The organism is Salinarimonas rosea DSM 21201, assembly GCF_000429045.1.
GTDB classification, from domain to species: Bacteria; Pseudomonadota; Alphaproteobacteria; order Rhizobiales; family Beijerinckiaceae; genus Salinarimonas; species Salinarimonas rosea.
In genome coordinates this window covers 1-55,619 of sequence record NZ_AUBC01000028.1, presented here as the reverse complement: position 1 = coordinate 55,619, position 55,619 = coordinate 1, and the positions used below count along the sequence as shown (strand labels likewise).

Annotated in this window: 54 protein-coding genes, 1 tRNA gene and 1 rRNA gene; 39 read left to right on the top strand and 17 right to left on the bottom strand. The window is 71.7% G+C overall.

All coding sequences use genetic code 11. The features are described from left to right. Positions 1-91: 91 nt before the first annotated feature. Together rrf and G407_RS0118485 are read left to right on the top strand one after the other, a co-directional pair. Positions 92-207: ribosomal RNA gene (gene rrf / locus G407_RS0118490) — 5S ribosomal RNA — on the top strand. A gap of 114 nt (positions 208-321) precedes the next feature. Then, positions 322-398: transfer RNA gene (locus tag G407_RS0118485), tRNA-Met, on the top strand. Positions 399-814: 416 nt separating this feature from the next. Here G407_RS0118485 and G407_RS0118480 read toward each other — a convergent pair. The 6 genes from G407_RS0118480 to G407_RS0118455 all read right to left on the bottom strand — a co-directional run bounded on the left by G407_RS0118480 (position 815) and on the right by G407_RS0118455 (position 7,622). Further along, entirely contained in the window at positions 815-2,143 is a 1,329-nt protein-coding gene (locus G407_RS0118480; protein ID WP_029032024.1) for a TRAP transporter large permease, read from the bottom strand. Continuing rightward, positions 2,140-2,709, bottom strand: coding sequence for a TRAP transporter small permease subunit (locus G407_RS0118475; RefSeq protein ID WP_029032023.1), 570 nt, complete (start codon positions 2,707-2,709; stop codon positions 2,140-2,142). Before G407_RS0118475 ends, G407_RS0118480 begins: the two co-directional genes overlap by 4 nt. An 85-nt stretch (positions 2,710-2,794) precedes the next feature. Continuing rightward, on the bottom strand, positions 2,795-3,850 hold the full coding sequence (locus G407_RS0118470) for a C4-dicarboxylate TRAP transporter substrate-binding protein (RefSeq protein WP_029032022.1): 1,056 nt from the start codon (positions 3,848-3,850) through the stop codon (positions 2,795-2,797). A gap of 45 nt (positions 3,851-3,895) precedes the next feature. Then, the gene (locus G407_RS0118465; RefSeq protein WP_029032021.1) at positions 3,896-6,277 is read right to left on the bottom strand and encodes a xanthine dehydrogenase family protein molybdopterin-binding subunit; all 2,382 of its coding nucleotides are present in this window, start codon (positions 6,275-6,277) and stop codon (positions 3,896-3,898) included. Continuing rightward, positions 6,274-6,792: a (2Fe-2S)-binding protein gene (locus G407_RS0118460; RefSeq protein WP_029032020.1), complete on the bottom strand. Its 519-nt coding sequence runs from the start codon at positions 6,790-6,792 to the stop codon at positions 6,274-6,276. Before G407_RS0118460 ends, G407_RS0118465 begins: the two co-directional genes overlap by 4 nt. Then, positions 6,789-7,622: an FAD binding domain-containing protein gene (locus G407_RS0118455; protein ID WP_029032019.1), complete on the bottom strand. Its 834-nt coding sequence runs from the start codon at positions 7,620-7,622 to the stop codon at positions 6,789-6,791. Before G407_RS0118455 ends, G407_RS0118460 begins: the two co-directional genes overlap by 4 nt. A gap of 128 nt (positions 7,623-7,750) precedes the next feature. Between G407_RS0118455 and G407_RS28575 the strand changes: the two genes are divergently transcribed. Beyond that, positions 7,751-8,401, top strand: a complete 651-nt coding sequence (locus G407_RS28575; protein ID WP_043540150.1) for a TetR/AcrR family transcriptional regulator — start codon at positions 7,751-7,753, stop codon at positions 8,399-8,401. A gap of 707 nt (positions 8,402-9,108) precedes the next feature. Then, the gene (locus G407_RS0118445; RefSeq protein ID WP_029032018.1) at positions 9,109-10,815 is read left to right on the top strand and encodes a methyl-accepting chemotaxis protein; all 1,707 of its coding nucleotides are present in this window, start codon (positions 9,109-9,111) and stop codon (positions 10,813-10,815) included. 105 nt (positions 10,816-10,920) lie between these two features. Here the strand turns inward: G407_RS0118445 and G407_RS0118440 are convergent, their stop codons facing one another. From G407_RS0118440 to G407_RS28570, 3 genes are read right to left on the bottom strand one after another with little or no spacing between them, the layout of a single operon-like run. Beyond that, on the bottom strand, positions 10,921-12,042 hold the full coding sequence (locus G407_RS0118440) for a C4-dicarboxylate TRAP transporter substrate-binding protein (RefSeq protein ID WP_029032017.1): 1,122 nt from the start codon (positions 12,040-12,042) through the stop codon (positions 10,921-10,923). Between the two features lie 41 nt (positions 12,043-12,083). Then, positions 12,084-13,397 (bottom strand): TRAP transporter large permease, encoded by a 1,314-nt coding sequence (locus G407_RS0118435; protein WP_029032016.1) that lies wholly within the window; start codon positions 13,395-13,397, stop codon positions 12,084-12,086. Next, positions 13,397-13,921, bottom strand: coding sequence for a TRAP transporter small permease subunit (locus G407_RS28570; RefSeq protein ID WP_052341553.1), 525 nt, complete (start codon positions 13,919-13,921; stop codon positions 13,397-13,399). Before G407_RS28570 ends, G407_RS0118435 begins: the two co-directional genes overlap by 1 nt. A gap of 186 nt (positions 13,922-14,107) precedes the next feature. Between G407_RS28570 and G407_RS0118425 the strand changes: the two genes are divergently transcribed. The 3 genes from G407_RS0118425 (at position 14,108) to G407_RS0118415 (ending at position 17,151) form a co-directional block, all read left to right on the top strand. Continuing rightward, positions 14,108-14,998, top strand: coding sequence for a LysR family transcriptional regulator (locus G407_RS0118425; RefSeq protein WP_029032015.1), 891 nt, complete (start codon positions 14,108-14,110; stop codon positions 14,996-14,998). 115 nt (positions 14,999-15,113) lie between these two features. Beyond that, positions 15,114-15,878, top strand: coding sequence for an alpha/beta hydrolase (locus G407_RS0118420; RefSeq protein WP_043540158.1), 765 nt, complete (start codon positions 15,114-15,116; stop codon positions 15,876-15,878). A gap of 76 nt (positions 15,879-15,954) precedes the next feature. Next, the gene (locus G407_RS0118415; RefSeq protein ID WP_029032013.1) at positions 15,955-17,151 is read left to right on the top strand and encodes a DegT/DnrJ/EryC1/StrS family aminotransferase; all 1,197 of its coding nucleotides are present in this window, start codon (positions 15,955-15,957) and stop codon (positions 17,149-17,151) included. Here the strand turns inward: G407_RS0118415 and G407_RS0118410 are convergent. Continuing rightward, positions 17,148-18,191: a LacI family DNA-binding transcriptional regulator gene (locus G407_RS0118410; RefSeq protein ID WP_029032012.1), complete on the bottom strand. Its 1,044-nt coding sequence runs from the start codon at positions 18,189-18,191 to the stop codon at positions 17,148-17,150. The two genes, G407_RS0118415 and G407_RS0118410, sit on opposite strands and share 4 nt — an antisense overlap. A 144-nt stretch (positions 18,192-18,335) precedes the next feature. On the opposite strand from G407_RS0118410, the gene G407_RS0118405 reads away from it, so the two are divergent. The 18 genes from G407_RS0118405 to mog all read left to right on the top strand — a co-directional run bounded on the left by G407_RS0118405 (position 18,336) and on the right by mog (position 38,757). After that, positions 18,336-19,088, top strand: a complete 753-nt coding sequence (locus tag G407_RS0118405; protein ID WP_029032011.1) for an ABC transporter permease — start codon at positions 18,336-18,338, stop codon at positions 19,086-19,088. Further along, positions 19,085-19,858: an ABC transporter permease gene (locus G407_RS0118400; RefSeq protein WP_245259124.1), complete on the top strand. Its 774-nt coding sequence runs from the start codon at positions 19,085-19,087 to the stop codon at positions 19,856-19,858. Before G407_RS0118405 ends, G407_RS0118400 begins: the two co-directional genes overlap by 4 nt. After that, complete coding sequence (locus G407_RS0118395) at positions 19,855-20,649, top strand: ABC transporter ATP-binding protein (protein ID WP_029032009.1); 795 nt, start codon at positions 19,855-19,857, stop codon at positions 20,647-20,649. Before G407_RS0118400 ends, G407_RS0118395 begins: the two co-directional genes overlap by 4 nt. A gap of 25 nt (positions 20,650-20,674) precedes the next feature. Next, entirely contained in the window at positions 20,675-21,721 is a 1,047-nt protein-coding gene (locus tag G407_RS0118390) for an ABC transporter substrate-binding protein (protein ID WP_029032008.1), read from the top strand. 25 nt (positions 21,722-21,746) lie between these two features. Then, positions 21,747-23,048 (top strand): histidinol dehydrogenase, encoded by a 1,302-nt coding sequence (gene hisD, locus G407_RS0118385; RefSeq protein ID WP_043540149.1) that lies wholly within the window; start codon positions 21,747-21,749, stop codon positions 23,046-23,048. Then, positions 23,045-23,776: an SDR family NAD(P)-dependent oxidoreductase gene (locus tag G407_RS0118380; RefSeq protein ID WP_029032006.1), complete on the top strand. Its 732-nt coding sequence runs from the start codon at positions 23,045-23,047 to the stop codon at positions 23,774-23,776. Before hisD ends, G407_RS0118380 begins: the two co-directional genes overlap by 4 nt. Further along, entirely contained in the window at positions 23,773-24,723 is a 951-nt protein-coding gene (locus G407_RS0118375) for a zinc-dependent alcohol dehydrogenase (RefSeq protein WP_029032005.1), read from the top strand. The genes G407_RS0118380 and G407_RS0118375 overlap by 4 nt, the downstream gene beginning before the upstream one ends. A 481-nt stretch (positions 24,724-25,204) precedes the next feature. Further along, positions 25,205-25,663 (top strand): universal stress protein, encoded by a 459-nt coding sequence (locus G407_RS0118370; RefSeq protein WP_029032004.1) that lies wholly within the window; start codon positions 25,205-25,207, stop codon positions 25,661-25,663. A 54-nt stretch (positions 25,664-25,717) separates the two neighbouring features. Then, positions 25,718-27,373, top strand: a complete 1,656-nt coding sequence (locus G407_RS0118365; RefSeq protein WP_029032003.1) for an MFS transporter — start codon at positions 25,718-25,720, stop codon at positions 27,371-27,373. A gap of 70 nt (positions 27,374-27,443) precedes the next feature. Continuing rightward, positions 27,444-28,829 carry an MFS transporter gene (locus G407_RS28565; RefSeq protein ID WP_052341551.1) on the top strand — a complete coding sequence of 462 codons (1,386 nt, stop codon included), beginning with the start codon at positions 27,444-27,446 and terminating at the stop codon, positions 28,827-28,829. 134 nt (positions 28,830-28,963) lie between these two features. After that, positions 28,964-32,713 (top strand): nitrate reductase subunit alpha, encoded by a 3,750-nt coding sequence (locus G407_RS0118355; RefSeq protein ID WP_029032002.1) that lies wholly within the window; start codon positions 28,964-28,966, stop codon positions 32,711-32,713. A gap of 154 nt (positions 32,714-32,867) precedes the next feature. Further along, positions 32,868-34,397: a nitrate reductase subunit beta gene (narH, locus tag G407_RS0118350; protein WP_029032001.1), complete on the top strand. Its 1,530-nt coding sequence runs from the start codon at positions 32,868-32,870 to the stop codon at positions 34,395-34,397. 28 nt (positions 34,398-34,425) lie between these two features. Further along, positions 34,426-35,181, top strand: coding sequence for a nitrate reductase molybdenum cofactor assembly chaperone (narJ, locus tag G407_RS0118345; RefSeq protein WP_029032000.1), 756 nt, complete (start codon positions 34,426-34,428; stop codon positions 35,179-35,181). A gap of 12 nt (positions 35,182-35,193) precedes the next feature. Continuing rightward, the gene (gene narI, locus G407_RS0118340; RefSeq protein ID WP_029031999.1) at positions 35,194-35,958 is read left to right on the top strand and encodes a respiratory nitrate reductase subunit gamma; all 765 of its coding nucleotides are present in this window, start codon (positions 35,194-35,196) and stop codon (positions 35,956-35,958) included. Positions 35,959-36,031: 73 nt separating this feature from the next. Further along, the gene (locus G407_RS0118335; RefSeq protein WP_052341550.1) at positions 36,032-36,865 is read left to right on the top strand and encodes a peptidylprolyl isomerase; all 834 of its coding nucleotides are present in this window, start codon (positions 36,032-36,034) and stop codon (positions 36,863-36,865) included. Positions 36,866-36,875: 10 nt separating this feature from the next. Beyond that, entirely contained in the window at positions 36,876-37,190 is a 315-nt protein-coding gene (locus G407_RS0118330) for a hypothetical protein (RefSeq protein ID WP_029031997.1), read from the top strand. Positions 37,191-37,194: 4 nt separating this feature from the next. Next, positions 37,195-38,205, top strand: coding sequence for a GTP 3',8-cyclase MoaA (gene moaA / locus G407_RS0118325; protein WP_029031996.1), 1,011 nt, complete (start codon positions 37,195-37,197; stop codon positions 38,203-38,205). Positions 38,206-38,208: 3 nt separating this feature from the next. Further along, positions 38,209-38,757 (top strand): molybdopterin adenylyltransferase, encoded by a 549-nt coding sequence (gene mog, locus G407_RS0118320; RefSeq protein ID WP_029031995.1) that lies wholly within the window; start codon positions 38,209-38,211, stop codon positions 38,755-38,757. Between the two features lie 162 nt (positions 38,758-38,919). On the opposite strand, the gene G407_RS28560 is transcribed toward mog, so the two are convergent. The 6 genes from G407_RS28560 to G407_RS0118290 all read right to left on the bottom strand — a co-directional run bounded on the left by G407_RS28560 (position 38,920) and on the right by G407_RS0118290 (position 44,604). Beyond that, entirely contained in the window at positions 38,920-40,125 is a 1,206-nt protein-coding gene (locus tag G407_RS28560) for a molybdopterin molybdotransferase MoeA (RefSeq protein WP_052341549.1), read from the bottom strand. Between the two features lie 178 nt (positions 40,126-40,303). After that, positions 40,304-40,732, bottom strand: a complete 429-nt coding sequence (locus G407_RS0118310; RefSeq protein WP_043540148.1) for a response regulator transcription factor — start codon at positions 40,730-40,732, stop codon at positions 40,304-40,306. 121 nt (positions 40,733-40,853) lie between these two features. Beyond that, positions 40,854-41,471 carry a response regulator FixJ gene (fixJ, locus tag G407_RS0118305; RefSeq protein ID WP_029031993.1) on the bottom strand — a complete coding sequence of 206 codons (618 nt, stop codon included), beginning with the start codon at positions 41,469-41,471 and terminating at the stop codon, positions 40,854-40,856. Next, positions 41,461-42,984, bottom strand: coding sequence for a PAS domain-containing sensor histidine kinase (locus G407_RS0118300; protein ID WP_029031992.1), 1,524 nt, complete (start codon positions 42,982-42,984; stop codon positions 41,461-41,463). Before G407_RS0118300 ends, fixJ begins: the two co-directional genes overlap by 11 nt. A 113-nt stretch (positions 42,985-43,097) precedes the next feature. Beyond that, complete coding sequence (locus G407_RS0118295; protein ID WP_029031991.1) at positions 43,098-43,760, bottom strand: NnrU family protein; 663 nt, start codon at positions 43,758-43,760, stop codon at positions 43,098-43,100. 148 nt (positions 43,761-43,908) lie between these two features. Continuing rightward, on the bottom strand, positions 43,909-44,604 hold the full coding sequence (locus tag G407_RS0118290; protein WP_029031990.1) for a Crp/Fnr family transcriptional regulator: 696 nt from the start codon (positions 44,602-44,604) through the stop codon (positions 43,909-43,911). Between the two features lie 145 nt (positions 44,605-44,749). Between G407_RS0118290 and G407_RS0118285 the strand changes: the two genes are divergently transcribed. Both G407_RS0118285 and G407_RS0118280 read left to right on the top strand, forming a co-directional pair. Beyond that, on the top strand, positions 44,750-45,931 hold the full coding sequence (locus G407_RS0118285; protein WP_029031989.1) for an NnrS family protein: 1,182 nt from the start codon (positions 44,750-44,752) through the stop codon (positions 45,929-45,931). Positions 45,932-46,188: 257 nt separating this feature from the next. Further along, positions 46,189-46,932 (top strand): cyclic nucleotide-binding domain-containing protein, encoded by a 744-nt coding sequence (locus G407_RS0118280; RefSeq protein WP_029031988.1) that lies wholly within the window; start codon positions 46,189-46,191, stop codon positions 46,930-46,932. Here G407_RS0118280 and G407_RS28555 read toward each other — a convergent pair. Next, positions 46,929-47,297, bottom strand: a complete 369-nt coding sequence (locus G407_RS28555; protein WP_156917632.1) for a hypothetical protein — start codon at positions 47,295-47,297, stop codon at positions 46,929-46,931. The two genes, G407_RS0118280 and G407_RS28555, sit on opposite strands and share 4 nt — an antisense overlap. A gap of 277 nt (positions 47,298-47,574) precedes the next feature. Between G407_RS28555 and G407_RS0118270 the strand changes: the two genes are divergently transcribed. The 12 genes from G407_RS0118270 (at position 47,575) to G407_RS28535 (ending at position 55,611) form a co-directional block, all read left to right on the top strand. Continuing rightward, positions 47,575-47,970 carry a hypothetical protein gene (locus G407_RS0118270; protein ID WP_029031987.1) on the top strand — a complete coding sequence of 132 codons (396 nt, stop codon included), beginning with the start codon at positions 47,575-47,577 and terminating at the stop codon, positions 47,968-47,970. A 60-nt stretch (positions 47,971-48,030) separates the two neighbouring features. Continuing rightward, a complete protein-coding gene (locus G407_RS0118265; protein ID WP_029031986.1) occupies positions 48,031-49,461 on the top strand; it encodes a multicopper oxidase family protein in 1,431 nt (476 codons plus the stop codon). A 28-nt stretch (positions 49,462-49,489) separates the two neighbouring features. After that, positions 49,490-49,642 (top strand): hypothetical protein, encoded by a 153-nt coding sequence (locus G407_RS31850; protein ID WP_156917631.1) that lies wholly within the window; start codon positions 49,490-49,492, stop codon positions 49,640-49,642. Then, positions 49,639-50,091, top strand: coding sequence for a c-type cytochrome (locus G407_RS0118255; protein ID WP_029031985.1), 453 nt, complete (start codon positions 49,639-49,641; stop codon positions 50,089-50,091). The genes G407_RS31850 and G407_RS0118255 overlap by 4 nt, the downstream gene beginning before the upstream one ends. Positions 50,092-50,169: 78 nt before the next feature. Further along, the gene (locus tag G407_RS28550; protein WP_156917630.1) at positions 50,170-52,326 is read left to right on the top strand and encodes a heavy metal translocating P-type ATPase; all 2,157 of its coding nucleotides are present in this window, start codon (positions 50,170-50,172) and stop codon (positions 52,324-52,326) included. Between the two features lie 22 nt (positions 52,327-52,348). Continuing rightward, entirely contained in the window at positions 52,349-52,570 is a 222-nt protein-coding gene (locus G407_RS28545) for a DUF2933 domain-containing protein (RefSeq protein WP_052341546.1), read from the top strand. Further along, a complete protein-coding gene (locus tag G407_RS28540; protein ID WP_052341545.1) occupies positions 52,560-53,102 on the top strand; it encodes a hypothetical protein in 543 nt (180 codons plus the stop codon). The genes G407_RS28545 and G407_RS28540 overlap by 11 nt, the downstream gene beginning before the upstream one ends. Continuing rightward, a complete protein-coding gene (locus G407_RS0118235) occupies positions 53,099-53,572 on the top strand; it encodes a DUF411 domain-containing protein (RefSeq protein ID WP_029031984.1) in 474 nt (157 codons plus the stop codon). Before G407_RS28540 ends, G407_RS0118235 begins: the two co-directional genes overlap by 4 nt. A gap of 3 nt (positions 53,573-53,575) precedes the next feature. After that, the gene (locus G407_RS0118230) at positions 53,576-54,055 is read left to right on the top strand and encodes a c-type cytochrome (RefSeq protein WP_245259123.1); all 480 of its coding nucleotides are present in this window, start codon (positions 53,576-53,578) and stop codon (positions 54,053-54,055) included. Positions 54,056-54,161: 106 nt separating this feature from the next. Next, the gene (locus G407_RS0118225) at positions 54,162-54,716 is read left to right on the top strand and encodes an EF-hand domain-containing protein (RefSeq protein ID WP_029031982.1); all 555 of its coding nucleotides are present in this window, start codon (positions 54,162-54,164) and stop codon (positions 54,714-54,716) included. 151 nt (positions 54,717-54,867) lie between these two features. After that, positions 54,868-55,272 (top strand): hypothetical protein, encoded by a 405-nt coding sequence (locus tag G407_RS0118220; protein ID WP_156917629.1) that lies wholly within the window; start codon positions 54,868-54,870, stop codon positions 55,270-55,272. A 120-nt stretch (positions 55,273-55,392) separates the two neighbouring features. Further along, positions 55,393-55,611 (top strand): hypothetical protein, encoded by a 219-nt coding sequence (locus tag G407_RS28535; RefSeq protein WP_043540147.1) that lies wholly within the window; start codon positions 55,393-55,395, stop codon positions 55,609-55,611. The last annotated feature ends 8 nt before the right edge of the window (positions 55,612-55,619 follow it).

The window sequence follows — 55,619 nt, the reverse complement described above, 5'->3', positions numbered from 1 at the left end:
CCAACGGGTCCCGCAAAGACCCCGCGCACGGACACGAGCAACGTCGCAACGAGACCAGAAACACCTGTGCGCGCAATCTGTCCTTCGCCGGCCCGGTGACCGGAGCGAGGAGCACAAAACCCGATCCCATCTCGAACTCGGCCGTTAAACTCCTCAGCGCCGATGGTACTGTGGCTCAAGCCCCGGGAGAGTAGGTCGTCGCCGGGCCTGCAAAGGACAGATCACGCGCACACACCCATGCCGAACCCATCCTCCTCACGACGCCTCCCCGCGCCGGCCCCGACATGTTCGGGGCCGTTCGCATTGGAGGCGACACCCTTCCGCGGGGTGGAGCAGCCCGGTAGCTCGTCAGGCTCATAACCTGAAGGTCGCAGGTTCAAATCCTGCCCCCGCAACCAAGTCCACCGACACGAAGCCCCAGCGGTCCCCCGCTGGGGTTTTTTGCGTTCGGGCCCTGCTCTGCCCCGCCGTCGCGCCCGGGGTCGGGACCCGCGCCAGGTCGCCGCGGAGCGTCGGTGCGACCCCATCCTTCCTGTCTCTGGAGCCCACAACGATCGTCTCGGCGACGGGGCGGACCGGCTCCGTCGCCGCGTCGCGCCGAGCGCCGTCGTCGCGCCGCGTCCCGGCGGCCGTCAGGCGCTCGCCAAGCAGGACCAGCACGGACGGGGCCGCGCGTGCCGGATCGCGACGCGCACCGTCTTCCGCCGGGCCCCGCCGCGGCACTCCCGTCTTCCTCGGCCGGTTCATGTCCTCCCCGGTCGACGCGGCCCGGTCCCCCGCTCGCGGGTCGACGGCGCGGTCGGGGGCGCGCCCGTCAGAGGAACAGCGTCGCCGTCACCGGGAACAGCGCGACCAGGACGAGCACGAGCAGCATCACGCCGACGAAGGGCAGGGTCGCGGAGAAGACCTGCTCGATGGTGACGTCCGGATCGGCGAGCGTGCTGTGGACGGTGAAGACGGAGATGCCGAAGGGCGGCGTCAGGAGACCGATCTCCACCGCGATCACCGTCACGATGCCGAAATGGCTGAGGTCGAATCCCATGCTCGTCGCGATCGGGGCGGCGATGGGGACCATGATCAGCAGGATCGACGTGCTGTCGAGGATCATCCCCATCAGCAGGATGATCGCCGCGTACAGGAACAGGAAGCCGTAGGGCCCGAAGCCCGAGCGGGTGACGAGATCGGCGATCGCGTCCGGCAGCCCGGCGATCGAGAGCATGCGCGAATAGAAGCTGGCGGCGATGAGCAGCAGCAGGATCGAGACGGAGATGACGCCCGTCTGCTTCATCACCTGCCAGAGCTTGTGGCGGTCGAGCGAGCGACGCGCGATCGCGACGACCAGCGCTCCGAAGGCGCCGACACCGCCGGCCTCCGTCGGCGTGAAATAGCCGGTGTAGAGGCCGCCGAGCACGAGCACGACCAGAGCCACGATCGGCGTGAGCTTGGCGATCATCGTGCCGACCGTCATGGAGGGCCCGCCCGTGTCCAGCCGCCGCTCGCGACTGCCGGCCGGATCGCTCATCACGAAACGCGGGAACACGGCGGCGGTGAGGATCAGCAAGACGACGAAGCCGCCCGCCAGCATCAGGCCGGGGATGATGCCCGCGATGAACATGCCCCCGATCGAGACCTCGGCCAGCACGCCGTAGATGATCAAGAGGAGGCTCGGCGGGATCAGCATGCCGAGCACCGAGGAGCCCGCGACCGTTCCCGCCGCGAACGAGGCCCGATAGCCGTGCCGGGTCATCTCCGGGACGGCGACGCGCGTGAACACGGCGGCGGAGGCGATCGAGACGCCGGTGACGGCGGCGAAGACCGTGTTCGCCGCGACCGTCGCGACGCCGAGCCCGCCGACCAGCCGCCGCAGCAGCACCTCGGCCACCTCGAACGTGTCGCGGCCGACATTCGAGACGCTGACCAGCAGGCCCATCAGGACGAACAGCGGGATCGTGGCGAAGAGGTAGTCGGCGATGCCGCTGTAGGCCGTCAGCTCCAGCATCCGGAACGCCAGACCCAGGTTGTCGCGGATGATCCAGATCCCGGCGAAGGCCACGGCGAGCAGCGCGTACGCGATCTGCAGGCCGAGCAGGACGAGGGCGACCAGGAGCCCGATCAGGAGGAAGCCGATGGCGAGCGTGGTCATTCCCGGGCTCCGAGCTTGCGCAGCTCGTCCTGAGCGACGTAGAGCGCGCAGAGCGATGCCAGGGCGGCGCCCGCGACGGTGATGAGACGGAACGGCCAGGTGGGGATGGTGAAGACCCCCTGCACGCCGAAGAACTCGGCCGTCGCCCAGGCGGAGGCGAGCTTCGGCCACGATGCCCAGACGATCAGCGCGAAGACCACCGCGCCGGCGAGCGCGAACAGCGCCTCGACGAGGCAGAGCGCGCGGGGCGAGGCGCGCTCGAGGCGACGCAGGAGGAAATCCGCGCGGGTGAGGCGCCGTTGCAGGATCGCGGCTGCGACCCGCAGGAAGACGATGGCGACGACCGATCGCGCGGCGATCTCCGCCACGCCGGTGATCGGCGCGTCGAGGAAGTTGCGCCCGACCACGTCGGCGACGATCAGCAGCATCAGCGCGCCGATCCAGGCGGTGCCGATCGAGGACAGGATCGCCGCCACGGTCGCCAGGACCGACCCGACGGGGGCGTCCGCCAGGCGCGGGATGTACGCGTCGTCGGCTCCGCTCGTGCTCTCGTCGCTCGTGCTCATGCCTTCGCCCCCTCGGCGCGGCGCCCGTCCGGGCCGGACCCGGGCGGGCGCGATGCTCGGCGACCCCGTCGGCCGGGACGGCCGGTCAGAGGCCTTCGTCCCAGTTCCGCAGCGGCGTGGCGCCGCGCTCACGCAGCGCGTCGAAATACGCCTTCAGCACCACGCGGCCGGACTCGCCCGTCTGCTCGAGCCAGGGCTCGATGATGTTGGGCAGGCCGTTCACCCAGGCCGCCTTCTCCTCCTCCGGCAGCTCGTGGATGGTCAGGCCCGCCGCCTGCATCTCGTCGAGGGCGCGTGCGGCGAGGTCGGCGACGTAGTCGCCGTGGGCGACGGAGGTCGCCGCGGCCGCCTCGCGGAACGCCTCCTGCACCGGTCCGGGCAGGCCGTCGAAGAAGTCCTTGTTGGCGGCGATGCCGCCGAAATACATCGAGCCGATGCCCACGCGCGTGAGCTCGGGGGCGACCTCGTAGACGCGGGTCGGCAGGATGCCGGAGGCGAACGAGAGCGTGCCCTCGGTCACGCCGGTCTGGATGTTGGTGTAGTAGGTGGTCAGCGCCCCGTCGACGGGGGTCGCGCCGGTCTCGCGGAGCCAGTTGGCGGAGGTGCCGGGCGCGTTCAGCTTGCGGTTCTGCAGGTCGGCGAGCGTCTCGACCGGGAACGTGGCGTAGATGTCGTAGCTGTCGGTGATCAGCGAGGACAGGTGGACCATGCCGTTCTGGGCCCAGCTGTCCTTCAGCTCGGGCAGGTTCTCGGAGAGGTCATCGAAGATCTCGATGATCATCCGGTGGTCCTCGGTGGCGAACGGCGTGAAGTAGGTCACGTTCTGGAGCGGCATGTTGGCGCCCTCCCAGACCGTGCCGACCATGCCGACGTCCACGATCCCGTCCATCACCGCCTCGCGCGTGTCGGTGAACTTGTAGAGGGTCCCGCCGTAGCTCTCGACCCAGGCGATCTCGTACGCGCCGGCCGCGCCGAGGATCCGGTTCACCTCGGGCTGGAAGGTGTTCTTCATCGCGTAGACCCAGATGTTGTTCTCCGGGTGCGACGAGCCGATGTTGACGGTGATGCGCTCCTGCGCGGTGGCCGCGCCGGCGGCCGTCAGGGCCAGGGCCGTGGCCCCGGCGATGGTGACGATCTTCATCTTGCTCCTCCCGTGTCGGGTCCTCGTGCCGGGACCTCGTTGCTGTCAGTCCTCGATCGCCCCGAGCGCACGCAGGATGCGCTCGGGCGTGAACGGCATTTCGGTGACCTGCGCCCCGAGCGGGCGCAGCGCGTCGTTGATGGCGTTCATCACGGCCGCGGGCGCGCCCGCGGTTCCCGCCTCGCCGGCACCCTTGGCGCCGAGCAGGCTCTCCTTCGTGGGCGTCTCCACGTGGCCGACGATCATGTCCGGCGTCTCGGCCGCCATCGGCACGAGGTAGTCGGCCATCGACCCGTTCAGGAGCTGGCCCTCCTCGTCGTAGTGGATCTCCTCGTAGAGCGCCCCGCCGAGCCCCTGGACGATGCCGCCGCGGATCTGCTCGTCGACGAGCTGCGGGTTGACGATCCGCCCGCAATCCTCGACGCACCAGTGCTTCAGGAGCGTCACCACCCCGGTCTCGACGTCGACCTCGAGGTAGGAGGCCTGCACGCCGTTGGTGAAGGCGAACGGGTACTCGGACGTGATGAAGTGGCGCGTCTGCACCAGCTCGCGCGGCAGGCCCTTCGGCAGCGTGTCGCCGCGGAAGTAGACGATGCGGCCGAGCTCCGCGAGCGAGAGGCGCTCCTCTCCGGTGTCCGGATCGACCACGGCCCCGGCGCGGATGTCGAGCCGGCCCGGCTCGCTCTGGAGCATGGCGGCCGCGACCTCGAGGATCGAGTCCCGCAGCGCCCGCGCCGCCTGCAGGGCCGCCTCGCCGCCGATGCCCGCGCCGCGCGAGGCCCAGGTGCCGCCGCCGTAGGGCGTCACCTGCGTGTCGCCGGTGACGACGCGCACCTCGGACGGGCTCACGCCGACGCCCTCGGCGACGATCTGGGCGAGCATCGCCTCGGTGCCCTGCCCCTGCTCGGTGACGCCGGAGAGGGCGACGACCGAGCCGTCGGGATCCATGCGCACGGTGCAGCCGTCCTGCGCCGAGATGCGCGCCCCGCCGATCCCGTACATGAAGGGCGATGGGTTGGTCAGCTCGATGAAGCTCGCGATCCCGATGCCGCGATGGACGCCGCGCTTGCGCGCCGCCGCCTGGTCCGCCCGGAGCGCGTCGTAGTCCATCAGCGCGACGAGCTTGTCGAGCGAGGCGTGGTGGGACAGGCCCTCGAAGCGCATCTTCGCCGGCGAGGTCGCGGGGTAGGCGTCGTCGGCGTAGAGGTTGCGCCGCCGGATCTCGACCGGGTCCATGCCGAGCTCGGCGGCGGCCATGTCGACGAGGCCCTCGGTGATCGCCACGGCGATCGGGTGGCCCACCGCACGGTACTGGCATGTCGGCGTCTTGTTCTGGAAGACGACCGTGGTGCGGGCGCGGTAGTTCGCGAAGTCGTAGGGGCCGCCGCAGAGGTTGACGACCTGGTTGCCTTCGATGGCGGAGGTGCGCGGGTAGACCGAATAGGGGCCGATCGCGGTCCAGTCGTCCACGTCGAACGCCAGGATCCGGCCGGCCTCGTCCACGGCGAGACGCGCGTCGACGATGTGGTCGCGGGCGTGGATGTCCGTGGTGAAGCTCTCGAGCCGGTCGGCCACGAACTTCACCGGCCGGCCCATGATCTTGGCGATGGCGGCGGTCGCGACCTCGTCCGGGTAGACGTGCACCTTGATGCCGTAGGATCCGCCGACGTCGCCGCAGATCACCCGCACGCGGCTCTCGGGCAGGGCGAGGTGCTTGGCGAGGACCGTCTGCATCATGTGCGGCGCCTGCGTCGCGTGCCAGGCGACGAGCTGTCCCTCGGCCGGGTTCCAGTCGACGAGGATCGAGCGCGGCTCCAGCGTGACTCCGGTATGGCGCGCGGTGCGGAAGCGGGCGGAGACGACCGCGTGGGCGCCGGCGAAGGCGCCCTCGACGTCGCCCTCGTCGTGCAGGCGGCGGAAGGCGAGGTTGTCGCCGAGATCGGGGTGGATGACCGGCGTCGTCTCGTCGAGCGCGCTCATCATGTCGGTGACGACGGGGAGCGCCTCGTAGGCGACCTCCACGAGGGAGGCGGCCTCCTCCGCCGCGGCGCGGGTCGTGGCCAGCACCGCCGCCACCGGCTCGCCGACCCAGGTGGCGCGATCGGTCGCGAGCGCGTGCTGCGGCGGCGACTTCAGCCCCTTGAGATGCGCGAGCACCGCGACCCAGGGGGTGCAGACCTCGGCGATGTCCGCGCCGGTGAAGACGCGCAGCACGCCCTTCACCGCCTTCGCGGCGGCGGCGTCGATCCCGCCGATCCGGGCGTGGGCGTAGGGCGAGCGCACGAAGGCCACGTGCGCCATGCGCGGCAGGGTGATGTCGTCCACGAAGCGCCCACGGCCCTGCACCAGCCGCGGCGCGTTGGGGCGCGGGACCGTCTTGCCGATATAGGAATTCGGCCGGTCGGGATTGCCGAACGCGATGGTCATGCTCCTCCCCCGCCTTCCTGGGCGGCCGCGCCGGCGCGCGCCATCGCCACCGCCTCGACCGCGTCGACGATGGCCTCGTAGCCGGTGCAGCGGCAGTAGTTCCCGGACAGGTGCTCGCGGATCTCCCCGCGCGACGGCGCGCCGCCGCGGGCGAGAAGCTCCTGCGCGGCGACCAGCATGCCGGGCGTGCAGAAGCCGCATTGCAGCGCGTTGCGGGCGACGAAGGCCGCCTGCAGGTCGGCGATCTCGCCGGTATCGGTCAGGCCCTCGACGGTCCAGACCTCGGCACCGTCGGCCTGGGCGGCGAGCATCAGGCAGCCGCGCACGGCGTCGCCGTCGACGCGGATCGTGCAGGCCCCGCAGACGCCGTGCTCGCAGCTCGCATGCGCGCCGGTGAGGCCGAGCTCGAGCCGCAGGAAGTCGATCAGGTGCTGGCCGGCCGGGACGCGCGCCTCGACGGGCTCGCCGTTGACGGTCAGCGCGACGTCGATGCGATCGCGGACGATCTCGGTCATCGGGTCCCTCCCTCGATGCGCGCCACGGCGCGGCGCAGCAGCACGCCCGCCAGATGCCGGCGGTAGGCTCCGCTCGCCTGCGTGTCCGACGGCGGGTCGATCTCCGCCTTCAGCGCGGAGATGGCCGCCTCGGTGTCGCCGCCGTCGAGGGCGGCCATGGCGGCCGTCGCCAGCATCGGCTTCGGCCCGGTGGAGAAGAGCGCGAGGCGGTGGCGACCGGCGCGGCGCACGAGGCACAAGCCCGCGAGCGCGTAGTCGCCGGAGCGGCGGGCGACCTCCTGGATCACCTGCACCTCGCCGGGCGCGGCCTTCGGCACGGAGATCGCGGTGAGGATCTCGCCTTCGGCGAGCGCGGTCTCGAACGTGTCGCGGAAGAACGCCTCGACGGGAATGTCGCGCGGGCCGTCGAGGCCCTCGACACGCATCACGGCCCCGAGCGCGAGGGCGCAGGCAGGAAACTCGGCGGCGGGGTCGGCATGCGCGATCGCGCCGCCGATCGTGCCGCGGTTGCGGATCGCCGCGTGCGCGATATGGCCGACGGCCTCGGCGAGGAGGGGGGCATGCGCCCGCACCAGCGGATCGCGGCCGATCTCGGCATGGCGCGTGAGCGCGCCGATGCGCAGCGTCCCGCCGTCGTCCGCCACGCCGCGGCAGTCGGCGAGCGCGGAGATGTCCACCAGGATGTCGCCGGTCGTCAGGCGCATGTTCAACGCCGCGACCAGGCTCTGCCCGCCGGCGAGCACGCGGCCCATGCCGTCGGCGCTCGACAGGAGCTCCAGCGCATGCCGCAGGTCGCGTGCGCGGGCATAGCCGCCCACAGCAGCCTTCATCCGTCTCCTCCCTCTCGGTCCCCGTCTCCGCGGGCGGCTAATTGAGCGTTTGCTCAATCCCGTGATCCGGATCATGTATGGATCCGGGCGCTTTGCAAGTGGAATGTTTCCAGGGGAGGCGATCGCGTATGAAGTCGGGAGAGCGTGCCGAGTCCGCGGGCGACGGCCGGCCGAGCGCGTCCGCACGGCGACGGCTGCCGGCGGAGGAGCGGCGCCGGCAGATCGTGGACGGGGCGGTGGCCTTCTTCGCGGAGGTCGGCATCGAGGGGAACACGCGCGACCTCGCGCGGCGGCTGGGGATCACGCAGCCCTTGCTGTTCAACTATTTCGCGACGAAGGACGATCTCGTCGAGGCGGTCTACGAGGCCGTGTATCTCGACCGGCTGGCCCCGGATTGGCCGAGGCGCCTGACCGATCGCTCGGTCCCGCTGCGGACGCGCATCCTGGCCTTCTACACGGAGTACAGCACGCTGATCTTCCAGCACGAGTGGATGCGCATCTTCATGTTTTCCGGCCTCGCCGGGGCGGAGCTCAACCGGCGTTACCTGCGCCACCTCGCCGACGTGATCCTGCGCCCGCTCCTCGCCGAGATCGCCGCCGAGGCGCGCGGCGACGCGGCGCCGGCCATGGAGGATCTCTGGAACCTGCACGGCGGCATCGTCTACATCGGGATACGCCAGCACATCTACCGGATGCCCTGCCCCGCCGACCCGGCGGAGGCGATCACGCGCGCGGTCGACCGCTTCCTGCTGGCGTTCGGTATCGACACGGAAGCCTGACGGCGGGCGAGGCGCCCGGTCCGGCCGGGCGCAGATGCGCCCGTGCTCGGGCCCGATCCGTCGCGTGCGCAGAGGCGCGGGCCGCCTTGCAAGAGTTCGGATACGCGTTCCCGATCCGGCCTGGGCAAGCAGAAGACGTATCGCGCCCGCGATCTTCGGTGGCGCGGCGCGAACGCGACGCGCGCACTCCCCTGAACCGCGGTTGCGGCGGACGAGCCGCGCCTGGACGATTACGGTAAATGTCCACGACCCTTCCGCGTGGAAAATGATGGTAGATCGTCCGGGCGGCCTCGCTCGCATTACTCCATGCACCAGGGTATTTACTTGTCTTTAACAAACGAGAACGAAGATCGGTTCTGCAGAGCTCCTGCGAGGGTCATCGAAAAAGGGGTAGTACGACCAGAGTCGAGGCCGGTCGAGATTCGTTTGTTCTTAGAACGATAGCCGGCGTTTCGATTCGGAGCCTGTAAACGGTCGTGTTCCGAAGTCTTCTACCGTCGCTCCGGCGATCGTTGCTCTACGGAGAGAGATAACCCTGTCGGTCCTCGACGGCAGCGAAGAGGCCGAAGCCGCCGATCCGATGCCTGCCCCCTCCAGAGCACGCACCGGCGCAGTCGTGATCCGCGGACGCGCCCCGCCCGGCGGGGCGAACCGAACCAGCCACCCGACACAACCACCGAGCCGATCCCGTTCCAGGGAGGGACAACTTGAACCCGCTTTCGCACTTTCGGATCATGACCAAGGTCCTCGCCATCGTCGTCGTCCTGGCCGCGACGGCGGCCATGGTCGGCTTCGTTGGCATCACGTCGCTGCAGTCGCTGAGCCGTGCGGCCGAGTCGATGCAGCAGGCCGCGAGCAACGCGCTGACGATGTCGCGGATGAACATCAACGTCGTTCAGATGAACGGGGCGGAGTTCCAGGTGGCCGCGGACCCGCGCCCCGAGACCGTGCGTGAAGCCCGCGCGGCCGTCGAGGAGCACCGGCGGACGTTCCTCCAGCGGCTTTCGGAGATCGCGGAGGTCAGCCCGCAGGCCGACCAGGAGCGGCTCCGGGAGATCGAAGGGCTCTGGTCCGCCTACGAAGCGGAGCTCGAGGAGACGTTCTCGTTCGCCTCGGCGGTGAGGTCGTTCGAGGTCTCGGACGAGATGGAGGCCCTGCGCGCCTCGGCGGTCGCGAGCTTCGAGGCGGCCGAACGGCTGCGCGTCGCGGTCCGGGATTACGCCACCGAGCTCGACACGCGTGTCCGGCGGACCTCCGAGAGCGCGACCGACGAGTACGAGGCATCGTCCTCGCTCATGATCGGCGCGGGCGTCGCGGGCGTCTCGCTCGGGCTCCTGTTCGGCTTCTTCGTCGGCCAGGTCGGGATCGCGAAGCCGATCAGGACGATCGTCGACGTGCTCCAGAGGCTCGCCGCGGGCGAGTTCACCACCCAGGTCTCGGGCCTCGAGCGGAAGGACGAGATCGGCGCCGTCGCGAGGACCGCCCTGGTGTTCAAGGAGAACGGCCTGGAGCGCGTGCGGCTCGAGGAGGAGCAGGCGAAAGCCGAGGAGCGGAGCGAAGCCCAGAAGCGGGCCGCCATGCGCAAGCTCGCCGACGACTTCGAGGCGACCATCGGCGGCGTCGTCTCTGCCGTCTCGTCGGCCTCGACCCAGCTGCAGGCCGCGGCGCAGACCCTCACCGCGACCGCCGACGAGACCTCGACCCAGTCGCTCACCGTCGCCTCGGCCTCGGAGCAGGCGTCCGCGAACGTGCAGACCGTCGCGACCGCTGCCGAGGAGCTCTCCGCCTCGATCCGCGAGATCGGCGGGCAGGTGAACAGCTCCGCGAGCATCGCCTCGCGCGCCATGCGCGACGCCGACCAGATCGCGGCCAAGGTGAAGGCGCTGAGCAGCGCCGCGCAGCAGATCGGCGAGGTGATCGAGCTGATCAGCACCATCGCCGGCCAGACGAACCTGCTGGCGCTCAACGCGACCATCGAGGCGGCCCGCGCGGGCGAGGCCGGCAAGGGGTTCGCCGTCGTCGCGCAGGAGGTGAAGAACCTGGCCGACCAGACTGCCAAGGCGACGCAGCAGATCGCGGGACAGATCGGCGCGGTTCAGACCTCGACCGCCGATGCCGTGGGCGGCATCGGCGGCATCGCCGACGTGATCCGCGAGCTGAACGGGATCGCCGGCGCGATCGCCGCCGCCGTCGAGGAGCAGGGCGCGGCCACGCAGGAGATCGCCCGCAACGTCCAGCAGGCGTCGCAGGGCACGTCGGAAGTGTCCGCGAACATCGGCGGCGTCAATGTCGCGGTCGCGGCGTCCGGGGCGGCCTGCGCGCAGGTCCTCTCCTCGGCCACCGATCTGTCCCGCCAGTCGAAGAAGCTGAGCGACGAGGTGGCGACGTTCCTCGGCGGCGTCAGGGCAGCCTGACGGACGAACGCGGCGGAGCGCGAGGGTGCGCTCCGCCCGTGCGGCGGCCCGGCCGCCCTCCGCTCGGGGCGGCGGGCGGCTTCCGCGACGGCCGGCGAGGCCCGGTCAGAGACCGTAGCGGCTCGCGTCGACCCGATCGTAGATCTCGGTGCGGGCCAAGGCGGCGAGCGCCTCGACGTCGGTGCGGTCGACCTCGGCGAGAAGCGCGTCCCACTTGTCGATCGTCGCCTTGAAGTCGGCGATGATCGCCTGCGGATCCTCGACGCCGCGCTCCTGCGCGATCGCGACGAGGGCCGCCTCGTCCTGCGCGACGAACTCGGCGAAGGCCTGCTCGAGCGCCGCATCCGGCTCGTAGACCGTCATGCCGGCCTCCTTCGCCGCGGCAACCGCGGCCTCGACATCGGCATCGAAGGCGACGCGGTGCTGGGCGAGGTAGTAGGCCATCTCGTCCAGGAGAACGCGCCGCTCCTCGTCCGAAAGCCCCTCCCAGAAGCTCGGATTGTAGCCCCAGAGGAAGCCGGCGTAGTAGTTTCCGATCTCCAGCGTGTTCATCGACGTCACGACGTCCTTCAGGCTGAAGCTGTCGAGCGCGTCGGCGGCGGCGACGGCGCAGTCGAGGGAGCCCGTGTCGAGCCCGGTATACATCTCGCTGGACGGGATCGAGACCGGCACCGCGCCGACGTGCTCCGCGAAGCGCGACCAGGCGCCGCCGGCCATGCGCAGCCGCTTGCCGCGGACGTCCTCCAGGGTCTCGACCTTGGTGTTGCACATCATGAAATACTGGGAGGTGGAATAGCCGCCGCCGAAGACGACGCCGTTCTCCTCCCATTCCGCCTGGATGCGGGGATCGGTGAGGCCGAATTCCGTCGAGGCGAAGGCCATGACCATCGGATCGGTGTTGTAGAACGCCATGTCGCCGACGAGGTTGGCGATGGGCAGCTCGGCGGGCGTGTAGGTGCCGGCGTGGTAGGTGACCTGGGCGATGCCGTCGCGCACGCCCTGCAGCGCGGAGGCCGGCGGCAGCAGCGAGCCGCCGCTGAAGACGCGCAGGTCGACCGAGCCGTCGGTGCGCTCGCGGACGCGCTCCGCGAACTCGACATAGGGTCCGCGCACCATCGAATGGCGCTCGGCGAAGAAGTGGTTGGCGTTGGCCTGGGCCAGCGCCGACGTGCTCGTGGCGCAGACGAGGGCGGCGGCGACGAGCGCCGCGCGGGGCGTGCTGTTCATGGCGATCTTCCTCCAGTGGGCGGTTCTTCTCGGGCCCGGTCTCACCCGCGCATCAGCGTCGGCAGGGCGAGGGTGAGGCCGGGCACGAGGATGAGGAGCACGAGGGTCACGAGGTCCATGGCGAGGAACCAGGTCGTGCCGCGCAGGATCTCGCCGAGGCGGACCTTCCCGGAGAGCGCGGAGTGCATGACGTAGAGGTTGAGCCCGACGGGCGGGGTCACCAGCCCGATCTCGAGCAGCTTGATCACGATGATGCCGAACCAGATCAGGTCGACGTTCGCGGCCTCGAGCACGGGCAGCAGCACCGGGAGCGTCAGCAGCATCAGGCCGATCGAGTCGATCACCATGCCGAGCACGATGAACAGCAAGGCGATCATGGCGATGACGACGAGCGGCTCCGTCGAGACCGAGAGCATGGCGTCGGCGAGCTGATCGGGGACGCCCGACAGCCCCATGAAGCGCGTGAACATGATCGCGCCGATCGACAGGAAGAAGATCGAGGCCGTGGCGACCACCGTCTGCCGCACCGCCGTCCCCAGCGCGGCCCGCGTCAGCTGCCCGCGCAGCGCCGCGATGGCGCAGGCGAGGAACGCGCCCACAGCGCCCGCCTCGGTCGGCGTGAAGAATCCCCCGAAGATGCCGCCGAGCACGCCCACGATGAGGAGCGGGAACGGCCAGACGGCGAGGACGAGCCGGCCGAGCTCCCCCGGGGCGACGCGGCCGGTGGCCCGGGCCGGTGCGAGGCTCGGGTCGACGATGGCGCGCACCGTGATCATCGCCATGTAGATCAGCGCCGAGAGGATCCCGGGCACGATGCCCGCGATGAAGAGCTGCCCGATCGACTGCTCCGTGAAGATCCCGTAGAGCACCATCAGGATCGAGGGCGGGATCAGGGAGCCGAGCGTTCCCGAGGCCGTGACGACCCCCGTCGCGAGCGAGGGGCGGTAGCCGGCGCGCAGCATCTCCGGCACGGCGATGCGGGACATCGCCGCCGTCGTCGCGATGCTCGAGCCCGAGGCGGCCGCGAAGAGGCCGCACGCGGCCACGCTCGCAGAGGCGAGCCCGCCGGGGACGCGGCGCAGCAGGAGGCGCATGAGGTCGAAGGCGCCGGCGGTGAGCCCGGTGTTGGCGGCGACGAAACCCATCAGGAGGAACATCGGGATCGCCGTGAGCGACCAGTCGCCGATGAAGGTGAAGGGCAGCGCGCTCACGATCCCGAGCGCCGCCACGTGGTTCGTCATGACCGTGATGCCCCCGATCGAGACCACGGCGAGGGCCGCGCCGATGGGGACGCGCAGGGCGAGCAGGGCGAAGAGCGCGGCGATGCCGATCCAGCCCACGGCGAGCGCGCTCATCACGCGACGTCCTTCGGCGTGTCCGCGTCGGCGATCGCCTCGCCCCGCGCGACGAGCACGATCCGCAGCAGCGCCGCGGCCGTGGCGAGGCCGAATCCGACGGGCAGCATCAGCCGTGCGGGCCAGACGACGACCTCGCGGGCGCCCATCACCACCTCGCCGACGCGCCAGGCGCGCACGGCGTCGAGGCCGGTCCGATAGGTCATGATCGCGAGGACGCCCGCGGTCACGAGGCAGGCGAATGCGAGCACGGCCCGGCGCGCCGGGGCGGGCAGGCGGCGGAAGAGCAGGTCGACGCTGATCTGCTCGTCCGTGCGCTCGACGAAGGCGAGCGGCAGCATCACGATCGCGACCATGTAGTAGTAGGACGAGATCTCGATCGTGCCCTGGATCGGCGCGCGGAAGAGGTTCTTCAGGACGACGTCGAGAGTGACGTGCAGCATCATCAGGACGAGCGCCGCGCCGCCGACGAAGGTCAGGGCGCGGAGCAGGCCGTCGAATGCGCGTCGCGTGAGGCTCGCCACTCCCGTTCTCCCTGGTTGCGTGCGATGGCCGGTCGGCGCTCGTCCGGCCGACGATCCCCGGGCTCGTCGCCGTGATCCCGGCTCGTGGTCGAGGATTTCCCCGTTCGGTTCGATGCACAAATATCCTTTGTTGATCGACTGATCACGATCGGCTATCAGCCTCCCCTCCCGGGCGAGGAGCGGTGGATGAGGGCGTCGCGGATCGGCATCAGGCATCTGAGGACCTGCGTCGCGGTCGCCGACGCGGGCAGCTTCCGGCGCGCGTCCGAGGTGCTCGCCGTCGTCCAGCCGGCGATTACCAAGACCGTGAAGGACACCGAGGAGGATCTCGGCTTTCCGATCTTCGAGCGCACCACCCGCTCCGTGGCCGTGACCGAGGCGGGCGCGGCCTTCCTGGCCGACGCACGCAATGCGGTCGCCCTGTTCGAGCGCACGGTCCGCGCGGCGCGTCGCGACGAGAACGGCCGGCGCGGGCACGTCATCGTCGGCTACTCGGCGCTGGCGACGTCGAGCGCGCTGACGCGCGCGCTCGAGCGTTTCCAGCGCGCCTGCCCGGACGTGCAGGTGGAGATGCACGTGCTCTCCACCGACACGATGACGCGCCGCCTCGCGGACGGGACCATCGACGTCGGCTTCCTGCTCGACCACGGCTCCGTGGCGCGGGGCGACCTGACGATCGAGCCGCTCTGGCGCGACCCGCTCGCTCTCGTGGCGCCCCGCGCGGCGGTGCCGGAGGCCGTGCGCGTGGGCGAGCTCGCGGACCAGCCATTCGTCCTGGGGCTGCGGGAGAACTGGCGGAGCTATCGGCTTCTCCTCGACGAGGCGCTCGCGCCCCACGGCCTGCAGCCGCGCGTCGTCGACGAGGTCTGGGACGTCCAGGTGATGTTCCAGCGCGTGGCCGACGGCAAGGGCGTGACGATCTATCCCGCCTCGATCGCGGAGAGCCTGCCGGCGCAGCTCGCGGCGATCCCCATCCGCGACCTCGAGGCCCGCGCGACCATCGGGATGGCTCATCACGAGGCGGCCGACACGGGCCTGCTGCGCCGGTTCCGCAGCTACTTCGCCGGGTCCGGCTGATCACCGGACGCGATCGATCGATCTCTTCTTTCGATTGGAAATCGGGCGCCGAATGGTCGGACAAGCCCGGCATGCGCTCGCCATCCGGCGGGCGGCCTTGCCGGGAAGCGCGCTCGTGACCGCCGACACCGATCCGTTTCTGCTCGAGGGGGAGGGGGCCGCGATCCTCCTGATCCACGGGTTCACGGGGACGCCGCAGGGCGTGCGGCCCGTCGGCGAGCGCCTGCACCGCCTCACCGGCGCGACCGTCCACGCGCCGCTCCTCGCAGGGCACGGCGGCGTGCCGGAGGACCTGCGCTCCTGCGGCTATCGGGACTGGGTCGCCTCGGCGGAACGCGCCCTCGAGGCGCTCGCCGCCGCCCACGGACCCGTGCTCGTCGTGGGCCTGTCGATGGGCGCGACGATCGCCCTCAACCTCGCCGCACGACGCGGCGAACGCATCCTCGGCGTCGCCGCGATCAACGCCTCGACGGGCATCTACCAGCCCGGCGTCGCGGCCCAGCTGCTCGACGCCGATCCGCGCGGCGACGTCCCCGGGATCGGCTCGGACATCAAGCGCGAGGGCGTGCGGGAGATCGCCTATGCGCGCATCCCGGTCCCCGCCCTGCAGAACCGGTACGTCCTCGCCTGCGCGACCGGGCACATGCTCCCGCTCGTCACGCGCCCGGTGCTCGTCCTCCAGTCGCGCGAGGACCACGTGGTCGCGCCGGAGAACGCCCTGCGGATCGTCGGCAGCGTGGCGGCGGCGCGCGTGCGGCTCGTCTGGCTGGAGAACTCCTACCACGTGGCCACGCTCGACCACGACCGCGATCTCGTCGCCGACGAGATCGCCGCGTTCCGGGCGGAGTGCCTGCGAAATCCCGGCGCCGCGCCGAAGTAAGCGCTTGCAGCGGCTCTCGACCTGGTCGATGCTGGCGGTCGACGCCCCCCCGGCGGGGCCGCAGCGACGAGCCTCGATGAGCCGACCGCCCTTCTCAGGAAGCTTCACCCAGCAGGAGCCGATCCCCGACGAGGCGATCGAGGCCGCGCTCACCGTGCTGCGGAGCGGGCGGCTGCATCGCTACAACACCGTCCCCGGCGACGAAGGGCAGGCCGCCGCCCTCGAGCGGGACTACGCCGCCTGGCAGGAGGCGCGCTTCTGCCTCGCGCTCGCCTCCGGCGGCCAGGCGATGCAGATCGCGCTGCGCGCGGCCGGGGTGAGCCCCGGCGACCGCGTCCTCAGCAACGCCTTCACGCTCGCCCCGGTCCCCGGCGCGATCGCGGCCCTGGGGGCCGAGCCGGTGCTCGTCGAGATCACCGAGGACCTCGTGCTCGACCTCGACGATCTCGCGCAGAAGGCGCATGCGAGCGGCGCGGGATGGCTGCTGCTCTCCCACATGCGCGGTCACCTCTGCGACATGGACCGCCTCGTCGGGCTGGCCGAGGCGCTCGGCGTGCGGATCATCGAGGATTGCGCCCACACGATGGGCGCGCGCTGGAACGGCCGCAGATCCGGGAATTTCGGCCTCGCGGGGTGCTTCTCGACGCAGACCTACAAGCACCTCAACGCGGGCGAGGGCGGCCTGCTCACGAGCGACGACGCCGCCTTCATGGCGCGGGCGACCGTGCTCTCGGGCAGCTACATGCTCTACGATCGCCACGGCGCGGGACCCGCGCCGGACACCTACGCCGACATCCGCCTCGACACGCCGAACCTGTCGGCGCGCATGGACAACCTGCGCGCGGCGATCCTGCGCCCGCAGCTCGCCCGGATCGACGACGCGATCGCGCGCTGGAACGCGCGCCACGATCGGGTCGCGGGGCACCTTTCCGCCTGCGCGCGCATCCGCCTGCCGGCCCGGCCGCCGCAGGAGGCCTATGTCGGGTCCTCGATCCAGTTCCTGGTGCCCGGGATCGCCGCGGAGGCGGCGCGCGGCTTCCTCGCGCAGTGCGCCGCGCGCGGCGTCGAGCTCAAGTGGTTCGGCGCGCCGGAGCCGGTCGGCTTCACCTCGGCCCATGCCAGCTGGCGCTACGTGCCGGCGCAGGCGCTGCCGCGGACGGACCGCATCCTGTCGGGCCTGTTCGACATGCGGCTGCCGCTGACCTTTACGCTCGAGGATTGCGACCTGATCGCGCGCCACATCCTCGACGCCGCCGCGGCCCTCCCGGCCTAGGATGCGCCGGGCTTGCGCCAGCTGCTGCGGCGCACGACGAGGCGCGTCCCGAGCCGGATCGACGAGACGGGGCGATCCTCCTTGATCGCCGCGATGAGCTCGGCGGCGGCCCGCCGGCCCATCTCCTCCGCCGGGATGCGCACGGTCGTCAGGGGCGGGTCCATTTCGGCCGAGATCGGGAGATCGTCGACGCCGGTGATCGCCACGTCGTCGGGCACCCCCAGGCCCGCGGCCCGCGCGGCGGCCAGCGCGCCGAGCGCGATGACGTCGTTGCCGCACACGACCGCGTCGGGCCCGACCTCGAGGAGGGCCCGCGCGGCTTCCTTGGCCCGCCGGATCGAGTAGAGCGTCTCGGCGACCGCGACCGGCGCGAGCCCGTGGTCGGCGAGACGCGCCACGGTGCCGTCGAGCCGCGCGCGGGCGCGGTCGTTGCCCGCGAGCACGCCCGCGAGGATCGCGACGCGGCGCCGCCCGCTGGCGACGAGGTGATCGACCAGGGGCGCCATCGCCGCCGCGTTGTCGAAGCCGATATTGGCGAGCGGCGCCGCCTCGTCGTAGGCCCAGGCGCAGGCGCAGCGCAGGCCCGACGACACGAGCATCTCGAGGCCCTCCGCACCGCGATCGTTGCCCACGAGCAGGAGCCCGTCGACGCCGCGCTCGACCATCTGCCGGATCAGGAAGCCCTCCTGCACGGGGTCGTAGTTCGAGACGGCGATGAACAGCGCGTGCCCGCGGCGGCGCGCCTCGTCCTCGAAGGCGTTCACGCCGGCGGCGAAGATGGCGTTGGTGAGCGTCGGGATCACGGCGCCGAGCGTGCGCGAGCGGCGCGTGGCCAGCGAGCGCGCCGCCTCGTGCGGCATGTAGGCGAGCTCGCGGATCGCCGCCTCGACCTTCTCCCGCGAGGCCCGGCTGACGAGGGGCGATCCGTTCAGCACGCGGCTGACGGTGGCCGTGGAGACGCCGGCGCGGCGCGCCACGTCGATCTGCGTCGCTCCGCCGAGCCGCGGAGGCTCCGAGGAATCTGGCTTGATCTCGGTCATTGTATGCGTATACACTCGAATGAAAGCGCAGACAAAGGCGCGGAGCGAAGCATCGGACCACGGGAGCGGACGATGATGCCGACCGTCGCGGGGGCTGTCCCCGCGAAGCGAAACGCGTGGAGGCCGAGGGTCCGGCGCTCCGTCGTGACGGGCGTCGCGACGATCGTCGCCCTGCTCGTGGCCTGGTGGCTCTCGACGAGCGTGCTCGGCCTCGTCGGCCCGGCGCGCTTCCCGTCTCCCGAGGCCTTCGTCGCCGCGCTCCAGCGCATCTGGACGCAAGGGTATGCCGGCGGCACGCTGATCGAGCACGTCGTGCAGAGCGTGCGCCTCGTCTTCGTCGGCTTCCTCACCGCGGTCGCGGTGGGCGTGCCGCTCGGGTTCCTGATGGGGTACGACCGGCGCATCGAGGCGTTCGTCAACCCTGTCTTCCTCGTCCTGCGGCCGATCCCGCCGCTGGCCTGGATCCCGCTCGCCATCGTCTGGTTCAGCCTCGGCGACGCCTCGAAGGTGTTCGTCATCTTCGTATCCGCCTTCGTGCCGTCCGTCATCAACACCTATACCGGTGTGCGCAACGTCCGTAAGCATCTGATCGAGGCGGCCCTCGTCCACGGGGCGAGCCGCGGGCGGGTGATCCGCGAGGTCTACCTGCCCGACGCCTCGCCGATGATCTTCACGGGCCTGCGCCTCTCGCTGCAGGCGAGCTGGACGACGCTCGTCGCCGCCGAGCTCGTCGGCGCCTTCCTCGGGCTCGGGCGCGCGCTGCAGACGGCCTATCGCGACGTGAACACGCCGATGATCCTCGTCGCCATGGTGGCGATCGCGATCTCGGGCGCCCTCACCACGATCCTCCTCGCCCGGCTCGAGAAGCGGGTGATCCGATGGAGGGCGGAGGCATGACGCGCGCCGTCCCGCTGTGGCTCTACTCGCTGTCGAGCCTCGTGCTGTTCTTCGGCGTCTGGCAGGGCGTGACCGTGCTCGGCCTCGTCTCGCCCTTCGTGCTGCCCTCGCCGGTGACCGTGGCGGAGCGGGCGATCGCGATGATGCAGCGTCCCTTCGCCGGCGCGCTGCTGTGGGAGCACGCCTTCTCCTCGTTCCTGCGCTTCCTCGGCGGCTTCGGGCTCGCCGCCGCCATCGGCGTCCCGCTCGGCCTGATGATGGGCCGCTTCCGGCTCCTCGACGAGATGGTGACGCCGGTCTTCGAGGCCTACCGCTACGTCGCGCCGCTCGCCTGGGTGCCCTTCGCCGCGCTGTGGTTCGGGACCGGGGTCGGCGGCGCCATCATGGTGATCTTCACCGGCGCCTTCGCGCCCTGCCTCATCAACGCCTATCGGGGTGCGCGTCTCGTCGACAAGCACCTGATCGAAGCCGCGCAGACCCACGGCGCCTCCGAGTTCCGGATCGCGACCGAGGTGCTGCTGCCGGGCGCGCTGCCCTCCATCGTCGCGGGCCTGCGCGTCTCGGCGGGGCTCGGCTGGCAATCGCTGATCGGCGCCGAGCTGATCGTGGTGAGCTCGGGCATCGGCTACGTGATGATCCAGGGCCAGTCGAACCTCAGCCCCCAGACCGTGATCACGGCGATGCTCGTCATCGGCCTCATCGGCCTCCTGATCGACGTCGGGCTGCGCGGGGTCGAGACGGCCGTGCGCCGGAAGTGGGAAGGACAATGAGCGAGATCGTCATCGACAAGGTGTCCAAGATCTTCGGCGACGGCGGCGCCAAGCCGTTCGTCGCCATCGACGGCGTCGATCTGCGCGTCGAGGACCGGGAGTTCATCTCCGTCGTCGGCCCCTCCGGCTGCGGCAAGACGACGTTGATGCGCATGGTGGCGGGCCTAGAAACCGTCAGCCGGGGCGAGATCCGCGTCGCGGGCAAGCCGGTGACCGGCCCGGGGCCGGACCGCGCGGTCGTGTTCCAGCAGTTCGCGCTGTTCCCGTGGAAGACCGTGCGCGAGAACATCGTCTTCGGCATGCGCTCGCGCGGCGCCTCGCGGGAGGAGCGGGACGAGGCGGTCACGTACTACCTGCGCCTGATGAAGATGGAGGGGACGGCGGACAAGTATCCCCATCAGCTCTCGGGCGGCATGCAGCAGCGCGTCGCCATCGCCCGCAGCTACGCCACCGATCCCGGCGTGCTCCTGATGGACGAGCCCTTCGGCGCGCTCGACGCCCAGACGCGCACCATCATGCAGGAGGAGCTGGTGCGCGTGTCCAAGGGCAATCCGCGCACCGTCATGTTCATCACCCACTCGGTCGAGGAGGCGGTCTACCTCGCCGACCGCGTGGTGGTGATGGGCCGCAATCCCGGCCACATCCGCGAGGTGATCGACGTCGCCTCCACGCGCCAGGCCGAGAGGTGGTCCGAAGAGCCCATCGACGACGTGATGGAGAAGCCGAGCTTCACGCATCTGCGTGGCCAGGTCTGGCGTCTCCTGCGCGAGCAGATGGGTGCCGACGTCTGACGAACCAGAAGAGGGGAAACGTTCGATGACCTTCAAGCGAAGCCATGCGCTGCTCGTCGCAGCCGCGCTCACGCTGCCCGGCGTCGCCGCCGCGCAGGACGGCACGACCGAGATCAAGGTGTCCTACCAGCCGGCTCTGTACTGGGCGCTGCCCTACTACATCGCCGACCAGATGGGCTGGTGGGAAGACGTGGGGCTCGCGCCCTCCTACTCGACCTTCCCCTCCGGCGCGCCGCAGGTGGCGGCGGCCGCGGCCGGCGACTGGGATCTCGGCGGCACCGGCTCGGCGCCCGCCGTGCTCGGCGCCGCGCGCTTCGACATCATCACGATCGGCATCACCAACAACGAGAGCGCCACCAACGCGATGATGGTGCGCGGCGACGAGGCGGAGGCGATCCGCGCCGATCCCGCCGGCCAGCTGCGCGGCCAGCGCCTCCTCGTCACCACCAACTCGACCGGCGAATACGCGTCCGCCGCCTGCATCGAGAGCTTCGGGCTGAACTATCCCGAGGACGTCGAGGTGGTGAACCTGAACCAGGGTGAGATCATCAGCGCCTTCGCGAGCGGCACCGGCAAGATGGCGGGCCTCTGGGCGCCCAACATCTACACCCTGCAGGACCGTGCCGGCGCCGAGCTGCTCTGCTCGGGCCAGGACGCGGGCGCCATCGTCCCCGGCGCCCTGATCGCGCGGCGCGACTACGCCGAGGCGAACCCGGAGCTCGTCGCGCGCTACCTCGCGGTCTTCCTGCGGGGCGTCGAGTACATCCGCGACAACAACGACGAGGCGGTGGCGATGATGGCCGACTTCTACGCGCTCACCGGCGTCGAGCTCCCCGAGGAGTTCCTGCGCCAGGAGATCGCGCTCAGGCCGATGTTCACCCTCGACGAGCAGCTCGAGATCATGGAGGGCGACGCCTCGACGGCGGTCGAGTGGTTCAACGGGCTCGGCGGCTACATGACCTCGACGGGCACGCTGGAGAGCGAGCTCGACGCCGCGACCTTCGTCGATCCCACCTACATGCGGCTCGTCGCCGACACGCCCGAGCTCGCGGCCTTCGCCCGGGGCGAGTGACGTTTCGAACCGACTGGAGACGAGAATGGAATACCTGAAGACGGCGCGGAAGACGGCAGCGACGGACGAGCGGAACGTCCGCGACACGGTGCAATCCATCCTCGACGACATCGAGGCGGGCGGCGACGACGTCGCCCGCCGCTACGCCCGCGAGCTCGACGGCTACGACGGCGAGATCGTGGTGAGCGACGAGGTGCGCGCCGCGGCCGCGGGCCAGGTCGCCCAGAAGCTCAAGGACGACATCCGCTTCGCGCGCGACAACGTCCGGCGCTTCGCCGAGCGCCAGCGCGCGAGCCTGCAGGACGTCGAGTACGAGGTCGTGCCCGGCCTCGTCGCCGGCCAGCGCCAGATCCCGGTCTCGGCGGTGGGCTGCTACGCGCCCGGCGGGCGCTACGCCCACGTGGCCAGCGCCATCATGACGGTGACGACCGCGAAGGTCGCCGGCGTCGGCCACATTGCCGCCTGCTCGCCGCCCAAGCCGGGCGTCGGCATGAACCCCGCCGTGCTCTATGCGCTCGACGTCTGCGGGGCGGACCGGATCCTCAACCTCGGCGGCGTCCAGGGCATCGCCGCCATGGCCTTCGGCCTGTTCGGCACCCCGCCGGCGCGCGTGCTCGCCGGGCCGGGCAACCAGTTCGTGGCCGAGGCCAAGCGCATCCTGTTCGGCCGGGTGGGCATCGACATGTTCGCCGGTCCCACCGAGAGCATGGTCATCGCCGACGCCACCGCCGACCCGATGATCGTCGCCTGGGACCTCGTCGGCCAGGCCGAGCACGGCTACAACTCCCCCGTCTGGCTGATCGCGACCGATCGCGCCCTGGCGGAGGAGGTCGCACGCCTCGTGCCGCGCTGCATCGCCGAGCTGCCCGAGCTCAACCGCGAGAACGCGACCCGCGCCTGGGACGAGTACGGCGAGATCATCCTCGCCGAGAGCCGCGAGGAGGCCGTGCGCATCAGCGACGGCTACGCCTCCGAGCATCTCCAGGTGCAGGCCCAGGATCTCGACTGGTGGCTCGCCAACCTGACGAACTACGGCTCGCTGTTCCTGGGCGAGGAGACCACCGTCGCCTACGGCGACAAGTGCTCCGGGCCCAACCACGTCCTGCCGACGAAGGGCGCGGCCCACTACACGGGCGGGCTCTCGGTGGGCAAGTTCATCAAGACCGTGACGTGGCAGCGCGCGACCCGCGAGGCGAACCGCGCCATCGGCCAGGCCTGTGCGCGCATCAGCCGGCTGGAAGGCATGGAGGGCCACGCCCGCACCGCGGACGTGCGCCTCGCCAAGTACTTCCCCGGCGAGAATTTCGACCTGAGCGCCGCGTCATGAGCCTGTTCGACCTGGCCGGGCGCGTCGCGGTCGTCACCGGCGCCTCGGCGGGGATCGGCGCGCATCTCGCGCGCACGCTCGCCGCGCACGGCGCGCGGGTCGTCGCGGTCGCCCGCCGCGCCGAGGCGCTCGACGGGCTGGGCGCGGGCATCGCCGCCTGCCCGGCGGATCTCGCGGCGATCGAGGACTGGGACGGCTTCGCCCGCGCGCTCGCCGCGCCCTTCGGCGCGCCGCAGATCGTGCTGCACGCCGCGGGCGTGAACCTGCGCGAGCCGTGGGACGCGATCTCGGGCGCGAGCTGGGACGCGACGCTGGACCTGAACCTGAAGGTCCCCTTCTTCCTGTCCCGCGCGCTGGTGCCGGGCATGGGGAACTGGGGACGCATCGTCACCTTCGCCTCGCTCCAATCCTCGCGGGCCTTCCCCAACTCGATCCCCTACGGCGCCTCGAAGGGCGGCGTCGCGCAGCTCACGCGGGCGATGGCGCAGGCGTGGTCGCCCGGGGGGATCACGGCCAACGCCATCGCGCCGGGCTTCTTCCCCACGGAGCTGACCGGGCCCGTCTTCGCCGATCCCGAGCGGGCGGCCGGCAACGCCGCACAGACCTGCATCGGCCGAAACGGCGTCCTCGCCGATCTCGACGGCCCGGCGCTCTTCCTCTGCTCGCCGGCATCCGCCTACGTGACCGGCCAGGTGCTCCATGTCGACGGGGGGTTCACCGCGAAATGAAGGCGCTCGTCCAGACCGCTCCCCACCGGCTCGAGATCCGGGACGCGCCGGCGCCCGAGACCGACGTCGTGCGCGTCGCCTTCTGCGGCGTCTGCGGCTCGGACATGCACGCCTATGGCGGGCACGACCCGCGCCGGCCGACCCCGATCGTGCTCGGCCACGAGATCGCCGGCCACGACGCCGACGGGCGCGCGGTGACGGTCAACCCGCTCGCCACCTGCGGCGTGTGCACGTACTGCACGTCGGGCCGGGACAATCTCTGCCCGGATCGCAGGATCCTCTCGATGCCCCCGCGGCCCGGCGGCTTTGCCGAGGCCGTGTCGGCGCCCGCCCGCGCCTGCGTCGCGATCCCCGAGGGCGTGCCGCTCGCGGCGGCGGCCCTCGCCGAGCCGCTCGCCTGCGGCTGGCACGCGGTGCGGCTGGCGCGCCGGATCGCGCCGCTCGGGCGCGCGCTCGTCCTCGGCGGCGGCGCAATCGGGCTCGGCGCGGCGCTCGCGTTGCGCGCGCAGGGCGCGGATGCGGTGACCATCGTCGAGCCCAACGGCGCCCGCGCCGAGCGCCTGCGCGGCCTCGACGGCGTGACGGTCTCCGACACGCCGACGCCGGCCGAGACCGTCGTCGACGCGGTCGGCATCGACGCGACCCGCGCGGCCGCCTTCGCCGCCGTGCGCCCGGGCGGCGTCATCGCCCATATCGGGCTCGGCGGAGGCAGCGGCGGCTTCGACCCGCGCTACGCCACGCTGCAGGAAGTGACCTTCTTCGGCGCCTACACCTACACGGCCGAGGATTTCCGCGAAACGGCGGCGGCGATCTTCGACGGCCGGCTCCCGGTGATCCGCCATCTCGACGCGCTCGTCGAGATCCGCTCGCTGGAGGAGGGGCCGGACGTGTTCGCGGCGCTCGCCGCGGGACGCATCGCGGCGCCGAAGGTGCTCCTCGTTCCCTGATCGGGGCCGATCGGCGCGGGAGCGAACGGTCTTCCGCGCACGCACGCCGCGCGGCATCGAGATCACACCTTTATCCCACATCGGCTTCGGCGATCCGCGACGACGGTTCGGGAGCGCGCGCGCCGCGAAGGCCGGGCTCGTGCGCGTACTCCTGCGCGTCCTCGTGCGGCACGGGGCGGCGCGCCCGAGGCCGCGACGGTCCCCGTCGATCGCGCCGAGCCCCCGCCGGCCTCTTGCTTGACAATTATCAAGTATGACACCGGCATGGCTTCCGGCCGAGCCGGGCGCCCGGCGAGGCTACGCAAGCCATGAAGCAGGCTTTTTCGGGGTTGCGGCTAAGGGGCGTCCCTTAGGTGCGAACGCGATCCGGCGACCGACGCCGATCTTGCTTGATGTAAGTCAAGTCGCGTGACGCGCTCCGCATGACATCGTCCGTGCACGATCTCGAAGAGGACATCCGTCCTGCACGGAGCCGCCGCCCATGCACCTGATGCTCGCCTACGACCATTCGCGCAACGCGCGCATCGCTCTCGAGGCGGTGAAGTCGATGTTCGCCTCCGCCAAGCCCGAGATCACCCTGATCTCCGTCATCGAGGACGTCGGCTCCGCGACGAGCGTGACGGACGACATGTTCGACGAGCAGTACCGGGAGCAGCGCGCCGGCGTCGAGGCCGCCGCGGCGGAGCTCACCGCGGCGGGGATGAAGACCCGGGTCCTGATCGCGGAAGGCGACGCGCGCAAGATGATCCTGCGCGCCACGCAGGAGCGCGAGCCCGACCTCCTCGTGATGGCGCGCCACAGCCACAAGCCGGACCGGGGTTTCTTCGCCTCCAAGCTCGACGCCTTCGTCGAGGAGTTCGATCACATGACCTTCGGGTCGGTGAGCGCCTTCCTGGCGCGGCGCGTCCAGTGCCCGCTGCTGATCATCCCCGCTCCCTGACGACCCGCAGCGCACCCGCATGCGCGCGCCGCCTTCTTCCAGAGGCCACGTCCCATGAAAGTCTCCGACGTCTTCCGGTTCAAGAGCCGGGACATCCGGGCGCTCCACCTCACCTGGATCGCCTTCTTCATCTCCTTCTACGTCTGGTTCAACATGGCGCCGCTGGCTTCCAGCATGCTGCGCTCGGTGAACTGGCTGACGGCCGAGGACCTCAAGCTCTTCGCCATCGCCAACGTGGCGCTGACGATCCCGGCCCGCATCGTCGTCGGCATGGCGCTCGATCGCTTCGGGCCGCGGCGGGTGTTCTCGATCCTGATGGTCGCCATGGCGCTGCCCGCGTTCGTCTTCGCCTTCGGCGAGACGCGCGAGCAGCTCTTCGTGTCCCGCCTGGTGCTGTCGTCGATCGGCGCGAGCTTCGTCGTGGGCATCCACATGGTCGCCCTCTGGTTCAAGCCGCGCGACATCGGCTTCGCCGAGGGGCTCTATGCCGGCTGGGGCAACTTCGGCTCCGCCGCCGCGGCGATGACCCTGCCGACGATCGCGCTGACGCTGTTCGGTGGCGACGAGGGCTGGCGCTGGGCGATCGCGCTCTCCGGCGTCGTGATGGCGGCCTACGGCGTGTTCTACTGGTTCGCGCTGACCGACGGCCCGCACCCGGACAGCCACCGCAAGCCGCGCAAGGCGGCGGCGCTCGAGGTCAGCAGCTGGGGCGACCTCGTCCTCCTCGTGCTCTTCACGGTGCCGATGGTCGGCATCCTGGCGATCCTCGTCTGGCGCACGGAGAAGCTCGGCTATCTCGACGCCACGGCGGCAGGCATCGTCTACGCCGCGATCGTCGCGGTGATCGTCTACCAGATCGTGCAGGTCCTGCGCGTCAACGTGCCGATCCTGAAGCGGGGCGTGCCCGCCGACGACCGCTACCCGTTCAGGTCGGTGGCGGCGCTCAACACCACCTACTTCGCCAATTTCGGCGCCGAGCTCGCGGTCGTGTCGATGCTGCCGCTCTTCTTCGAGGAGACCTGGGGCCTCAACGCCGCCGTCGCCGGCATCATCGCCTCCTCCTTCGCCTTCGTGAACCTGTTCGCCCGGCCGATGGGCGGGCTCGTCTCCGACCGCTTCGGGAACCGCAAGTTCGTGATGCTGTCCTACATGCTCGGCATCGCCGTCGGCTTCGGCCTGATGGGGCTGATGAACTCGAGCTGGCCGCTCGTCGTCGCCATCGCCATCACGATCTTCTGCTCCTTCTTCGTGCAGGGCGCGGAGGGCGCGACCTTCGGCATCATCCCCTCGATCAAGCGCCGCGTCACCGGCCAGATCTCGGGCATGGCGGGCGCCTACGGCAATGTCGGCGCGGTGTTCTACCTCTTCGTCTTCACCCTCGTCACGCCGAGCCAGTTCTTCCTCATCATTGCCGCCGGCGCCCTGGTCTCCTGGGTGGTCTGCCTGATGTGGCTGAAGGAGCCGGAGGGCGGCTTCGGCGACGAGTACGTCATCTCCTCCGTCGACGAGGCGATCGCGCTGGAGGCGCGCCGCCGCAAGGAGGCGGAGGCCGAACTCGCCCTCGTCTTCGCCGGCTCCGAGAAGGTCGACCTGGTCGACAAGGGCGAAGGCCTCACCGTCACCGCCCGCTTCGGCAGCCTCGACGAGCTGCGCGCGGCGCTCGCGCGGCTCTCCGAACGCGGACCCGCCACCACCGCCCCCGCCGAATGAACCCGTCCGGGCCGGAGCGCCTGCGCGCCGGCCCGGTGACCGCACTGCCTCTCATGGAAGGACCGGACCGATGTCCGTCGCAGCCACACCAGTGAAGCCCCCGAACGAGCAATCGGGCCCCGAGCCGCGCGGAACCTGGCTTTCGCACTGGGATCCGGAGAACGAGGCCCTCTGGGCCGCCGGCGGCTCGCGCCTCGCGTGGCGCACGCTCACCATCACCACCGCGAACCTGCTGCTGGCCTTCATCATCTGGTTCCTGGTCTCCGCGCTCGTCGTGCGCCTGCCGGCGCTGGGCTTCCAGCTGACGACGGGCCAGCTGTTCTGGCTCGCGGCCATGCCCGGCCTCGCCGGCGGCACGCTGCGCCTCGTGCACATGTTCCTCGTGCCGATCTACGGCACCCGCTCCGTGGTGGGCTGGTCGACGCTGTCGCTGCTGCTGCCGGCCCTGGGCTGGTTCTTCGCGGTGCAGAACCCGCAGACGCCCTTCGTCGTGCTGATGGGCCTCGCCTTCATGGCCGGGCTCGGCGGCGGGAACTTCTCGTCCTTCATGCCCTCGACCTCGCTGTTCTTCCCCAAGCGCCTGCAGGGGACCGCGCTCGCGGTCCAGGCCGGCATCGGGAATTTCGGCGTCTCGGTCGTGCAGTTCGTCACGCCCTGGATCATCACGGTGTCGCTGCTCGGCGGCGCGACCTTCCTCGGCGAGGCGCAGGTGATGACGAAGAACGGCGTCGAGACGCCGGTCTTCATGCAGAACGCCACCGCCGTGTTCATCCCGTTCATCGTGATCTTCGGCCTCTCGGCGTTCGCCTTCCTGAAGAGCGTCCCGGTCAAGGCCAATTTCGGCGAGCAGATGGACATCTTCCGCTCGCGGCACACGTGGTCGATGACGAGCCTCTACATGATGACCTTCGGTGCCTTCGCCGGGCTGGCGGGCACCTTCCCGCTGCTCATCGCCAAGTGCTACGGCGGCCTCGAGAACGCGCCCGACCCGCTCGCCTTCGCCTTCCTCGGCCCGCTCGTCGGCTCGCTCCTGCGCGTCGTCGGCGGCCCGATCTCCGACCGGTTCGGTGGGGCGCGGGTGACGCAGGTGGCGGGGCTCGGCATGGTCGCCTGCGCGGCGACGGTCCCGATGTTCACCACCCCGGACTCGGTGGCGGAGTTCCCCTTCTTCGTGATGGCGATGCTCGGCCTGTTCGCCTTCTCCGGCGTCGGCAACGCCTCGACCTTCAAGCAGATGCCGATGATCTTCCCGCCGCGCCAGGCGGGCGGCGTGATCGGCTTCACCGCGGCCATCGCGGCCTACGGCCCCTTCGTCTTCGGCATGATGTTCGCGGGCGCCTTCGCCGCCTACGGCAACCCGAACGTCGTCTTCTACGGGCTCGCCGTGTTCTTCGCCTTCAACGTCGCCCTGAACTGGTGGATGTACGCCCGCCGGAACGCGGCGACCTGCTGCTGACGCGCCGCCGGAGGGGGCGCTCCCCCCTCCGGCCGGGCCCGCGCGCCCGCGTATCCGCGACCCATTCGAGACGAGACTCCCGCGCCCGTCGCGCGCCGTCCGAGCCTCGCCAGAGACATCTAGAGGATCACCCCATGAGCCACTTCCTCGACCGGCTGACCTTCTTCACCCGCAAGGACGAAGCCTTCTCGGGCGGCCACGGCATCACCACCCGCGAGGATCGCGGCTGGGAGGACGGCTACCGCAAGCGCTGGCAGCACGACAAGGTGGTGCGCTCCACCCACGGGGTGAACTGCACGGGCTCCTGCTCGTGGAAGGTCTACGTCAAGGGCGGGATCGTCACCTGGGAGACGCAGCAGACGGACTACCCGCGCACGCGGCCGGACCTGCCCAACCACGAGCCGCGCGGCTGCGCCCGCGGCGCCTCCTATTCCTGGTACCTCTACTCGGCCAACCGGGTGAAGCACCCGCTGGTGCGCGGCCGGCTCCTGCGCCTGTGGCGCGAGGCGCGGGCGGTGCGCACGCCGGTGGCGGCCTGGGCCTCGATCCAGCAGGACCCGGCGAAGCGCCGCGCCTATACCGCGATCCGCGGCCACGGCGGCTTCGTCCGCTCGACCTGGGACGAGGTCAACGAGATGATCGCGGCGGCGAACGCCTACACGGTCAAGACCTACGGCCCGGACCGCGTCTTCGGCTTCTCGCCGATCCCGGCCATGTCGATGGTGAGCTACGCCGCCGGCGCGCGCTACCTGTCCCTGATGGGCGGCGTCTGCATGTCGTTCTACGACTGGTACTGCGACCTGCCGCCCTCCTCGCCGCAGACCTGGGGCGAGCAGACCGACGTGCCCGAGAGCGCCGACTGGTACAATTCCGGCTTCCTGATCCTGTGGGGCTCGAACGTGCCCCAGACCCGCACCCCGGACGCGCACTTCTACACCGAGGTGCGCTATCGCGGCGCGAAGTCCGTGGTGATCTGCCCGGACTACTCGGAAGCCTCCAAGTTCGCCGACATGTGGGTGTCGGTGAAGCAGGGCACCGACGCGGCGCTCGGCATGGCCATGGGCCACGTCATCCTCAAGGAATTCCACGTCGACCGGCAGGTGCCGTACTTCGTCGACTACGCCAAGCGCTACACCGACATGCCGATGCTGGTGCGGCTCGTGCGTCAGGAGGACGGCAAGCTCGTGCCCGAGCGCTTCCTGCGCGCCTCCGACCTCGACGGCGGCATGGGCGAGACCAACAATCCCGAGTGGAAGACGCTCGCGCTCGACGAGACCACCGGCGAGCTCGTCGTGCCCAACGGCTCGGTGGGCTTCCGCTGGGGCGAGAAGGGCAAGTGGAACCTCGAGGCCAAGCGCGCCGACGGCGCGCCGGTCGACCTGCGGCTCTCCCTCGCCGGCGGAGAGAAGGACGTTTCGGACGGCTTCGAGGACGTCGCCTTCCCGTATTTCGGCAACATCGCGCACGAGCACTTCGTGAGCGACGCGCACGCGAGCGTGCTCGAGCGCCGCGTTCCCGTGAAGCGGATCGCGACGGCCGAGGGCGAGACGCTCGTCGCCACCGTCTACGACCTGTTCCTGGCCAATTACGGCGTCGACCGCGGCTTCGGCGGCGGCAACGTCGCCGAGAGCTTCGACGACGACGCACCCTATTCGCCGGCCTGGGCCGAGGCGATCACCGGCGTGAAGCGCGACCAGATCGTCACGGTGGCGCGCGAGTTCGCGAGAAACGCCGAGAAGACCGATGGGCGCTCGATGATCATCATCGGCGCGGCGATGAACCATTGGTACCACATGGACATGAACTACCGGTCCGCCATCAACATGCTGGTGATGTGCGGCTGCGTGGGGCAGTCCGGGGGCGGCTGGTCGCACTACGTGGGCCAGGAGAAGCTCAGGCCGCAGAGCGGCTGGGCGCCGCTCGCCTTCGGCCTCGACTGGGGCCGCCCGCCCCGGCAGCAGAACTCGACCTCCTGCTTCTACGCGCACACCGACCAGTGGCGCTACGAGCAGCTCGACGTCTCCGAGATCCTCTCGCCGACGGCGCCCGCCGGGCCGTGGGACGGGGCGATCATCGACTACAACATCCGCGCCGAGCGCATGGGCTGGCTGCCCTCCGCGCCGCAGCTCGAGGAGAACCCGCTCGGCATCGCCGCCAAGGCGACGGCCGCGGGCCTCTCGCCCAAGGACTACGTGGCGCAGAGCCTGAAGTCCGGCGCGCTGAAGATGTCCTGCGAGGACCCGGACAACCCGAAGAACTGGCCGCGCAACCTCTTCGTCTGGCGCTCGAACCTGCTCGGCTCGTCGGGCAAGGGGCACGAGTATTTCCTCAAGCACCTGCTCGGCACCAAGCACGGGCTGCTGGGCAAGGATCTCGGCGAGGAGGGCAAGCGCAAGTCCAAGGAAGTCGTCTGGCGCGACGAGGCGCCGGAAGGCAAGCTCGACCTGCTCGTCACCCTCGACTTCCGCATGTCGACCACCTGCGTCTACTCGGACATCGTGCTCCCGACCGCCTCCTGGTACGAGAAGGACGACCTCAACACGTCGGACATGCACCCCTTCATCCACCCGCTCACCGCGGCGGTGGACCCGGTCTGGGAGAGCCGGACCGACTGGAACATCTACAAGGGCTTGGCCGCGGCGTTCTCCGAGGTCGCGCCCGAGGTGCTCGGCGTCGAGACCGACGTCGTGCTCACGCCGATCCTGCACGACACGCCCGGCGAGATCGCCCAGCCCTTCGACGTCGCCGACTGGAAGACCGGCGCCATCGAGCCCGTTCCCGGCAAGACCATGCCGCAGGTCACGGTGGTCGAGCGCGACTACCCGAACCTGTACAAGCGCTTCACCGCGCTCGGCCCGCTGATGACCAAGGTCGGCAACGGCGGCAAGGGCATGGCCTGGAACACCGAGCACGAGGTGGAGCTGCTGCGTGAGCTCAACGGCGTCGTCACCGAGGAGGGGCCGACCAAGGGGCTCGCCAGGATCGAGACCGCCATCGACGCCTGCGAGGTGCTCCTCATGCTGGCGCCGGAGACCAACGGCGAGGTCGCGGTCAAGGCCTGGGAATCGCTCGAGACCTTCACCGGCCGCGAGCACGCCCACCTGGCGCTGCCCAAGGAGGACGAGAAGATCCGCTTCCGCGACGTGGTCGCCCAGCCGCGCAAGATCATCTCCTCGCCGATCTGGTCGGGGCTCGAATCCGAGAAGGTCTGCTACAACGCCTGCTACACGAACGTCCACGAGCTGATCCCGTGGCGGACGCTGACGGGCCGCCAGCAGCTCTACCAGGATCACCTGTGGATGCGCGCCTTCGGCGAGGGTTTCTGCGTCTACCGGCCGCCGATCGACATGAAGACCGTGCACCCGGTGAAGGGCCGCGGGGCGGACGGCGCGCCGGAGATCGTGCTCAACTTCATCACGCCGCACCAGAAGTGGGGCATCCACTCGACCTATTCCGACAACCTGATGATGCTCACGCTCAACAGGGGCGGGCCGGTCGTGTGGATCTCGGAGAACGACGCGAAGAAGGCGGGCCTCGTCGATAACGACTGGATCGAGGTCTACAACACCAACGGCGCGATCTCGGCCCGCGCGGTGGTCTCCCAGCGCGTCAAGGACGGCATGTGCATGATGTACCATGCCCAGGAGAAGATCGTGAACACGCCCGGGTCGACCCTCACCGGCCAGCGCGGCGGCATCCACAACTCGGTCACGCGCGCGGTGCTGAAGCCGACGCACATGATCGGCGGCTACGCCCAGCTCTCCTACGGCTTCAACTACTACGGAACCGTGGGCGCCAACCGCGACGAGTTCGTGGTCGTGCGCAAGCTGGCGAAGGTGGACTGGCTCGACGACGAGCCGGTCCCCGCTGTGGCCGCCGAGTGAGCCGCGACGCTCTCGGAGCCCGCGCGACGCGGGCTCCGGGGCGGCCCTTAGGGGCCCGATCCGAATGTCGCCCGGAGCCGCTCCGGGCTACCCCAGACGAGACGAACGAGCGCCCCGGAGCCGTATTCGGCCCGCCGCGCGAGGGGACAAGACGATGAAGATCCGCGCTCAGATCGCGATGGTTCTCAACCTCGACAAGTGCATCGGCTGCCACACCTGCTCGGTGACCTGCAAGAACGTCTGGACGAACCGGGAAGGCATGGAATACGCCTGGTTCAACAACGTCGAGACCAAGCCCGGCATCGGCTACCCGAAGGACTGGGAGAACCAGGGCAAGTGGAAGGGCGGCTGGCGTCGCAAGACGTCCGGCGAGATCGAGCCGCGCATCGGCTCGAAGTGGCGGGTGCTGGCGAACATCTTCGCCAACCCGGACCTGCCCGAGATCGACGACTACTACGAGCCCTTCGACTTCGACTACGAGCACCTGCAGACGGCCCGCGAAGGCTCGGCCTTCCCGACCGCGCGCCCGCGCTCGAAGATCTCGGGCGAGCGCATCCAGAAGATCGAGTGGGGCCCGAACTGGGAGGAGATCCTCGGCGGCGAGTTCGCCGGCCGCTCCAAGGACGCCAATTTCGAGGGCGTCGAGAAGGAGATCTACGGCCAGTTCGAGAACACCTTCATGATGTACCTGCCGAGGCTGTGCGAGCACTGCCTCAACCCGACCTGCGCCGCCGCCTGCCCGTCGGGCGCGATCTACAAGCGCGAGGAGGACGGTGTCGTCCTGATCGACCAGGACAAGTGCCGCGGCTGGCGCATGTGCGTCTCGGGTTGCCCGTACAAGAAGATCTACTTCAACTGGGAGAGCGGCAAGTCGGAGAAGTGCACGCTCTGCTACCCGCGCCTCGAGGCGGGCATGCCGACCGTGTGCTCGGAGACCTGCGTCGGCCGCATCCGCTACCTCGGCGTCGTGCTCTACGACGCGGACCGCATCCAGGAGGCGGCGTCGACCCCGGACGAGGGCGATCTCTACGAGGCCCAGCTGAAGGTCTTCCTCGACCCCAACGATCCGGCCGTGATCGCCGAGGCGCGCGCCGAAGGCATCCCGGACGCCTGGCTCGAGGCGGCCAGGCGCTCGCCGGTCTGGAAGATGGCCATGGAGTGGAAGATCGCCTTCCCGCTCCATCCCGAGTACCGCACGCTGCCGATGGTCTGGTACGTGCCGCCGCTCTCGCCGATCCAGTCCGCCGCCGAGGCCGGCAAGATCGGCGTCGACGGCGAGATGCCCGACGTGAAGAACCTGCGCATCCCCGTGCGCTACCTCGCCAACCTCCTCACCGCCGGGCGGGAGGAGCCGGTGGTCACCGGCCTCGAGCGCATGCTCGCCATGCGCGCCTTCATGCGCGCCAAGACGATCGACGGCGTCATCGACGAGGCCATCGCCGGCAAGGTCGGCCTCTCGGGCGCGCAGATCGAGGAGATGTACCGGATCATGGCGATCGCCAACTACGAGGATCGCTTCGTGATCCCGACGTCGCATCGCGAGATGGGCCTCGAGGACGCCTACGACTTGCGCGGCTCCTGCGGCTTCTCCTTCGGCAACGGCTGCTCCGGCGGCGACACCACGACCGGCCTGTTCGGCGGAAAGACCCGCAAGCAGGGCAAGACCCCGATGGAGGTCGCCTGAGGGCGGCGCCGAGCGAAGGATCACGACCATGCTCACCCTGAAGGCACTCTCCGCGCTCCTCGGCTATCCGACCCGCGATCTCCTGCGCGCCATCCCCGCCATCCGCGAGGGGATCGCCGCCGAGGCCGCCCTCGACGCTCGGGCGCGGGGCGCGCTGGAGCCGCTGCTCGCGCGGCTCGAGACCGAGGATCTCTACGATCTGGAGGAGCGCTACGTGCTCCTCTTCGACCGCACCCGCGCGCACTCGCTCAACCTGTTCGAGCACGTCCACGGCGAGAGCCGGGACCGCGGCCAGGCGATGGTGGACCTGAAGGCGCTCTACGACGGCGCCGGCTTCGAGATGGCGTCGACCGAGCTGCCGGACTACCTGCCGCTCTTCCTCGAATACGCGTCCACGCTCCCGGGCGAGGAGGCGCGTGCGCTCCTCGCCGAGCCGGCCCACGTCTTCGAGGCCCTGCGCGACCGGCTCGCCCGCAAGGAGAGCCCCTACGCGGCGGTCTTCGCCGCGCTCGTGGCGCTCTGCGCCTCGGCGCCGGAGGCGTCCTCCTTCGAGGCGCTCGCCGAGATCGAGGAGACGGACCCGAACGACCTCGCCGCCCTCGACCGGGTCTGGGAGGAGGAGGAGGTCCGCTTCGGGCCCGGCGCCGCGACCGCGGAATGCGGCGTCGACCAGCTCGCCGCCAAGGTGCGCCAGGCGCGCCGCCCCGCGCCGGGGCTCGAGACGCCGGCCATGATGGGCCCGCGCACCGTCTTCACCCATTCATCGTCCACGGACCGAGCCTGAGGAGACCGCGCCATGGAGACCTCGCTCAACCACATCCTGTTCGGATGGTTTCCCTATCTCGCGCTGACCGTGTTCCTGGTCGGCTCGTGGATCCGCTTCGACCGCGAGCAGTACACCTGGAAGGCGAGCTCGAGCCAGCTCCTGCGCCGCAGGCAGCTGGTGCTCGGCTCGGTGCTCTTCCACGTCGGCATCCTGGTGCTGTTCCTCGGCCACGCGGCCGGGCTCCTCACGCCCGCCTTCGTCTTCGAGGCGGTGGGGATCTCGAAGGCGTTCAAGCAGGGCATGGCGATCGCGGTCGGCGGCATCGCCGGTCTCGTGACGCTGGTCGGCATCGCGCTGCTCACCCATCGGCGGCTGTTCGACCCGCGCATCCGCGCGACCTCGTCCTTCGCCGACACCGCGATCCTGCTGATCGTCTTCGCCCAGCTGCTGCTCGGGCTCGCCACGATCCCGCTCTCGCTCGGGCACCTGGACGGGTACGAGATGCTCAAGTTCATGACCTGGGCGCAGGGCATCCTGACGCTCCAGCCCGGCGTCTCGGCCGTGGTCGCGGACGTGCACCCGATCTTCAAGGCGCACCTCCTGCTCGGGATGGCGATCTTCCTCGTCTTCCCCTTCACCCGCCTCGTCCACGTCTGGTCCGCCCCGGTCTGGTATCTGGGCCGGCGCGGCTACCAGGTGGTGCGCACCAAGAAGCCGGCCTCCGCGAAAGAGCCGGCCCCGGCGGCGCGCCCCGCGCCCGCCCGTCCCGTCCCCGCGGCCCAGCCCGCCGAGTGACGGACCTCGCCGGCCCGGCAGCTGCCGTCCGGGCCGGCCCTTCCTTTCCAGCTCGCCCCCGAGGAGCCCCCCGATGTCCGCCGCCTGCTCCGTGCGCCAGACCCCCAACGCCCCCCGCCGCCCGATCCGCGTCGGCGGCAAGACGCTCTCCCACGCGATGATCGCCCGCGAGGTGCAGAACCATCCGGCGCTCACGCCGGTCGCGGCCTGGAAGCAGGCGGCGCTCGCCCTCGTCCTGCGCGAGGCGCTCGCCCAGGAGGCCGAGCGCCTCGGGATCGTGGCCGAGCCCCGCACGGATGCGGAGGGCCGGCGCGAGACGCAGGGAGAGGCCGACATGCGTGCCCTCGTCGAGCGCGAGGTCGTCACCCCCGAGCCGACCGGGGACGAGTGCCGGCGCTATTACGAGACGAACCGCGAGCGCTTCCGCGCGCCGACCCTCTACGAGGCGGCGCATATCCTGATCGGGGCCCGGCGAGAGGACGAGGCGGCATTCGCCGCCGCCCTCGACAAGGCCCGCACGCTCGCCGCGCACCTGAGGCAGCGCCCCGGGGACCTCGCCGAGCTGGCACGGCTGCATTCCACCTGTCCTTCGGGGCAGGAGGGCGGTCATCTCGGCCAGGTCCGCCAGGGCGAGACGACGCCCGCGTTCGAGGCGGCGCTCGACGCGCTCGCGCCCGGCGCGGTGTCCGATCCCGTCGAGACCCGCTACGGCGTGCACGTCGTCCGCCTCGACCGGAAGATCGCGGGCGAGATCCTCCCCTTCGAGATCGTGCAGGCGCGCATCGCCGCCTATCTGCGCGAGGCCGTGCGCCGGCGCGCCGAGGCGCAGTACGTCGCGCGCCTGCTCGCCGCGTCGTCGGTCGAGGGCCTCGAGATCCCCGCGCCCGGCGCGCTCAACGTGCATTGAGGAGGCGGCCATGCTGCTCGGAGACGTCATCGCCCGCCTCGACGACGAGGTCGTCGCCATGGAGGCGCTCGTCGGCCTCGGCGACCTCGCGCTCGTGACCGAGGTCGAGGCCGCCGCCGCGCGCGAGGGGCTGACCGCCGGCGGCTTCGCCGCGCGGGCGGTATCCCTGTTCAGCGCCGGTGCGAGCGACGACGACTGGGTCTCGCTGATCGGGACGATCGGCCGCGCCGAGGATCCCGGCGGCGCCTGCCTGAAGGGCATGCTCGCCTACGCCCTGAGGCCGGCACAGGCCGCGCCCGCCTGCGGCCACGCGGGCCGAGGCTGATCCCATGCCGTGCCCCGCCCTCTCGCCGTTGATCGATGGCCACGACCGCCGCATCACCTATCTCCGGGTCTCGGTGACCGACCGCTGCGACCTGCGCTGCGTCTACTGCATGTCGGAGGCGATGACCTTCCTGCCGAAGCGCGAGCTGCTCTCGCTGGAGGAGCTCGACCGGCTCTGCTCGGCCTTCGTCGCCCGCGGCGTGCGCAAGCTGCGCTTCACCGGCGGGGAGCCGCTGGTGCGGCGCGACCTGATCGACCTGATCGGCGGGCTCTCGCGCCACCTCGACAGCGGGGCGCTCGACGAGATCACGCTGACGACGAACGGCACGCTGCTCGCCCGGCACGCGCAGGCGCTGGCCGAGCGGGGCGTGCGGCGCATCAACGTCTCCCTCGACACGCTCTGCCCCGAGCGCTACCGCGCCATCACCCGCTGGGGCTCGCTCGACAAGATCCTCGCCGGCCTCGACGCGGCGCAGGCCGCCGGTCTTTCGGTGAAGCTCAACGCGGTGGCGCTGCAGGATGCGGACGAGGGCGAGATCGAGCGGCTGATGCGCTTCGCGCACGGGCGCGGCATGGACCTGACGCTGATCGAGGTGATGCCGCTGGGCGACGTCGGCGCGCACCGGGAGGACCAGTACCTCTCGCTCGAGACCGTGAAGGCGCGCCTCGCGGAGCGCTTCACGCTGGAGCCGATCGCGCACCGCACCGGCGGGCCGGCGCGCTACGTGCGCGTCGCCGAGACCGGAGGCCGGCTCGGCTTCATCACGCCACTGTCGCACAACTTCTGCGAGAGCTGCAACCGCGTGCGGGTCACCTGCACCGGGCAGCTCTTCACCTGCCTCGGCCACGAGGGCGCCCACGACCTGCGCGCCGCTCTGCGCGGCTCGGAGGGCGACGCGCGGCTCCACGCGGCGCTCGACGCCGCCGTCTCGGCAAAGCCGGCGGGCCACGATTTCGTGGTCGAGCGGGGGCGCGGGCCGACCGTCGGGCGGCACATGAGCGTCACGGGAGGCTGAGGGATGGCGCAGGACGCGACACGCCCGGCGCGCATCGGCATCCTGACCGTCTCCGACCGCGCCAGCGCCGGGGTCTACGAGGACGCGAGCGGGCCCGCCATCCGCGCGGCGCTCGACGAGATGCTCGCGACGCCCTTCGAGGCGCTCGCGCGGATCGTGCCCGACGGTGTCGAGAGCGTCCGCGACGCCATCGTCGCCCTCGTCGACGCGGAGGGCTGCGACCTCGTGCTCACCACCGGCGGCACCGGCCCCGCGCCGCGCGACCTCACGCCCGAGGCGACGCAGTCCGCCTGCGAGAAGCTGCTGCCGGGCTTCGGCGAGCTGATGCGGGCGAAGAGCCTGGAGCGGGTGCCGACCGCGATCCTCTCGCGCCAGACCGCGGGCATCCGTGGCCGCGCGCTGGTGATCAACCTGCCGGGCAAGCCCTCCTCGATCCGCACGACGCTGCTGGCCGTCATGCCGGCGGTGCCCTATTGCCTGGATCTCGTCGGCGCCGCGCGGATCGAGACGCGGCCGGAGGTCGTCGATGCGTTCCGGCCGCGCCCGGCCTAGAGCAGATCCCGACCAGATGCGATCAGGTCGGGATCTGCTCTAGATTCGCCCTCGGAGCATGATCTCGTCCACCAACCGCATTCCACTTGGTGGGATCATGCTCCAGAGCATCGTCCCGCCGCGTGGAACCGCCCGGTGGACGGGACGACGCGGCGCGGTCCCTCAGCAGAGCAGCCCGTGGAACGGGTGGAACGCCACCGGCGTGCCGGCCGCCGCACGCGTCGTCTCTGCCGGGATCTCGGCGACGCCGTCGGCCTCGACGAGGGGGCGCAGGCGGGCGGAGTTCGAGGACAGGAGCGCGACCCGGGTCGCGGCGCCGTCACGCACGAGCCGCGCGGGGACGAACTCGGTCCGCCCCGCCTTGCGGGCGAGCGGCGCGGCGAGGGGCAGCGGGAGGCCGAGCGGGCGCTGCGGCGCCGCGCCGGCGAGGCCGGAGAGCAGCGCGCGGCCGAGGAGCAGGAAGACCACGAGCGCCGAGACCGGGTTGCCCGGCAGGCCGAGGACGCAGGCGCCCCCGACCCGTCCGAGAACCGCCGGCTTGCCGGGCTTGAGCGCCATGGCGAGCGTCCTCGCCGTGCCCCCGGCGCGCAGGATCGCGCGCGCGGCGTGATCCGCCTCGCCGACCGACGCGCCGCCGGAGGTCACGATCAGGTCGGCCTCCCGGGCGAGGGCACCCAGGCGCGCCGCCTGCTCGTCGGGATCGTCGCGCTCGATGCCGCCGTCGACCGTCTCGCAGCCGGCGGATCGCAGCAGCGCGAGCAGCATCGGACGGTTGGCGTCGTGGATGGCGGCGGCGCGCAGCCGCTCGCCCGGGCCGACGAGCTCGTCTCCCGTGGAGAGGACGGCGACGCGCGGGCGCCTGCGCACGGCGACGCTGCCGATCCCCTGCGACGCGAGGAGCGCCACGAGGCGCGGGTCGACGCGCGTGCCCGCCTCCGCCAGCACCGCGCCCTCCGCGACGTCCTCTCCCAGGGGCCGGACATTCGCGCCGCAGGCCACCGCGCGGGAGAGCACGACGGCACCGCCCTCGCGGCGGACGTCCTCCTGCATCACGACGGCGTCGGCGCCGGGCGGGGTCGGTGCGCCGGTGAAGATGCGCGCCGCCTCGCCCGGGCCGAGCGCCGTGCCGCGCGCGCCGGCGGCGATGCGCCCGACGACCCGCAGCCGCGTGCCGGCGCGCAGCCCGTCGCCGGCGCGCACCGCGTAGCCGTCCATGGCCGAGCGATCGAAGGAGGGGGCGGAGAGGCGGGCGAGGATGCGATGCGCCAGCACGCGCCCGGCGGCGTCGACGGGCGGGACCATGGTCGCCGACGAGAGCGGTGCGGCCCAGGCGGCGGCCATTGCGATCGCCTCCTCGAGGGGGAGCAGCGTCGTCGCCTCCCGGTCGCAGGCGCAGGGCTCGACGGGGCTCGTGGTCGGCGCCGGGGTGTCGAGGGCAGCGAGCGGGGGCGTCGGCGATCTCCGGCGTGGAGCCCGCCGCGTCGCGCGAAGCGGGATGCATCAGGCGTAGAGCCGGCGCCGTCCGGGTGCCAGTCGGGTCCGCTCCCTAAGGGCGGGCCCTGAGCGCCTCGGCCGCCGCGAGCGCCGCACGGATGCCGTCCACCAGGGCCGCGTCCTCGAGCGGCTTCTCGAGCACGAGCGCGATCCCCGCAGCCGCCGCGCGGGCTCTCATGTCGGGATCGGCCTTTGCCGTGATGAGGATCGTCGGCAGCTCGCGGCACGCCTCGCGCAGGCGCTCGACCAGCGTCACGCCGTCCATCCCGGGCATGTAGTAGTCCACCACTAGGCAGGCCGCACCCGTCGGCGGTGCCGCGAGGAGCGACGCTCCGCCCTCGTGCGCCAGGACGGTCAGGCCCTCGAGCTCCAGCGAGAACGTCAGGGCGCGCCTGACGGCCGCATCGTCGTCGACGAGGATGACGAGACCGGGTGCGCCGGCGAGGGGACGGGATCCGGCGGGGATGACGGTGGGAGGCATGGCGCGGCCACTCCGGCGCGGGCGCTCCGCCACGAGAGCATCCCTCGCCGTCCATATGCCCGCCCGCCGCCCGCGCCTCCATTCAGGTGCATCCCTTAAGCGCCCCGACGGTGGCCGACGATCAGCCGCGCGCGACACCGCAGATCAAGGCCATGCGCACGAGCTCGGAAAGGCTCGCGGCCTTCATCTTGGTCATGACGTTGGCGCGGTAGATCTCCACCGTGCGGTGGCTGATCTCGAGATCGATGGCGATGACCTTGTTGGCCTTGCCCGCGACGAGACCCTCGAGCACCTGCCGCTCGCGCTCGGAGAGCGTCGCGAGGCGCTCGCGGGCCTGCGCGCTCTCGAGATCCTGGTGCGCGATGCTCGCGCCGCGCTCCAGGGCCGCACGGATCGTGGCGAGGAGGCGCTCGTCGTCGAAGGGCTTCTCGACGAAGTCGACGGCTCCCTGCTTCATCGCCTCGACGGCGAGGGGGACGTCGGCATGGCCGGTGATCACGATCACCGGCGCGCTCCAGCCCTTCGCCTTCATGCGCCGCAGGAGCTCGATGCCGTCGATGCCCGGCATGCGCACGTCGGTGACCACGCATCCCGCGGGCGCCGCGCGCAGGCTGTCGAGGAAGGCGCCGGCGCTCTCGTGCAGCCGCACGGTGAGGCCGTCGGAGGCGAGCAGGAAGGAGAGCGACTGGCGCACGGCGAGGTCGTCGTCGACCACGTGCACGATGGCGTCATTCGACATCTTTCAGCTCCTTCTCGTCCACGGCTCGCAGGGTGAAGCGGAAGGACGCGCCGCGCCCCGGCTCGCTCTCGACGGCGATCTTCCCGCCGTGCGACTCGACGATCGTCCGGCAGATGGACAGGCCGACGCCCATCCCGTGGGGTTTCGTGGTGACGAACGGCTGGAACAGCTGCTCGGCGATCTCGGGGGCGATCCCCGGGCCCGTATCGGCGACGCGGATCTCGGCCAGCCCGTCGTCCGGCAGGGCGCGCGTCGAGACGACGAGCTCGCGCAGCGGCCCGTCGGCCATCGCCTCGATGGCGTTGCGGATGAGGTTGAGCAGCACCTGCTGGACCTGGATCCGGTCGACGAGGACGAGCGGGGCGCGCGGGTCGAAGCGGTAGGAGACGCGCACGCCCTTCTCCCGCGCGCCGATGAGGGCGAGCGCGCTCGCCTCCTCGACGAGCTTGGGCAGGCGCTCGATGTGCCGCTCGCTCTCGCCGCGCGCGACGAACTCGCGCAGGTGGCGGATCACCTGGCCGGCGCGCAGCGCCTGGTTCGCCGCCTCCTCGACGGCGCCCGCGAGCATCGGCACCTGCGGGCCCTCCATGCGCTCGAGGATGCGCCGGCAGCCCTTGAGGTAGTTGGCGATCGCCGTGAGCGGCTGGTTGATCTCGTGGGCGAGCGTCGACGCCATCTCGCCGAGCGCGGTGAAGCGCGACATGTGGACGAGCTCGGCCTGCAGCTCCGCGAGCCGCGTCTCCGCGCGCTGGCGCTCGGAGACGTCGCGGATGAAGCCGGTGAAGCGCCGCCGCCCCGCCTCGCGCATCTCGCCGATGGCGAGCTCCATCGGAAAGGTCGTGCCGTCCTTGCGCAGGCCCGTGACCACCCGACCCGTGCCCACGATCCGCCGCTCGCCGGTCACGAGGTAGCGCTGCATGTAGCCGTCGTGATGCTCGCGGTAGGGGCTCGGCATCAGCATGCGGACGTTCTCCCCGAGGACCTCGCCGGGCTCGTAGCCGAAGAGGCGCACGGCGGTGGCCGAGAAGCTCTCGATCGTGCCTCGCTCGTCGGTGACGATCATGGCGTCGGGCACGGTCTCCAGGATCGACGTGAGATGCGCCTCCCGTCGCTCCAGCGCGTCCTCGGCCTCGACGAGATCGGTGATGTCGATCGTCGCCTCGGCGAAGCCGACCGGGATGCCGTCGTCGTCGCTCAGGAGGCTGATGGTCGACTGGACGACGAGGCGCGAGCCGTCCTTGCGCTGGCGGGTCCCCTGCTCGACGTAGCGGCCGGACTCGCGGGCGATGTCGAGCGCCCGGTCCGGCTTCCCCGCGGCGATGTCCTCCGGCGGGTGGATGATGGAGAAGTGCTGGCCGATCACCTCGTCGGGGGTCCAGCCGGTGATCGCGCGCGCACCCGCGTTCCAGCTGGCGATGCGGCCGTGCGTGTCGAGGACCACGAGCGCGACATCGGTCACGGCCTCGACGAGACGATCCGCGGCGAGGGGGGAAGTGTCGGGGGAGGGCGCCATGCGGGCTGTTCGCTCCGATGCAGGCGGATTGCACGTCCGACGACTGTAGGACGTCGGCGCGGCGCACGCCAACCGGCCGTGAGCGTTTTCCCCCGGAGAGCGAATCCTCCCGCTCATGGACCGCCGGTCCCGAGCCAGGGGGTCGGGTCGACGCCGAGGAGCAGGGCGTGCCCCCGGAGCACGAACCAGCCGTACGCCGCGAGACCGCCGAGAGCGGCCGCGACGAGCGCCCCGCGGCCGCTGCTGCGCGGGCCGCCGCGGGCCGCGAGCGTCCGCCACCGCTCCTCGCCGAGGCGCCGCCGCGCCCTGCTGTCGAGGAGCGGGATGCCGGCGGCCGCGAAGGCGGCCATCGCGCCGAACAGGACGACGGCGACGAGATCGCCGTTCGGCGGGACATGGGCGAGCGCCCAGATCAGGAAGGCCCACAAGACCGGGTGACGCGTGACGGAGACGATCGCGCCGGGCACCTCCCCGCCGCGCAGGGAGACGGAGAGCGGGTTGGGCTGCGCGAGGCCGGCGACGAGGAGCACGAACGCGATCGGCATCGCCGCGAGCGGGACGTGCGCCTGCCAGGGCGCCGGGTCCCACAGGGCGACGTAGGGCGCCCGCCGCGCGGCATCGATCAGCCAGGCGAGGAGGGCGATCGAGAGCAGCGAGTAGAGGGCGAGGTAAGGTCCGCGGCCGATCCGCGCGACGAGCCGGGCCTTCGCGCCGAGGCGGGCGGGAAGGGTGTGCGCCAGAAGGAAGACGAGGAGGGCCGTGGCGAACTCGATCATCGCGCTGGAAAGCCACCGGAACGAGGAGGGGGAGGCGTCGCGGGGGAGCGTATCCGTCGATGCACGAGACGGGTCCTTGTTCCCGCGCAAGGTCGGCCTCAGCGCGAGGCCCCGGGAGCCGCTCGGACGCGCCGCTCGGCCGCGCCGCTCAGCCGCGCCGCTCGGCGATGCGCGCGAGCCCGTCGCGATCGCGCAGCGCGATCCGCCGCCGTCCGCCGGACACCAGGCCCTCGCGCTGCCAGGCGCTGAGGATGCGGCTGACGGTGTGGAGCGTCGTGCCGGTCATCTCCGCCACGTCCTGGCGCGAGAGCGGAAAGCCGATCTCGACGCCCTGCGCGCCGGTCCGGCCGGCCGCCTCCGCGAGACGCAGGAGCGCGTGCGCGATGCGCTGCTCCGCGGGCTCGGTCGCGAGCTCGACGACACGCGTGTGCGCGTCCTGCAGACGTGCGCCGACCGTCGTCAGAGCGTTCGCGGCGAGGGCCGGGTGGAGGGCGAGGAGCCGCGGCCAGGCGCTCGTCGGCCAGGCGACGGCGGTGCTGCCGACGATCGCGGTCGCGGTCGCGGGATAGGTCGTGCGGCCGATCGCCGGGGCGATGCCGAACAGGTCTCCCGGGCTCACGAAGCGCACGACGACCTGCTGCCCGTCGGCGGTGACCCTGGTGACGCGGAGCCGGCCCTCGATCAGGACGAAGAACGCGTGCGCGTCGGCTTCCTGCTCGAACAAGGCCGCGTCCGGGCCGCAGCGCACGATCCGGGCGGCGCCGAGGATCTCGTCGAGCGCGGCCGGCTCGACCCCGGCGAAGAGAGGCATGGCGGCGATCCGGGCGCGGTCGAGCGGCGTCATGGCGGGCTCCGTCCGGCGGCACCGCGCCGCCGCTCGCGCGGTCTAGCATCCGGCACGGGTGCGGGTCGAGCGAGGTTGCGCTGGGACAAGGACCGTGCGGGGCGATCGGCGCGAGGGTCCCGCGACACGACACGCGAGAGAGACGATGCCCTCCATCCCCCGCACGAGCCGGCAGGACGGCCCGGCGCTCCTCTCCTACGGCTTCCGGCCCTTCTTCCTCGTCGGGGCGCTCCAGGCCGGCATGGCGATGCTGGTCTTCGTGCCCGCGCATCTCGGCGTGATCGCGCTGCCGAGCGCCTTCGCGCCGATCGACTGGCACGTCCACGAGATGCTCTACGGCTTCGTGCCGGCGGTCGCCACGGGCTTCCTCCTCACCGCGATCCCCAACTGGACGGGGCGGCTTCCGCTGCGGGGCGGGCCTCTCGCCGTCCTCGTCGCGGCGTGGCTCGCCGGGCGGATCGCGGTGGCGGCGTCGTCGGCGATCGGCTGGGAGGCGACGATGGCGGTGGACGTCCTCTTCCTCGCCCTCGTCGCCGCGGCCTGCGCCCGGGAGATTGCGGCCGGCCGCAACTGGCGCAACCTGAAGGTCCTCGCGCCGCTCGTCCTCCTGGGGATCGGCAATGCCGTCTTCCATCTCGAGGCCGGGCTCGGCGGCACCGTCTCCTACGGGCCGCGCATCGGGATCGCGGCGACGATCCTCCTCGTCATGCTGATCGGCGGGCGCATCGTCCCGAGCTTCACCCGCAACTGGATCGCGCGCGAGAACCCGGGACGCGCGCCCGCACCGTTCGGGCGGTTCGATGCTCTCTCCCTGATCGTCGGCGGCCTCGCCCTGGCGGCCTGGATCGCGGCGCCCGCCTACGCGCTCACCGGAGCGGCGCTCCTCGTCGCCGGCGGGCTCCACGCCGTGCGCCTGGGGCGCTGGGCCGGCGATCGGACGCTGCGCGAGCCGCTGGTCGCGATTCTGCACGTCGCCTACGCGTTCGTGCCTGTGGGCTTCGTGCTCGTCGGCCTTTCCGCCTTCGACCTGGTTCTGCCGAGCGCCGGCATCCACGCCTGGACCGGTGGTGCGATCGGGACGATGACCCTCGCCGTGATGACGCGCGCGACCCGCGGGCACACCGGCCGTCCTCTCGCCGCGGATCGCGGGACGCAGGCGCTCTACGCGCTCGTCGTCGCCGGCGCCGCCGCGCGGATGGCCGGGAGCCTCGTTCCGGGCCACGCGATCGGGCTCCTTCAGCTCGGCGGTGCCGCCTTCGCCGCGAGCTTCCTCGGGTTCGCCCTCGTCTACGGCCCCGCACTGCTGCGTCCGCGCCCGAGCGCGTGAACGGCCGCCCCGCGTCTCGCGTCGGCCGCCGACGCCGATCTCGAGGGGCGACGCATCGGGACCACCGACCCGGAGGCGCGCAGGCCTCGAGGCGGGGGGCGCTCACGGCGATCCCCAGGACGGGCTCCCCGCAGGGCTTGCGCGCGCGCACCCGGATCGAGGACATCACCGGTCCGGGTCGATCCCGGCTTCCGCGAGGCTTGAAAAGCACGTCGTTCGGGAGAACAGATACCCGACGACGAAGCGGCCAGGCGAGCATGCGACCCGAAGAGCACCAGGAAATCCGCCATCTGCATCTGTTCCGCGACATGCTGCAGTCGAGCTTCGAGGCGCTGATGCACAGCGCCCGGGCGGAGCGTTACCCGGCCGGGCGCGAGCTGATTCGCCAGGGCGACCCGGCCGACTTCCTCCACATCGTGATCGAGGGCGCGGTCGAGCTCTACGCCCGCTGGGAGGAGCGCGAGACGACGATGGCCGTGGTCCATCCGGTCGGCAGCTTCATCCTCGCCGCCTGCATCCGGGATGCGCCCTACCTGATGTCGGCGCGCACGCTCGGGCCGGCGCGAATCGTGCGCGTGCCGGCCCCGGACCTGCGCGCCGTGTTCCGGCGCGATCCGGAATTCGCCGTCTCGGTGATCAACGAGCTGGCGGGCGCGTATCGTGCCGTGGTCCGGCACGCCAAGGGCCTGAAGCTGCGGACCTCGCGCGAGCGCGTGGCGTCCTACCTGCTCCGGCAGTCGCGGCTGGCGGGCAATGCCCCGACCTACGTGCTTCCCGTGGAGAAGCGGCTGCTGGCGAGCTATCTCGGGATGACGCCGGAAAACCTCAGCCGGACCCTCAAGGCCCTCGCCGCGGACGGCGTCGTCCTGGACGGCCTGCGCGTCACGATCGTCGATCGCGACAGGCTCGCCGCCGTGGCGCGGCCGGATCGGCTGATCGACGGGCCCGACCCGGACGCCACGAACGCCGGCGCGAGCCTGCCGCCGCCCGCATCCGCCTAGACGGCCGCGCCGGACGCGCGCGCCAGGGCCAGCGCGCCGCGCTCCGCCGCCGCGGCGACGTCCCGGAACAGCAGCTCCAGCTCGCGGTAGACGGTCTCGTCCGGCTCTCCCGGCGCGAGGTCGTCGAGCTCGGCCAGGAGGCCGAGAAGAAGGCCGATCCGCTCGCGCTCCTCGCGTGCGGCGGCCAGGATCAGCCGGCGCGAGCGCATTTCCTCGAACCGGGACAGCCGCGTCAGCGCGTCCTCGAGCCGTTCGCGGCAAGGACAGGCGAGGTCCATTCCGGCGAGGTGCGCGCGCAGGAGCCCGAGCGTCCGCCCAGCATGCGCGGCGAGCTCGGGCCGGGATGCGAGATCGATCACGCTCACGCGGTTCCTCCGTGGCTCGTCGGCGACCGCGCCGACGTCGTCGTGCCGAGCGTGTCGCGTCGGGCCGGCGAGAACGTTGCGCGGGCGCAACGAAGGTGCGCTCGCGGCCCGCCGGGGGCTGCGTCGTGCCGAGCCCGTCTACCGCTCGGGCATAGTGCCGCAGGCGGTGCGGCGTGGCGGCGATCCCGTCCGGCCCGAGGTCGCGGCGGCGTCCACGATCGCGAGGACCGGGCGGCACGTCCCGCACCCGGGATGCTGCGGAGTTGCGCGGCCCGGGATGGCCGCCTACTTGTCGCTCATGATCCGCGTGTCCAGCGGCCGTCTCGGCCGCGTCACCCTCTTGCTCGTCGGGCTGCTGGCGCTCTTCCTCGCCGGCACGGCGGGGGCGCGCGCGGACGCGCATGCCTGCATGGTCGCGCAATCCGACGCGGCGGGCACGGTGGCGGTCCTGGCCGCGGCGACGAGCGACGCCTGCCCCGGCTGCCAGGACGGTCACGACAAGGGGGGCGCGGCCTGCGCCGTCGCCTGCCTCCTCCAGCTCGTGCCCTCGCCGCCGCCGCTGCTGCCGGCGGCTCAGACGGCCGACGACGCGCGCCCGGCACCGCTCGCGCTGCCGGGAGGCCGCACCCTGCGTCCGGACTACGAGCCGCCGAGGCCGGCGACGCTCGCCTGAGCCCGCGGCCGGTCGGCCGACGGGCTCGTCGAAGCTCGTCCGCCACCCGGAACCGCATTCATGACCCGCATCGTCTCTTCGCCTGCGCTCACGCGCCGGTCGTTCCTCACGCGCTCGGCGGCGTTCGCCGGCGCCCTCGCGCTCCCCACGATACCCGCCACCAGCCCCGCCCGCGCCGCCGCGACACGGGACGTCACCCTGACACCGGCCCCGGCGAAGGCCGCGCTCGTCGGTGCGCCGCACCCCGAGACGGCGGTGTGGGCCTACGACGGGCGCATTCCCGGTCCCGAGATCCGCGCCTCCCGGGGCGAGCGGCTGCGCATCACCGTCGAGAACCGCCTGCCGGACCCGACCACGGTCCATTGGCACGGGCTGCGGCTGCCCAACGCCATGGACGGCGTGGCGAACGTGACGCAGCCGCCGATCGCACCCGGTGAGCGCTTCGTCTACGAGTTCGACGCGCTCGACGCCGGCACCTTCTGGTACCACCCGCACCACGCCAGCGCCGAGCAGCTCGAGCGCGGCCTCTCGGGCGTCCTCGTCGTCGAGGAGCCCGAGCCCCTGCGCGTCGACCGCGACCTCGTCTGGGCGCTCGACGATTGGCGGCTCGATCCCGAGGCGGCGATCGTCGAGGATTTCGGCAACGGCATGGACATGAGCCACGCCGGGCGGCTCGGCAACACGGTGACGCTCAACGGGCGGGTCCCGGACGCGCTCGCCGTCGCGCCGGGCGAGCGCCTGCGGCTGCGGCTCGTCAACGTCGCCAACGCCCGCATCTTCGCCCTGCGCTTCGAGGACCACGCGCCGATGGTCGTCGCCCGCGACGGGCATCCGGTGACGCCGCACGAGCCGCCGGACGGGATCGTCCTTCTCGGGCCGGGCATGCGGGTCGACCTCGTCCTCGACTGCGGCGGAGATCCGGGCGCCCGCGCCTCCGTCGTCGACGTCTTCCCGCGCGAGCCCTACCGGGTCGTGGACCTCGCCTACGGCGAGACGCCCCTGCGCGACAGCCCGCTCGACGCCTCCCTCGTGCTCCCGCCGAACCCCGTGCCGGAGCCGGACGTCGCGTCCGCCGAGCGCCTCGACGTGGTCTTCGAGGGCGGGATGATGGGCGGCATGCGCGGCGGGCCGGGCGCCATGCGCACCATGATGATGCGCGGCCTCGCCTGGGCCGTGAACGGCGCCGCCGACGACGGCGGTCACGGCCTGCCGCCGTTCCTCACGGTGGCGAGCGGGCGCTCGGTCGTGCTCGATCTCGTGAACGACACCGCCTGGTGGCACCCGATCCATCTGCACGGCCACGCGTTCCGAATCCTCGAGCGGGACGGCGCGCCGGAGCCGCACGCGCCGCTCGCCGACACCGCCCTGATGGCGCCGCGCGAGCGGATGCGGATCGCCTTCGTGGCGGAGGGCGCCGGCGACTGGCTGCTGCATTGCCACGTGCTGGAGCATCAGGCCGGGGGCATGTCGGCGCTCCTGCGCGTCACCTGAGCCGACAACCCGAGAAGGAGATTTCGTCATGCGTACGCAGCAGGGATGGACTGATCACATGAACGGCTGGATGGGCGAAAACATGGGTGGCTGGATGTGGGGCATGGGGCTGTGGGGGCTCCTCCTCGTCGTCCTCGTCGTTCTCGTGATCGCGGCGCTGATCAAGTATCTGCGCTCATGAGGCGGACGACGACCATCGTCGCCGCCGTCGCGCTCGCCGCCGCCGCCGCGGGAGCGACCGCCTGGTGGCTCGCCGACGACGGCGACGCGGCCGCGCAGGCGGCTCGGGTGACGCAGGGGCGCGCGGTCTACGCGGCGTACTGCGCCTCCTGCCATGGTGCGAACCTCGAAGGCCAGGCGAACTGGATGGAGCGGCTGCCCTCGGGCCGCCTGCCCGCGCCACCGCACGACGAGACCGGCCACACCTGGCACCATTCGGACCGTCAGCTCGTCGCCATCATCGAGCACGGCCCCGGCGTCCTGGTCCCCGGCTACGAGAGCGACATGCCGGGCTTCGCCGGCGTGCTGACCGACGAGGAGATCGATGCGGTCCTCGCCTTCATCAAGAGCACCTGGCCCGAGAGGGAACGGACGGTCCAGGCCGAGCGCTCGCGGGCCGACCCGGGGTGAGCCGCGCCGCCGATCGCTCGGCCCCGGCAAGACGGGACGGTCGAGCGTCGACGTGTTCGACAGAGGAAGAATCCAGAGATGACCGAACCAAACCACAGGCACCACCATCCCGAGGGCGACGCCTCCGCGCCGGGTGACGCGAGCATCGCCGCCCCGGCCGTACGCAAGGCCGCCCCGGGCGCTCCGCACGGGCAGCACGGTGGGCACGGGACCGGCGGGAACGGCGGCCATGGTGGCCACGGCGGCCACGACCACGCGGCGATGATCGCGGACTTCCGTCGCCGCTTCTGGATCATGCTCGTCCTGACGCCGCCGATCCTGCTGCTCTCGCCGATGATCCAGGAGTTCCTCGGGCTCGCGGAGACGCTCGCGTTCCCCGGATCGACCCTGGTCCTGTTCGGCCTCTCGACGATCGTCTTCTTCTACGGCGGCTGGCCCTTCCTGACGGGGTTCGTCTCCGAGGTCGGCAACCGCAAGACGGGGATGATGACCCTGATCTCGCTGGCGATCACGGTGGCCTACGTCTACTCGACCGCGACCGTGTTCGGGCTCGCCGGCGAGCCGTTCTTCTGGGAGCTGGCGACCCTCATCCTGATCATGCTGCTCGGCCACTGGATCGAGATGCGCTCGGTGATGGGCGCCTCCGCGGCGCTCCAGGCGCTGGTGGCCCTGATGCCGGCGACGGCCGACCGGGTGCTGCCCGACGGCACGACGGAGGAGGTGCCGGTCTCGGACCTCCGGCCGGGAGACCGGGTCCTGGTGCGGCCCGGGGCCAAGGTGCCGACCGACGGTGTCGTCGTGGAAGGTCGCACCAGCCTCGACGAATCGATGCTCACGGGCGAGTCGAAGCCGGTCGAGCGGAGCGAGGGCGAGGTCGTCATCGGCGGCGCCGTCAACGGCGAGGGCGCGATCACGATCGAGATCCGCAAGACCGGGGACGAGACCTACCTGGCCCAGGTCATCGAGATGGTGCGCCGGGCGCAGGAATCGCGCTCGCGCAGCCAGAACCTCGCCGACCGCGGCGCCAACATCCTCACCTACAGCGCGCTCGTGGTCGGCATCGCCACGCTCGTCGTCTGGATCGGCGTCGGTGCGCCCTACGAGTTCGCCATCGCGCGGATGGTCACGGTGATGGTGATCGCCTGCCCCCATGCGCTGGGGCTCGCGGTTCCGCTCGTCGTCGCCGTGAGCACGCGGCTGAGCGCCACGAGCGGCCTGCTCATCCGCGACCGGGCGAGCTTCGAGCGCGCCCGCAATCTCGACGTCGTCGTCTTCGACAAGACCGGCACGCTCACCGAGGGCCGCTTCGGCGTGAGCGACGTGATCCCGCTCGGGGCGCTCCCGGCGGACGCGGTGCTCGGCTGGGCCGCCGCGCTCGAGAGCCAGTCCGAGCACCCGATCGCGCGGGGCGTCACCCGTTCGGCGCAGGAGCGGGGCCTCGCCGTCGAGGCCGTGCGCGACTTCCGCAACCTGCCCGGAGAGGGGGCCGAGGCCGCCGTCGCCGGCCGGAACGTCAAGGTGGTCGGTCCCGGCTACCTGCGCCGGCGCGGCATCGAGACCGCGCACGCCGACGTGGAGCGCGTCGCCGAGCAGGGCAAGACCGTCGTCTACGTCCTCCTCGACGAGGAGGTCGTCGGCGCCATCGCGCTCGCGGACGTCGTGCGGCCGGAATCCCGCGAGGCGATCGCCAAGCTCAAGGCGATGGGCATCGAATGCATGATGCTCACGGGCGACGCGCGGGCGGTGGCGCAGAGCGTCTCGGCCGAGCTCGGGCTCGACGACTATTTCGCCGAGGTGCTGCCCGACCAGAAGGCGGACAAGATCCGCGAGGTGCAGGCCCGGGGCAAGACGGTCGCCATGGTCGGCGACGGCGTCAACGACGCGCCGGCGCTGGTCCAGGCGGATTGCGGCATCGCCATCGGCGCGGGCACCGACGTCGCGGTGCAGTCCGCCGACATCGTGCTCGTGCGCAACGACCCGCGGGATGTCACCGCCATCCTGTCCCTGTCACGGGCGACCTACCGCAAGATGATCGAGAACTTCGTGCTGGGCGCCGGCTACAACGTCGTCGCGATCCCGCTTGCCGCCGGCGTCGCCTATTCCTGGGGCGTCATCCTCACCCCCGCCGTCGGTGCAGCCCTGATGTCGCTGAGCACCGTCGTCGTCGCCATCAACGCCAAGCTGCTCGAGCGCCGCCGCAAGGACATCGCGGCGCTGGGGCTGCAGCAGAGCTGAACGCGAACAGGAGAACACGGCCATGTCGGACCATTCGCTTCCGCCCGTCGCCCCTGAGAGCGCCCTGCGCCGCTTCCTGCGTTCGCGGGTCAACCTCGCCGCCTGCCTCGCCCTCGCGGCGCTCGGGGTCTACCTGCTCGCCACCCATACCGGCCACGTGCTGGCGGCGGTGCCGTATCTCGTGCTCGTCGCATGCCCGCTCCTGCACCTCTTCATGCATCGCGGGCACGGCCATGGGAAATAACGACCGCGGCGCGTGGCTCGGCGGGCTGCGCCGCTACCTCGCCGTTCTCGCGCTGGCGAGCCTCGCCTGGGAGATCGGCCACACGCCGCTCTACACGATCTGGTCGGAGGCGAGCCTCGGCGAGATCGCCTTCGCCATCGTGCACTGCACGGCGGGCGACGTCCTCATCGGGCTCTCCGCCCTCGCGGCCGCCCTCGTCGTCTTCGGCGCGGCGGGCTGGCCGGGCGAGCGGTTCGGCGCGGTCGCGGCGGCCACCATCGTCGTCGGCGTCGCCTACACCGCCTTCAGCGAATGGCTGAACATCGTCGTGCGCGAAGCCTGGGCCTACACGGACGCGATGCCGACCGTTCCCGTCGGCGGCTTCGAGCTCGGCCTGTCGCCGATCGCGCAGTGGCTCGTCGTACCGGCGCTCGCCTTCGCCGCCGCGCGCCGGGGCACCGCCCCGACCCGCACCTCCGCGACCCGCACCTCCTCGACCCGCACCTTCACGCTCCGCCGGCCGTCGCCGGCTCATCGGGAGAACGCATCATGACCCGCATGACCCTCGTCGCCGCCTCCGCGGCCTTCCTCGTCCTCGGCGCCGCCGGCGCCTCCGCCGCGCCGGGCGCGGCCATGATCGTCCACAAGGACCCGAATTGCGGCTGCTGCGGCGCCTGGATCGACCACGTCCGCGCCGCCGGCTTCGCCGTCGAGGTCCGCGACACGACCCGGATGGACGAGATCAAGGCCGCGCTCGGCGTGCCCGACGACCTGCTCTCCTGCCACACCGCCGAGGTCGGCGGCTACGTCCTGGAGGGGCACGTCCCGGTGTCCGCCATCGAGGCCGTGCTCGCGCAGCGCCCCGGCGTCGTCGGCGTCGCGGTCCCGGGCATGCCCATGGGATCGCCCGGGATGGATGCGCCCGGCATGGTGGCCGAGCCGTACGAGGTCGTGCTGTTCGCCGAGAACGACGTCCGGCATCCGCTCGGGACCTTCGTCGGCGCGCAACGGGCGGATCGCTGAGCCGTGCCGCGCAGCCGCTCCCGTCCCGCGAGGAAGGGCGCCGCCGCCCCGCAGCCCAGCCCGGCGCCGCCGCCGGGCGGCTCCGGCGGGTGGCGCAGCGTCCTGCCGATCGGCGCGATCGTCGCCCTCGGAGCCGCGGCGCTGGTCTGGTTCCGGCCCGCGCCGTCGGCGACGGTCGTCGAGGTGGCCGTGCCGGCGCTCTCGGCCCGGGCCGAGCGGGGCGCGGCCGCCTTCGCGGCGAGCTGCGCCGCCTGCCACGGTGCGAACGCCGCCGGCTCGGAGAGCGGCCCGCCGCTGGTCCACCGGATCTACGAGCCGGGCCACCATGCCGACGGCGCCTTCCACATCGCCGTCCGGCAAGGCGTCCGCGCGCACCATTGGGGCTTCGGCGACATGCCGGCGCAGCCGCGCGTCGGCGAGGCCGAGGTCGCCGACATCGTCATTTACGTGCGCGAGCTGCAGCGCGCGAACGGCATTCGCTAGGCGTCGGAAGGACACCGTCGTCCGCCGCCTGCGAGCATGCGCGCCGGATCCTCCGGCGCGCAGGAAGAACGGCTCCCGCGAGGAGCCGACAGAGAAGGAGCACACCATGGCCAGAACGATCGCCACTCTCGCCGCCGGCGCCGCACTCCTGGCGGCCGCCGCGTCCGCCCACGCGCAGACCTCGCCGCAGGGGCAGGCCCAGCCGGGCCAGCCGGGCGCCGGCATGCCGATGATGAACCAGGAGCAGAGGCAGCAGATGATGCAGCAGGGCGGCCCGGGCACCGGCCAGCAGGGCATGGGCCAGCAGGGCATGGGCCAGCAGGGTATGGGCATGGGCCCGGGCCAGGGCCAGGGCATGGGCATGATGGGGCCCGGCATGATGGGCATGGGCCAAGGACCCGGCATGGGGCAGGGCATGGGTCCCGGCATGATGGGCGGCATGGGTGGCATGGGCATGATGGGGCACGGCCCGATGATGCGCATCGCGTTCGCCGTCATGGACGCCGACGGCGACGGCACGCTGTCGCTCGAGGAGGTCCAGGACTTCCACGCCCGGATCTTCCGGGCCGTCGACGCCGACGACGACGGCAGCGTGACGCAGGCGGAGCTGCGGGGCTTCATGACCGGCGCGCCGGTCGACACGGGCACGAGCGCGCAGTGATGCGGGTTCGGCGGCCCCGCTGAACGGTGGCGGGCCGGCGCACGGACGCGTCGGCCCGTCGCAGCAGTTCCGGCGCCGGTGCGGCGTTCCGGTCGCTTGTACGGAAGCTCGGATCGCGTAGACTTACCTAGGTAATGATTCGGAGCTGATCTTGCGCCTCCTGAGTGCCCTGGTCGCATTGCTGATCGCCCTGTCCGTCGTGGTGGCTCCGCTGCCCCGCGCGTTCGGCGTCGCGCATGCGGGTGCGGTGCATGCCGAGCGCGAGACGGGCGTGACGCTCTCCGAAGCCGCATGCGTCGACGCGACAGCGCTCGATCACGACGGCACCGAGGCACAGCCGGATGCTCTCGGAGATCTCTGCGCCGACGCGGGGAACGCGGCGGGCGGACCCGACCGGGCCGGCTGCTGCGACATGGCGAAGTGCCAGCCCCTCGGGTTCCCGCGCACGCAGGACGCGCATCTCGCGCCCCCGGTGGCCATTGCCGCCGCTTGGCGTATCGAGACGCTCCTGACCGACGCGCGCTCCGCCCGGATCGAGCGCCCGCCGAGAGCCTGAGGCGCGGGCCGACGCCCGCGCGGGCCGTTCGCGCCCCCCCCCTCCGCCTCGACGTTCTCAACGCGACGACCTCCGGCCGTCCCGGCCGGCTCCTCGCCTCGATCCGGAACCAGACCACACATGCTCAAGCCCGTCCTCGCGACGGCGTTGGCGCTCGGCCTCACGGCCTGCGCCAGCACGCCGCCTGCGTATCTCGTGCGCGCCGCCGACCCGGCCGCCCCCTCCGCAAGCACCGGCTACACCGCCGTCGGCGCCGGCACCGTCTCCTTCCGCCCGGTTCAGCCCCTCGACTGGGGCGCGGTGAACCGCCGCGTGGCCCCCCGGGAGGTGATGCCGTGATCCGCAAA

Bases quoted from the DNA above. Each gene is read 5' to 3' on its own strand.
- G407_RS28535 (WP_043540147.1), top strand. From the start codon at position 55,393: ATGCTCAAGCCCGTCCTCGCGACGGCGTTGGCGCTCGGCCTCACGGCC.
- G407_RS28545 (WP_052341546.1), top strand. From the start codon at position 52,349: ATGTCGGACCATTCGCTTCCGCCCGTCGCCCCTGAGAGCGCCCTGCGC.
- mog (WP_029031995.1), top strand. From the start codon at position 38,209: ATGGCGCAGGACGCGACACGCCCGGCGCGCATCGGCATCCTGACCGTC.
- G407_RS0118455 (WP_029032019.1), bottom strand. From the start codon at position 7,622: ATGAAGGCTGCTGTGGGCGGCTATGCCCGCGCACGCGACCTGCGGCAT.
- G407_RS0118330 (WP_029031997.1), top strand. From the start codon at position 36,876: ATGCTGCTCGGAGACGTCATCGCCCGCCTCGACGACGAGGTCGTCGCC.
- G407_RS0118465 (WP_029032021.1), bottom strand. From the start codon at position 6,277: ATGACCATCGCGTTCGGCAATCCCGACCGGCCGAATTCCTATATCGGC.
- G407_RS0118480 (WP_029032024.1), bottom strand. From the start codon at position 2,143: ATGACCACGCTCGCCATCGGCTTCCTCCTGATCGGGCTCCTGGTCGCC.
- G407_RS28565 (WP_052341551.1), top strand. From the start codon at position 27,444: ATGTCCGTCGCAGCCACACCAGTGAAGCCCCCGAACGAGCAATCGGGC.
- G407_RS0118395 (WP_029032009.1), top strand. From the start codon at position 19,855: ATGAGCGAGATCGTCATCGACAAGGTGTCCAAGATCTTCGGCGACGGC.
- G407_RS31850 (WP_156917631.1), top strand. From the start codon at position 49,490: ATGCGTACGCAGCAGGGATGGACTGATCACATGAACGGCTGGATGGGC.
- fixJ (WP_029031993.1), bottom strand. From the start codon at position 41,471: ATGTCGAATGACGCCATCGTGCACGTGGTCGACGACGACCTCGCCGTG.
- G407_RS0118280 (WP_029031988.1), top strand. From the start codon at position 46,189: ATGCGACCCGAAGAGCACCAGGAAATCCGCCATCTGCATCTGTTCCGC.
- G407_RS0118380 (WP_029032006.1), top strand. From the start codon at position 23,045: ATGAGCCTGTTCGACCTGGCCGGGCGCGTCGCGGTCGTCACCGGCGCC.
- G407_RS28575 (WP_043540150.1), top strand. From the start codon at position 7,751: ATGAAGTCGGGAGAGCGTGCCGAGTCCGCGGGCGACGGCCGGCCGAGC.
- G407_RS0118355 (WP_029032002.1), top strand. From the start codon at position 28,964: ATGAGCCACTTCCTCGACCGGCTGACCTTCTTCACCCGCAAGGACGAA.
- G407_RS0118415 (WP_029032013.1), top strand. From the start codon at position 15,955: ATGAGCCGACCGCCCTTCTCAGGAAGCTTCACCCAGCAGGAGCCGATC.
- G407_RS0118225 (WP_029031982.1), top strand. From the start codon at position 54,162: ATGGCCAGAACGATCGCCACTCTCGCCGCCGGCGCCGCACTCCTGGCG.
- G407_RS0118400 (WP_245259124.1), top strand. From the start codon at position 19,085: ATGACGCGCGCCGTCCCGCTGTGGCTCTACTCGCTGTCGAGCCTCGTG.
- G407_RS0118265 (WP_029031986.1), top strand. From the start codon at position 48,031: ATGACCCGCATCGTCTCTTCGCCTGCGCTCACGCGCCGGTCGTTCCTC.
- narJ (WP_029032000.1), top strand. From the start codon at position 34,426: ATGCTCACCCTGAAGGCACTCTCCGCGCTCCTCGGCTATCCGACCCGC.
- G407_RS0118435 (WP_029032016.1), bottom strand. From the start codon at position 13,397: ATGAGCGCGCTCGCCGTGGGCTGGATCGGCATCGCCGCGCTCTTCGCC.
- G407_RS0118290 (WP_029031990.1), bottom strand. From the start codon at position 44,604: ATGACGCCGCTCGACCGCGCCCGGATCGCCGCCATGCCTCTCTTCGCC.
- G407_RS0118285 (WP_029031989.1), top strand. From the start codon at position 44,750: ATGCCCTCCATCCCCCGCACGAGCCGGCAGGACGGCCCGGCGCTCCTC.
- G407_RS0118440 (WP_029032017.1), bottom strand. From the start codon at position 12,042: ATGAACAGCACGCCCCGCGCGGCGCTCGTCGCCGCCGCCCTCGTCTGC.
- G407_RS0118370 (WP_029032004.1), top strand. From the start codon at position 25,205: ATGCACCTGATGCTCGCCTACGACCATTCGCGCAACGCGCGCATCGCT.
- G407_RS0118335 (WP_052341550.1), top strand. From the start codon at position 36,032: ATGTCCGCCGCCTGCTCCGTGCGCCAGACCCCCAACGCCCCCCGCCGC.
- hisD (WP_043540149.1), top strand. From the start codon at position 21,747: ATGGAATACCTGAAGACGGCGCGGAAGACGGCAGCGACGGACGAGCGG.
- G407_RS0118295 (WP_029031991.1), bottom strand. From the start codon at position 43,760: ATGATCGAGTTCGCCACGGCCCTCCTCGTCTTCCTTCTGGCGCACACC.
- G407_RS28540 (WP_052341545.1), top strand. From the start codon at position 52,560: ATGGGAAATAACGACCGCGGCGCGTGGCTCGGCGGGCTGCGCCGCTAC.
- G407_RS0118365 (WP_029032003.1), top strand. From the start codon at position 25,718: ATGAAAGTCTCCGACGTCTTCCGGTTCAAGAGCCGGGACATCCGGGCG.
- G407_RS0118460 (WP_029032020.1), bottom strand. From the start codon at position 6,792: ATGACCGAGATCGTCCGCGATCGCATCGACGTCGCGCTGACCGTCAAC.
- G407_RS0118235 (WP_029031984.1), top strand. From the start codon at position 53,099: ATGACCCGCATGACCCTCGTCGCCGCCTCCGCGGCCTTCCTCGTCCTC.
- G407_RS0118390 (WP_029032008.1), top strand. From the start codon at position 20,675: ATGACCTTCAAGCGAAGCCATGCGCTGCTCGTCGCAGCCGCGCTCACG.
- G407_RS0118375 (WP_029032005.1), top strand. From the start codon at position 23,773: ATGAAGGCGCTCGTCCAGACCGCTCCCCACCGGCTCGAGATCCGGGAC.
- G407_RS0118310 (WP_043540148.1), bottom strand. From the start codon at position 40,732: ATGCCTCCCACCGTCATCCCCGCCGGATCCCGTCCCCTCGCCGGCGCA.
- moaA (WP_029031996.1), top strand. From the start codon at position 37,195: ATGCCGTGCCCCGCCCTCTCGCCGTTGATCGATGGCCACGACCGCCGC.
- G407_RS0118255 (WP_029031985.1), top strand. From the start codon at position 49,639: ATGAGGCGGACGACGACCATCGTCGCCGCCGTCGCGCTCGCCGCCGCC.
- G407_RS0118410 (WP_029032012.1), bottom strand. From the start codon at position 18,191: ATGACCGAGATCAAGCCAGATTCCTCGGAGCCTCCGCGGCTCGGCGGA.
- G407_RS0118270 (WP_029031987.1), top strand. From the start codon at position 47,575: ATGGCCGCCTACTTGTCGCTCATGATCCGCGTGTCCAGCGGCCGTCTC.
- narI (WP_029031999.1), top strand. From the start codon at position 35,194: ATGGAGACCTCGCTCAACCACATCCTGTTCGGATGGTTTCCCTATCTC.
- G407_RS28550 (WP_156917630.1), top strand. From the start codon at position 50,170: ATGACCGAACCAAACCACAGGCACCACCATCCCGAGGGCGACGCCTCC.
- G407_RS0118475 (WP_029032023.1), bottom strand. From the start codon at position 2,709: ATGAGCACGAGCGACGAGAGCACGAGCGGAGCCGACGACGCGTACATC.
- narH (WP_029032001.1), top strand. From the start codon at position 32,868: ATGAAGATCCGCGCTCAGATCGCGATGGTTCTCAACCTCGACAAGTGC.
- G407_RS0118470 (WP_029032022.1), bottom strand. From the start codon at position 3,850: ATGAAGATCGTCACCATCGCCGGGGCCACGGCCCTGGCCCTGACGGCC.
- G407_RS0118425 (WP_029032015.1), top strand. From the start codon at position 14,108: ATGAGGGCGTCGCGGATCGGCATCAGGCATCTGAGGACCTGCGTCGCG.
- G407_RS0118300 (WP_029031992.1), bottom strand. From the start codon at position 42,984: ATGGCGCCCTCCCCCGACACTTCCCCCCTCGCCGCGGATCGTCTCGTC.